This window comes from Henriciella sp. (genome assembly GCF_029936995.1).
Taxonomy (GTDB): domain Bacteria; phylum Pseudomonadota; class Alphaproteobacteria; order Caulobacterales; family Hyphomonadaceae; genus Henriciella.
In genome coordinates this window covers 455,219-512,175 of the sequence record NZ_JAPYRE010000003.1, presented here as the reverse complement: position 1 = coordinate 512,175, position 56,957 = coordinate 455,219, and the positions used below count along the sequence as shown (strand labels likewise).

Here is a 56,957-nt window from a genome sequence, read left to right as displayed (position 1 = left end):
GGGCAATTGTGAAAGTTGCCGGCCTGTCGAACCTTCAGTTCCGTGGGCCTGCCCGAGTCTTCGATGGCGAAGAGGCCTGCTTCAAGGCCGTCTCTGAGCGCGACTACAAGGCTGGTGACGTTCTGATCATCCGTTATGAAGGTGCCAAGGGTGGCCCGGGTATGCGTGAGATGCTCTCGACGACGGCTGCGATCTATGGGCAGGGCATGGGTGACAAGGTTGCCCTCATTACCGATGGCCGCTTCTCGGGCGCGACGCGCGGCTTCTGTATCGGTCATGTCGGCCCGGAAGCGCAGGCTGGTGGTCCGATCGGGCTGATCCAGGACGGCGACATGATCTCGATTGATGCCGAGACGGGCCGTATTGATCTCGAGGTCGAGGAGGCAGAGCTCGAAGCGCGCCGCAAGGACTGGGCGCCGAAGCAGACCCGCTATGGCTCAGGTGCACTGGCCAAGTTCGCCAGGCTGGTTGGCCCAGCCCATCTTGGCGCCGTGACACATGAAGGCTTTGCCGAAGAACGACATGTCTATGCTGACATCTGATGCCTGCATATTGGCACAGGGTGGCCTGAACCTCGTCAAGGAATAGCCGGATTGTTCAGCGAGGCTTCATGGATCAGCTGATAGAAGGCCGACATGATGAAACCTGTAATCACTGCAACACTTTTCCTTGTCACTGCTGGGATCGTTACGGCACCGGCCGCCTTGGCGAGAACCGGTCCGGGCAGTTGTTCGGTCCAGGCCAAGTCCATCAAGGAAGGGCAGGCGGAGGCTAAGGAATTGAAGGCTGAGCGCAGCAAGCTTCAGGAGCGTGTCGAACTGGCCGGCGAAGAGTGGGATGCCGCAAAGCAGATGAGCCAGTTTGGTGAAGATGAAGCGCAGAAGGCAGTGACGGCGAAAGCCGAATATCAGGGGCTGAAATCGGAGCTACTCAAGCTTGATCGTGATCTCCAGAACAGGGTTTCGGACCTGAATTCATCTGTGGCCAGATACAATCAGGTTTGTGCAAAGAAATAGCGTCTGACGGGGCTAGTCTGTCAGTTCGGCTATAACCGGCACATGGTCGGACGGTTTTTCTATCTCGCGGGCGGTCTTGTATATCTCGACGCGCTCCAGCCGGTCGCTTGCGGCGGGAGACAGGAGCAGGTGGTCAATCCGTATGCCATGACCCTTGGGCCAGGCGCCGCCCTGATAGTCCCAGAAGGAATATTCGTGCGCACGGCCATCAGCGGCTTCGAAAGCCTCTGTAAGGCCAAGCCATTTCAGTTCCCGGAAAGCTGCGCGTGTCTCTGGCAGGGCAAGCGCATCATCGCGCCACCTGGCGATGTCCCAGCAATCCTCGTCGCGGGGAATGACATTGTAGTCGCCAGCAAGAACAAAGGCTTCCTCCAGCTTTAGCTGCGCGCGCGCATGCGCCTTGAGGTGCTTCATCCAGTTGAGTTTATAGTCATATTTACCGCCGGGGGCAGGATTGCCGTTCGGCAGGTAGAGCCCGCCGACGCGAATCGGAGTGTCTGACAATACAAGCGCCTCAATGTAGCGCGCCTGGTCATCATCTTCGTTGCCGGGCAGGCCCTTCACAATGTCCTCAAGCGGGAACTTTGAGAGCAGGGCAACGCCATTATAGCTTTTCTGGCCGTGCACGGCGCAATTATAGCCGAGCTCCTCGATCTCCATGTACGGGAAGTTGTCCGTTTCGCACTTGATCTCCTGAAGACAGATGACGTCGCAGTCGATCGTCTTCAGCACCTCAAGCACAGTGGGCAGGCGGGCCTTGATGGAGTTCACATTCCAGGTCGCGATCTTCATGGCGAGTCTCTTAGGCAGAATTGGCCCTCGACGCCATTCATGGTGCAGAAAAATTGCGTGGAAACTGCACTTCCTGACCGGGTAGGGTGACGGAACGGTAAGGAATCCGCTAACTCTCAGTCGTAAGGAGAGGTCTGGATGAAGCAGTTTGCCATTATTGTATGTCTTGTGGTGGCTCTGGGTATCGCGGCGTGTGGGCCAACGCCACAGCCAGCCCAGCCAGACCTTGCGGAGCTTTATGAAGAAGCTCCACGAGGCCCGCTTCCGGATGGGGTAAGGCCGACCCGTTACGACCTTGATCTTGAAATTGATCCTCGCAGGACGCGATTTGGCGGCACTGTGACCATTGACCTGGCGATAGACCGTGCGGCGCGCGGGTTCTGGCTGCATGGTCAGGGGCTGGAAATCAAGAAGGTCATGGTGTCCTCGCAAGGCTATGCGCCTGCAGAGGGAGTATGGAGAGACGTCCTGGCACCTGGTGTCGCCTGGGTCGGGTTTCCCCGCCGTGTAGGCGCTGGCGAAGTGCGGGTTTCGATAGACTATACAGCGAAGTTTGACGCCAATCTTGCAGGTCTTTTCCGGGTCGATGAGCAGGGAAACGCCTATGCGCTTGCCAAATCCGAGAGCATTCAGGCCCGCCGTTTCATGCCGGGCTTTGATGAGCCGCGATACAAGGCACCGTTCGACATAACGCTCACTGTTCCCGAGGCGGACACAGCGATCAGCAATACTCCCGAAATTTCGCGCGAACTGCTGGATGGTGACATGGTCAAGGTGTCATTCGCGCGGACGCGCCCTTTGCCCACCTATCTGCTTTCGCTGGCCGTCGGCCCGTTCGACAGGGTTTCTGGCCCGGACCTCCAGCCGAACGAGATCCGCGACGTGTCCATCCCGCTCACCGGCTATACGCGCGCGGGAAAGGGCGAGGAACTCTCTTATGCGCTGATGATGACCGAGCCTATGGTCACGTTCTTCGAGGAAGAGCTGCGCCTGCCGTATCCATACAGGAAGCTCGATATAATCGCTGCACCGCAGTGGCCCAGTGGGGCAACAGAACTTGCCGCCGCGATTACGTACCGTGAAAGCCGTATCCTGTTCGGCCCGAACAGCGGCCCTGCCGCCAGGCGTGCCCTTCTCGGGATTCACAGTCACGAGATCGCGCATATGTGGTTCGGCGACTTGGTGACCCCGCCCTGGTGGGATGACCTCTGGCTGAAAGAAGGCTTTTCGAGCTGGGCGACTGGCGTGGTTCTCGCTGAGCTGGAACCTGAAGGGGGATATGGTCTGGATGCTGTTTCCGAAGCTGTGAATGCGATGCGCCTGGACAGTCTCCAGAGTGCGCGTGCCGTGCGCGAGCCGATCGCGCGTAACGAGAATATCCGCAACGCTTATGACTCGATTACGTATGACAAGGGGCTCGCCGTCATCAGCATGGTTGATTCCTATTTCGGGCCGCAGACCTTTCGCCCGGCGCTGGGGCGATACCTGAAGCGGTTTGAGGACTCGGTTGCTGACAGTTCCGACTTCTTCGAAGTGATCGGTCAGGAGACCAACGAGCCGGACCTGACCAAGGCGTTTCGCAGCTTTGTTGAACGCTCGGGCGTGCCTGTTATCGAGGCGAGTCTGAGTTGCCCGGATGACGGTGCCCCATCCGTTAGCCTTGTCCAGAGCCGTTACAAGCCCATGGGCAGTCCAATCACTGGGGAGAGAGAGTGGACAATTCCCTTCTGCATGGTTGCCGGCACGTCGCAGAATACACGCCAGTACTGCGAGATGATCGATAGCCGCGAAACGGTAATGGACCTGGATGAAGAAGCCGGGTGTCCAACATGGATCATGCCGAACAAGGATGGGAAAGGCTATTGGCGCTTTGGACTTTCGGAGCCGCAATGGGCAACGCTGGCCGTCAATTTCACCTCGCTCTCCGGCGGAGAGGCGCTGACCGCCATCGATAGTGCGCAGGCAAATTATGCGTCCGGGAGCATGTCGCTCACCTCCATGATGGCGATTCTGGAAGCCGGGGCGCGGCGGCCGGAGCGTCAGGTGGTCAGGCAGTCCATAGCTGCCTATCGCACCCTCGCGCCGCTGGTTGCCGGGCATCCGCAGGCTCAGGAAGGCCTTGAAGCAGAGATCGCACGCGTGTTCCGGCCACGGTTTGAAGCAATCCGCGACTCCCAGACCGAGAATGATGAAATTCTCAAGCTGGTGATCGAGACGTTCCTGGCCCGTCAGGGCATGGATCCGGAGCTAAGGGCCGGGTTCGCAAGTGCTGCACGAAGTTATGTCGGCATGGATGCGTCCAACAGCGACCGTCAGCTGACGAGCGATGATTTTTCGACCGCGCTCGCTATTGGAATGCAGGAAGAAGGCAAGCCTTTTCTGGAGGCGTTGCTGAGAAGCATGGACCGGATAGACGACCCGGCTTTCGAACAGGCTGCTGCCTATGCAATCGGGCAGAATAATAACGTCGATCTTGTCGATGATATCCTGGCGCTCACGCTTTCAGGGGAGCTTGGAACGCGCGAGAATTATAGGATCATAGCAGGCCAGATGGACCAGCCCGAGACGCAAAATGCTACCTGGGCCTGGCTGCAGATCAACTTTCCTGAATTTGTGAAGGTCATTCCGGGGCAGCGGCCACGCGCAACTCCGCGGCTGGCATCGGAACTCTGCTCAACCACCCGCCGACAGGAGCTTGAAGACATGTACGAGCTCTATGGCGAACTGGCGCCCGGGTATGAGCGTGCGCTGGCTGAAGCAAGGGAAAGCATCGGCCTCTGCGTTGCCTTCCGGCAGGCAAAGGCCGATGAGATCAAGGCATATTTTGCTCAGTTCGCGCCGGTAGAGATTACACCGCTCTCCAGCAACTGAGCGATTTCGTTCTCACCGCGTCCAAGCGCTGAGAGCACTTGCCGTGTGTGCTCGCCAAACCGGGGGGCTGGCCCCTTGGGACCGTCATCAGCGCCAGGAAAGCGGACAGGAGAGGCGGGAGCCGAATAGGTTGAGCCGTCTCCGGCCGAAGATTCGACCTCTACGATGCCGCCAGCAGCTTTTACCTGCACATCCTCTGCCGCTTCAGCCAATGTCTGCACAGGCGACCAGGCAATGGAATGTTCATCGAGGCGTTTGGCAGCTTCTTCACGCGTGAGCTTGGCAAAGCCTTCATCGAGGATATCGACACATTCCCTGGAATGCTTGCGGCGGGCCTTGGCGGAGTTGAAACGTTCATCATCGATCAGGTCATCACGGCCAATGACGCGGCAGATGGGCGCCCAGTCAGACTCCCCCTGACGTGCCACGATGCAGAGCCAATGCTCATCACTGGTACGGAAGAAGTTCATGATCGGCACGGTCTGCTCATGCCGCGCCTTGGTGGAGCCGAGCCGACCGAAGAAGAGCTGAATGGCGAAGTCCGAACCAATCGTGAAGAGGGCCGTGCGCAGCAGTGACGCTTCGACCAGACGGCCCTTTCCGGTCTTTCCGGCTTCGACCAGGGCAGCACAGATCCCCGCGGCTGCAGCGATACTTGTCGTATGATCGCCAAAGGCAGTCCGGCAAGGGAAGGGCTCACCGCCCTTGGGAATAGTGGCGCGGGCAACCCCAGAGCGCGCCCAGAAACTTGCCACGTCAAAGCCGGGTTTATCGGCGTCAGGGCCATCGAGACCGTAGCCGGTCAGGCTGCAATAGACGAGTTTCGGATTGACGGATTTGAGGCTGTCATAGCCAAGCCCGGACCGTTCAAGGCCGCCGGGGCGCACATTGGTCAGGAACACATCTGCGCTTTCGGCCAGCTGACGCAGGACGGCCTGTCCCTCCTCGGTGCGCGTATCGAGCGCGACCGATTTCTTGCCACGGTTGTCGAAATCGAAAACCGGATTGTCCTGAATATCGGTACCGAGTGTGCGGAAGAACTTGCGAATCGGGTCTCCACCCGGGGGTTCGATCTTGATCACTTCTGCACCCCAGTCGCTCAATATACTACCGGCGCCTGGTGCGGCCATATAGGTCGCATATTCAATCACGCGTATGCCTTCGAGCATTCCGTCTCCCTCGTTCTTTTCTCTGCGCTGACAAAGCTATTGGTAAACCGGAAATTAACCGGCACACTCCAATTGTCAGCAAATCAGGTGCGGGCACAAGAGAAGGCGTGTCACATGGGAATTGCAAGTATGCGGCCGCAATTGTCCGAGGGGGACATCGAACGGCTGATGACAGGGGAAACTTCGGAAGAGCGTGCGGGGATTGCTCACCGGCTGTGCCGCCGCATCGCGACTGACCCCCTGACAGATAGTGAGCGCACGCATGCTGAGGAAATCATAAAGATCCTGGCCGAAGACGCGGCTGATCTGGTTCGGCGTACGCTGTCTGTTGCCCTGCGGAATTCTCCACGCCTGCCGCGCGACGTGGCCTTGAAACTGGCCCAGGACATCGAGGCAGTGGCGCTTCCTGTACTGGAATTTTCCCCCTCATTTACTGACGAAGACCTTATCGAGCTTGTGCTTGCCGCGACCGCATCCAAACAGGCTGCCATTGCAGCGCGTGAAACCGTGAACGCGCAGTTATGCGAAGTCATAAGTGAGCATGGTGCCTCAGATGCGATTACGGTGCTGGCACGAAACAAGGGGGCGAGCTGGACGAATGCGGCCTATGAGCATTCGCTGGAACGCTTTTCCGATGACGACGATATCAAGGATGCGATCATTCGCCGCGAGCAGATACCGGTACATATCGCGGAGAAACTGGTTTCTCTCGTATCAGGCCAGGCTTTTGACCTGCTCGTCAACAAGCATGAACTGCCTGCGCAGGTGGCTATCGACCTTGCTGCCGGTGCGCGCGAGAGAGCCACGATTGACCTGGTCGAGCAGGCCGACCGCAGCCACGACATGCAGCATTTCGTGCATCAGCTCGACCTCAATGGCCGGCTGACCTATTCACTGATCATGCGTGCTCTTTGCGTCGGGCATATGACCTTTGTGGAGCATGCCATGGCAGAACTTTCGGGTCTTACACACAAGCGGGCCTGGCTGATGATCCATGATGCAGGCCCCCGCGGTCTGGCGGCGATCTTTGACAGCGCCGGTCTGCCACGCAAACTGCTGCCAGCCTTCAAGGCCGGGGTAAACGTATTTCACGAAACCGAGCTTGATGGCGGGCCGAATGACAAGGCACGTTTCCGCTCACGCATGATCGAGCGAGTGCTCACGCAGTTCCAGGCCATCCCAAAGGATGACCTGGATTACCTGCTCGAGAAACTCGATCAGTATTCAGAGTATGCAGAGGCCGAAGCTACAGAACAGACGGACAATGTCCGTCACATGAGGGCCTAGCTCTAGGCGTCTGTGCTCGGCCGGATCGCCAGTTCGATCCCCATCTCTGCAAGTTCAGCGCCATCGCGGTATCGCGCGCCCTCAGCGATCACGGACATGCCGCAACAGGCTGCGGCATCGATGCGACCGATGAGGTCGGGATTGCCGTCCAGCTCACGTGCGTCAATGCGTACCGTATCAAGCAACAGGCGCAGGGACGTGTCCATCGGCGTTGACCAGGACTGTGTAGCATTCACACCGAGGCGGAACCCCTTGCGACGCAGCGATTCAATGCTCTTCAGCACATCATTCCGGGACTGTGCCAGAGAGGAATCGCTGACTTCGATGCAGATTTCCTGGGGCAACAAGCGGCTGCGTGCTACAGCTGCCTCGCAGGCCACGGGCGTGTCTGGATGCATCATCGCTGCAACGGGGGCTTCAAGATGGATGGGACGTATGGCGATGTCGTTGACCCGCGCATACATGGCCGCATCCTCAATCTGGTTTGCCAGCCATTCAGCCGGGCCAGCGGCCTCGGAAACAAGACCCGACGGCCCAAACGCAGCGAGTTCTTCGAAACGCTTGGGCGACTCGGCGAGGGTGCAGGCCACGTCGCCTTTCACAAGGTGTACAACTGGCTCAAATCTGAGGCGGGGTGGTGCCGCTTTGACCGGGCTGGTTGAGTGAACGCGCATTCTGGCGTGTTGCATGTAACACCTGTCTCTGTGATTGTCGGGTGAAATTGCTCTACAAAGACAATGTTGAAATCCGGCGCACGAGACCGCTTTGATTTACGGCAAATTTGTCAGAAATTCTGGAGGACGCCCCTTGAGCCAATCAGCTGCCGATCCGCGCCTGTCCGCGACCATACTTCTCCTGCGCGATGCGCCGGACCTTCAGGTCCTCATGGTCAAACGCCACTACGAGATCGACTTTGCTGCAGGTGCGCTCGTCTTTCCAGGCGGAAAGGCTCATGAGGAAGATGCTTCCGATGCGTGGGATGATCTATCCGATGGCGATTACAGCGGTGCGGAGCGCGCTGCGCGAGTGGCTGCAATTCGTGAAGCTTTTGAAGAGACAGGCGTGCTTCTGGCCCGTAACCGCGACGCGCGTGGGACGGATGCGGAACTTGTCTCAAATGATGTCGCCGATGCGCTCGCGGCGTTTCGGGGGCCTGTTGACCGACGGGAGGCAAGCTTCCTTGAGCTGATACGCGACAATGGACTTGTGCTTGCACTCGACACGCTTGTGCATTTCGGCCACTGGATCACCCCGGACATGATGCCGAAGCGTTTCGATACGCATTTTTATCTCGCTCCGACACCGCCGGAACAGCTAGCCACGCATGACGGGCGGGAGACGACGGAGGCGGTCTGGCTGTCGCCTCAGCTGGCCCTGGATATGGAAAAGGCCGGCGAGGCGACGATCATCTTTCCGACCCGGATGAACCTTGGAAAGCTTGCTGAAACGCAAAGCGTTCCGACCGCGATCAACCGGTTTGAAAAAGAAGACGTGGTGACAGTTTTACCCGTCATGGGAAAGGATGAGCAGGGGACGCCTTGTCTGCATATACCTGCCGAGGCCGGGTACATGCAGACAACAGAGCCGATTGAGCGCGTCTCGAACGTCGCCAAAAGCTAGGGAATTTCCTAGCGCCTGTAGGCGAGAGGACGCTCACTTTCGTCCAGGGTGAGATATCGGTCCCGAAGCTCTGTCTGACGGCTTTCCAGAGATTGCTCCACGCCATCGATAAAGACCGAGACCGGTGCACTCATGACATCAAGCGGATCGCCATCCCAGATGACGAGGTCGCCACGGCTGCCCGGTTCAACCGTGCCGAGGCCATCCATGCCAAAGATGTCGGCCGGTGCCGATGTGATCGCACGCAGTGCATTGTCATGCGAGACCCCATTCGCCACGGCGTTGCCGGCACTTTGCAGTACGAGGCGGGCCTGATGACTATCATCATCGAGATAGGCCAGTGCTGTCGTAACGCCGGCATCAATAAGGCGCTCGGCATTGTGCTGTGTGGCCCCGAGTGATTCGAAGCGGCCAGGCAGGTTGGCATATGGATCGATGATCACGGGGATGTCTGCAGCCGCGAGCTCTTCTGCGACCATCCAGCCCTCATGTGCGCCGACAAGCGCGATATTGAGCTGCGGGTTCTCTTCCTTGAGTGCGATCACGTTGCGCAGGTCGCTTGCCCGGCTGGCGGCTATCAGGAGAAGCTGCTGGCCGCGACTGGCTGGTGCGAGTGCGGCGGCATCCAGACGATTCAGGACGTCACCATCCTCAAGGGCGTTATAGCGGGCCGGATAGGTGCGGGCGTCTTCCAGTGCGCCACGAAGCGTCGCCCATGTCGCCGGTCGTGAGCCCCCTGTGAGCGCAGCCCCGCCTTCACCGATATTTATGAAGCTGAATGCCTGGGATGCCGTAACAGAGTTCGCATCGCCACTCGTATCGGCTATCAAGCCCCGCCCGCCAAACATGCCGGATCCAAAACCGGGCGCAACAGCGATCCGCGTAACCCCTTCTATGCGTGTGACAGGCACAGTTGTGGCATTGGGGTTGAACGCATCGGCCATGTCCAGCGCGGCCCCAAAGGTAGATTGCGGGGCAAGCGTGTCATTGGTCGTTGTTTCCGCACCAACTTCGACAATACCGGTCCGGCTGAAAGCCGAGAAAATGCCCGGTGTGACCCATGCGCCTTCGGCATCAAGGGGCTGTGCGTCTTCGGGAAGGGTAATATCTGCCCCCGCCGACACGACAGTCCCGTCCGTGATGACGACCGTGGCGTCTTCAACAACCTCGTTGCCGGTCCAGAGCTTTGCATTTGTTACAGTGACGGACTGAGCCTGAGCCATATAGCCCAGGGATACGGTGGCCATCAGTGCAGCGAGAGTTGATCTGATCATTTCATGTCTCCTTCACCGGGCTGGCCGAGTTCAAAATCGGTAACAGGCATGAGGCTGGAATCGGTGCGGTCAAACATGAGGGCTCCATCAATGAAGACTTTTTCAGCTTGCGCATAGACGCTGAACGGATCAGCCGACCAGACGACGATATCGCCATCCTTGCCAGCCTCAAGCGAGCCCGTCTTGTCAAAAATGCCGAGTGATTTTGCCGGGTTTGCTGACAGCCATGTCCAGGCGTCAGCCTTGGAAATATCCAGGCCTGCGCGCCTGCCGTCGGCCAAGGCTTTCGCAGCCTCCTGATTGAGCCTCTGTATGCCAATGTCGCTATCGGAATGGACGATGGCGCAAGCGCCTGCCTCATGTACGAGCGGGATATTCTCGCGGATCCCGTCATAGGCTTCCATCTTGAAGCCCCACCAGTCCGCCCACATGGACGAACAGATTTTCTCTTCCGCCAGCCTGTCGGCGATCTTGTAGCTTTCGACTGCGTGATGGAAGGAGGTGACCTTGTAACCGAACTCCTTCGACATATCGATGACCTGCGCCATTTCATCGGCGCGGTAACAGTGCATGTGGACGAGGATATCGCCCTCCAGAACACCCTTGAGGGTGTCGAGCTCAAGGTCGCGGCCCGGCATGTCACCTTCACCGTCTTCTTCCCACGCGTCCCATTTACGCTTGTATTCCTGTGCCTCGATCCAGGAGGACCGGTAACCGGCGACATTGCCCATGCGGGAATAGGGCGCGCCCCCCGGAAAACCGCCGCCGCCATACCCGTAAACCCGTTTCGGATTCTCACCACAGGCCATTTTCAGCGTATAGGGAGCTTCTGGAAATTTCATGCCCTGCACGGTACGTGACAGCACGTTCTTGATCGTGACCCCCCTTCCGCCGAACAGGTTGGCGGAGCCGGGGAGTATCTGCATGGAGGTCACCCCCCCCGCCAGGGCACGTGTGAATCCAGGATCCTGCGGCCAGAGTCCATGCTCGGCCCAGACTTCCGCTGTGACGGGGGCCGAAACCTCGTTGCCATCCTGGTGGGCGCTGACGCCCGGTGAGGGATAAACGCCAAGGTGAGAGTGGTTGTCGATAATGCCGGGTGTCACGAATTTCCCGGCTGCGTTGATGACTTCGACATCATCATCGACTTCAAGGCTTTCGCCGAGTTCGGCAATGCTGCCATCCCTGATGAGGACATCATGTTCCTCGAACACACCACCGATCCCGTCATAGACCGTGGCATTTCGCAGAAGAACGGGCTGGGAAGGATAGGGCGTGTAAGTGGACGGATAAGGGTCCTTGTCAAACGGCTTGGCGGTATCACCAGTCTCTGACGTCGCCGTCTCGTCGTTTGAAGCATTTCCGGGGGAGTCCGAGCCATTACAGGCCACGAGCCCTAACGTGATCGCAGCTACGGTTGCCGATCGCAAAACTATCCTCATCAAAGCCCCTCTGAGAGTAAAACCTGATAACTATTCTGCTTGGTTTGTCTCAAGTTTCAATGGGAAAGCCCACAAGACGCCTGGAAGAACGCTTCAGTGTTTGCGCCGGAGAGTAGACCGCGTCGCAACGGCGTAGATGAATTCGCGTATCCGGGGAATTGCCTGGAATTCACTGACGGCAATCTGCTCCATACGGCGTCTCAGGCGGGCGGTGATCCCGGCAGGGGAGTTGGCGCCCAGTATCTGCCAGACGTAACGGTTGGCAGCCTGGCGCCAGGCGTGAATGCCCGTCCCGGCGATGAAAATGGGTTTTGCTGGCCGAGTCCCATTAGCAAAATACTTCTTGTAATGATCATGGCCGTTGGCAAGATCATAAGTCTCCAGCCCCATCTCGTGCATTGTCTCCAACACCTGCAACAAGAGCAGGTTGCCGGGTGAATACTGACTGTAGGCCGGGTTGAAGGCTGCGATCCAGGGGTGAAATGAGGTGCCAACACGAATTCCGAAGTGACCGCTCAGCAGGGTCTCGCCGAGCCACAAACTTGTCTGGAACGCATGCTTGCTGCTTGCGACAGCATTAAGAATGCGCGCTGGCTCCGTTGCGGTCGTAAGGTCGACAAGACCGGACTTGCGATACTGTTCCTGCTTGTACTTCAATAGCTGATCCAGCACCTCAGGCCGCGGACGGCCCCACTCATAGCGCAGTGGACCGACCTCCCGTTCAACCTGGCTGCGCAAACGCCGGAAGTTCTTGAAACGCTTCGGGTGTCGGGCGCGCTGGGCTTCGAGAAGTGTTGTACTGTCGAGGTTTCCACTGCGAATGATGTGATTATCAAGCAGACCGTCACGCTCTGTCACGGATATCTCTGGCGAGCTCATGTCCCAGGGGTCAGGCATCGCAGGGCTGGCGAAGGCTGCGATCCCGGCCTGGCGGACAAGCTCGAACGGCAACACGGGAGAGCTCTTCTCCAGTAGAGGCCCGGAATAGTCGCAGAATGGCGCGCCGATGGGCCTTGCCAGGCCATCGGGGCGAAGGTGAACGGGAAGCAGCGCTACGATCGTGTCGCCACTGCGTGCCAGAACTATGCGCACATCCTTGCGTATTTGTGAGATGACCTCTGAGAATTCCGGAGTCAGCAGGGCGCTGTCATAGTCGGGGTGCTGGCGAGATAAATTGCGCCATTGTTCGACGTCCGCCGCTGACAGATGCTCATAATGTGCAATCTGGAAATGCATTGCTGCATCCGTCGGGGCCTTCCCCCTCATCAGCGTAGAGTCCGGTCGAGCATACGGGTATATCCAGGTGCCGAGGGATCAATCTGAAATGTCGGTGGCGTGGGTGTGTTCGCACGCGGTTCGCGGGCAATTTTTTTCAGGATTCTGGCGAGGGCAGCCTTGCCGAGCGTGGTTGCGTCGACCCGGTCTGGTCGCTTCGGGTGGGCACCAAAGCGGCGGCGCAAGCGACCGTTGGCATAAAGAGCATTCGCGCGCAGCAGAGCCGGAAGCGTCATGAATTCGCACGATAGTGACACATTCATCATACCGCCATTGGATACCCGGTGAGGAGCGGTCTGTGGCCAACTTACGGCCATGCCGGGCTTCATCAGAATTTCTCTGGCGTCGGCCTCGAAGTCATTGCTGAAGGCGAGACCTTCTTCCTGTTCCTTAAGGACAATGGCCTCGACTTTTTCATCCGGTGCAAACCTGCTTGTCGGAGGATAGAACCAGACGGTCTTCTGGCCACGGACCTGAAAGAGAGTGACCATGGGGATGTCGAGATGGTAGTGGACATGGACATTCGGCGAGGAAATCAAGACGCCCATATCGCGCTTGAAAATTCGGTGCCCCGTCGCAGTCTGCAGACTGTCGAAAATGGTGTCAGAGAGTCCGGCATAATCACTGACACGATGGTTTACCGCGCGCAGGTTCAGCCATATCCGGCCGCTGCGTACGGCATCCAGTAGTTCTTCTCCGGAAAGACCCGGCGCTTCGCCACGTACTGGCGCTTCTTCGCCTTCGCCATGTTCAGCGAACGTCCAGATGCCAAGATGCTCACGCGGGTACATATCAAGCAGGGCGGCCAGTGCAGCATCGCTGAAAAGGGGTGAATTATGAAAGGAGTGTTCGGCAGGAACGAGTGTTCGTCCGAACGAATCTTTCACATTATCTGCCCACTGGATCGCCATGGCCTGTTCCATTTTGCAACATGATGCTTTCGCTTTGCCACAAAACCGAAGGCAAGCGCTACATTCATCTGAAAGGTGAGCAAATTTCAGGCCGGAAGAAATGTGTTCCGGCTAGATATCCAGATCTGCTGCGAAGTGCGCGTTTTCCTGAATAAAACGGAAGCGGTGCTCTGCTTTCTTGCCCATCAGCGTATCGATTAGCTCGGCCGGGCGAAGCTCCGTCAGGGCATCGATGGAGTCGGGCAGGGTGATCCTGGCCAGCATGCGGGTCGAAGGATCCATCGTGGTTTCCTTGAGCTGGGCGGGGTTCATTTCGCCAAGACCCTTGAACCGTGCAACATCAACCTTCTGGTTTGCCTTGAATTCTTTCTCCAGCACTTCGGCCTTCTGGGCATCATCCATCGCATAATGTGACGTGCCCTTGTAAGTCAGCCGGTAGAGCGGTGGCATCGCCATGTAGAGACGGCCGGATTCGATGAGGCCCGGCGTCATCTGGTAGAAGAAGGTGATCAGGAGCGAAGCAATGTGGGCGCCATCGACGTCAGCGTCCGTCATGATGATGACGCGTTCATAGCGCAGGTCATCAATACTGAATTTTGTGCGCAGGCCTGTGCCAAGCGCCAGCATCAGGTCTGAAAGCTCCTGGTTCTTCTCAAGCTTGTCACTTGATGCGGAAGCGACGTTCAGAATCTTGCCTCGAAGCGGCAGGATGGCCTGTGTCGCCCGGTTGCGTGCCTGTTTTGCAGAGCCGCCAGCGGAGTCCCCCTCAACGATGAAAAGCTCGGTATTTTCTGGCCCGTTGGAAGAACAATCGGCGAGCTTGCCTGGCAGCCGTAGCCTCTTGGTGGCGGACTTGCGCTGGACTTCCTTGGCTTTGCGCCGTTTCGCGCGTTCGTCTGCGCGTTCCATCGCCCAGTTGAGCAGTTTGTCGGATTCTTTCGGACTGGCCGCCAGCCAGTGGTCGAACCGGTCCCGCACCGCATTCTCGACAAGGCGGAAGGCGGCTGTGGTCGACAGCTTGTCCTTGGTCTGGCCGACAAATTCCGGGTTTCGGACAAAGACGGACAGCAAGATGCCTGCATATGACATGACGTCATCAGCTGTGATGGTGTTGGCCTTTTTCTGGCCCGTCAGCTCACCATAGTTGCGCAGACCCTTTGTGATGGCAGAGCGCAGGCCTGCTTCGTGTGTGCCGCCATCTGGTGTCGGGATGGTATTGCAGTAAGACCGGGAAAACCCGTCCGCATCGCCAAAGCCAGAGGCCGTCCAGGCAATTGCCCATTCCACTTTTCCCTCATCGGTTTCGACGAGCCCGGAAAATGCGTCTGCGGTAATCGTGTCCTTGCCGTCGAAGACTTCTTCAAGCTGGTCGGCAAGGCCGTTTGGATAGCTTAGAACGGCTTCCTCTGGAATTTTTGAGTCTTCCGGCAGGAGCGCTTCATCACAGCTCCAGCGGACTTCCACACCGCGATAGAGATACGCCTTGGAGCGTGCCATCTGGAACAGCCGGGATGGCCGGAAGCGGAGCTTTTCACCGAAGATTTCCATATCTGGCCGGAAGCGAACGCTTGTTCCACGCCGGTTCGGTGCAGCGCCCTTGAGTTCGACCGGGCCTGCCACGCGGCCACGTTCAAAGGACTGGACATAGAGTTTGCGATCACGGGCCACTTCAACCTCGACCCGCTCCGAAAGGGCATTGACGACAGAGATACCGACCCCGTGAAGGCCGCCCGCGGTGGCATACGCCTTGTCAGTGAATTTCCCGCCGGAGTGCAGCGTTGTCATGATGACTTCCAGCGCTGACTTTTCCGGAAATTTCGGGTGTGGATCCACGGGAATGCCGCGGCCATTATCGACAACAGTCAGATAGCCATCCTCGGCGAGGTGAACCTCGATTCGGCTTGCATGGCCGGCCACGGCTTCATCCATGGCGTTGTCGAGCACTTCGGCGAAAAGGTGATGATAGGCGCGTTCGTCCGTACCGCCGATGTACATGCCAGGGCGCATGCGAACAGGCTCAAGTCCCTCGAGGACCTCGATATCCTTCGCGGAATATCCGGATTGGTCAGGCGTCATGTCGTCGAACAGGTGTGCTTGGTTTGAAATTGCCATTTGGAAGCCCCTGTCTAGACCGACTCAGTGGAATGATACGAATTACAATGACAGGCGAAAGTGTTTTAGCACACTGCTGCCTGTCGGCGTCTCAATTCGCAGATCTTTCAGCCGGAAATAATCGTACGGGCACGATCAAACACTGATTCGAACATCTCAGGTGTAAGGCGTCTGGTGTTCGTATTGTAACGGGAGCAGTGATAGCTTGAAAGCAGTGTAACGCCGCTCTCTAGCGGGTATTCACTGGCATGGCTGAAGGGGTGATCACGCAATTTCAGCGAGAGCGTACGCACGGTTGAGTCGTGGGCGATTTTGCCAAGACAGAGAATGACCTTCAGGTTCGGCAGGGCGGCAATACGGTTTCGCAGGAAAGGGCGACACTGATTGACCTCGGCGCCGACCGGCTTGTTCGCCGGGGGGACGCACCGCACGGCATTGGTGATCATGGCGCCTGTCAGTTCGAGCCCGTCATCAGGGTGGGCGGCGTAGTCACCAGTCGAAAACCCGAATTTGTCCGTCGTGGCATAAAGCAGGTCTCCCGCCCAGTCGCCCGTAAATGGACGGCCGGTCTTGTTTGCGCCGGTGACGCCGGGGGCGAGGCCGACGATGAGCAAGGAGGCTTTCTCATCGCCGAAGGATGGCACCGCGCCGTTGAACCAGTCGGGATGCTTGCGCGCATTTTCTTCCCTGTAAGCCACGAGACGCGGGCAAAGGGTGCAATCTGCCGGGGCTTCCGGCTTGCCGTGCGGCACTTCAATCATAGTCGTCATCGTCGCTGGCTTTATTTTCATCCCCATCGCGGCGCGGGCGCGCGATCAGCTTTGCCATATCGGCAAGGTCAATGAATGTATCGGCTTCGCGGCGAAGGTCATCAGCAACTGTCTGGGGCTGGCCCTTGATGGAGGAGATAACAGTGACGCGCGCGCCTGCGGCCTTGCTTGCCTCGACAGCCCGGCGAAAGTCCCCGTCGCCTGCAAACAGGACGATATGGTCGACATGCGGGGCGGTGCTGAGCATGTCTATGGCGAGTTCGACATTCATGTTTCCACGCACGCGCCGGCGGCCCTCCCGGTCTGTGAATTCCCTGGCCGCCTTCTTGACCACGTTGAAGCCATTATATGCGAGCCAGTCCACGAGCGGGCGAATGGGGCTGTACTCGTCGCTCTCCACGATCGTGGTGTAGTAATTGGCGCGGAGCAGGCGGCCACGGTCTTCGAAGTCAGAAAGAAGTTTCCTGAAATCGATTTCGAGGTTCAGTGCCCGGGCTGTGGTGTAGAGGCCCGCGCCATCTATGAAGAGCGCAAGGCGTTCATCCTTGTAGAAGGCCATTTCAGAAAATCCGCAGATCTAAATCATTCCGTAAAAACCGGACGCTATCTGCCAACTGTCTTTCGCGCAAGAAGCCGGGTTGTATGCGACTGCTGCAGCGCATATAAAGACCGGCTACAGGAGATTTTCATGGCACGCGTTACTGTTGAAGACTGCATCGAGCAGGTTCCGAACCGGTTTGACCTCATTCTTGTGGCCGCACAACGTGCGCGGATGATCCGCGAGGGTTCACCGCTGACCGTTGACCGCGACAATGACAAGGATCCGGTCATCTCCCTGCGGGAAATCGCCGAACGGTCTGTCAGCCTGGACATTGTCCGCGAAGGCCTGATCGCAAACCTTCAGGAAGTCCGTCCTGGCGAGGAAGAAGAGCGTGAGGCGGACAAGGCAGCGCTTGATGCGGCACCTGCTGCAAGCGAAGAAGATGTCATGCGCGCCTATCAGGCAGAGCTTGAATCGGGGCGTGACGACAGGTTCTAGTCAAACATGACCAGTGCGACCGTCCCCCTTACTGATCGGTCGCCCGCAAACATGGAGCGGCGCGAGGAAGGCGCTCGTGTATCCGTTCCAACGCGCGAAGACCTGATTCAGGCTGTCGAAGCCTACCATCCGGACATGGACCGTCAGCGGCTTGGGGACGCGTACGATTTCGCCAAGCAAAAGCATGGCGAACAGCTGCGTAAGTCTGGCGACCCTTACTACACGCACCCTGTACAGGTGGCCATGCTTCTGGCCGCGTTCCGCTTTGACCAGTGCACGATCATGGCGGGGCTGCTCCACGACACTGTGGAAGACTGTGATGTCACGCTCGACGAGATCGGCACGCGTTTTGGCGACAATGTGGCCGAACTTGTTGATGGCGTCACCAAGCTCGGCAAGCTCGATTACAAGTCTGAACGCTCCAAGCAGGCTGAGAACTTTCAGAAGTTCATACTTGCGACAGTCAACGATGTCCGTGTCCTGCTGGTGAAGCTTGCCGACCGGCTTCACAATATGCGTACGCTTCATTTCGTGCCCAAGGAAAGCTCACGTCTGCGCGTGGCGCGGGAGACAATGGAAATATATGCGCCATTAGCCCGGCGTGTCGGTCTCTATGCAGTCGCATCGGAGCTGGAAGACCTCTCATTTCATCATGTGAATCCGGCGGCACGAGAGAGCATTGTTCAGAAGCTGGAAGAGCTGTCTTCGGAAAATGCAGATGACCTTGAGCGCATCCGCTTTGCGATCAAGCAGGTGGTCGCCGAGCATGATGTAAGTGCGCGTGTGAAGGGGCGACGAAAACAGCCTTACTCGATCTGGCGGAAGCTAGAGAAAAAGTCGATCGCCTTCCGGGACCTGGCCGACATCTTTGCCTTCCGTATCATCGTTTCGGATGCCGAGGAATGCTACCGGCTCCTCGGGGCGTTCCACATGGTATGGGCCTGCCTTCCCGACCGGTTCCGCGATTTCATTTCCGTCCCGAAGCCCAATGGGTATGCCTCGATCCATACGACTGTGCGGGCCTCGGGAAACCGGTTGGTAGAATTGCAGATCCGTACCGAGGCGATGGATCGCACGGCGGAATACGGTGTGGCAGCACACTGGACGTACAAGAACAGCGAATACGGCTTTGACCTGGAGTCCTCTAAAGCTGCTGGCCTCGATCCGGGGGCCAACCTTCGTGCATTCGGTGAACTGCTGGCCGACGGGGCTGACCCTGACGAGTTTCTCGAGCACGCCAAGCTCGAGATGTATCGTGAGCATGTCTTCGTGTTTACGCCCAAGGGACGGCTTATAATCCTGCCGGGCGGTGCAATGCCGCTTGATTTTGCCTATTCGGTTCATACTGCGGTTGGCGACACCTGCGACGGGGTGAAAATAAACGGCGTTACGCGTACGCTTCGTACACCTCTAAAGAATGGTGACGTCGTGGAGATTTTGCGTCGGGAAGAGGCAAGACCGGTCGTCGGCTGGGAAGCGCTGACAGTGACTGGCCGCGCACGGTCGGCCATTCGCAGGCTGATCCGCGACCGGGAGCAGGCAGAATTCATAAAGCTGGGCCGCACCCTTATTGACAGGGACCTGCGCAGGGCGGGGCTGGACCCGTTCGAAATCGACCTGCCGCGAGTTGCCCGCCGGGCTGACTTCCAGACAGCGGAAGAGCTCGCCGAGGCAATTGGGCGCGGTCGTTACGAGACAGCCGATTTCATCCGTACGGTGTTTCCCGGCTATGAGCCGGTGCAGTCAATTCCTACAGACCGCACAGTGCTGGATGACAGCCATGCCAGCCGCATGGTTGCTGGTGAGGACCTCACACCGGGTATTACGCTGCACCTGGGTGAGTGCTGCCACCCGATACCGGGCGACCGGATTATCGGCTTGCGCGAGCCTGAAAAAGGACTCGTGATTCACACAATCTATTGTCGTCAGGTCGCCGAATACGAAGACCGGCCAGACCTGTGGGTCGATTTGCGCTGGAACGAGGTTGCCCGTCAGGGAGTGGTGGCTGTTGGTCGCATTGGCGTGCGGGCCGTAAACCAGCGGGGGGTCATGGCGAGCCAGTGCTCGGCCATCGCGCAGGCCGGCGGAAATATCACGCGGGTTGAAACCGGTGAAAGAACGCAGGATTTTCTACAGCTTATCTTCGACATAGAGGTTGAGGACCTTCGGCATCTGGAGCAGATAAAAGCCGCACTACGGGCCCTTGCGGTCGTGGAAAGTGTCGAACGCATAGAGGAGGCGGTGAATTGACCAGTGAGGAAGTGCTAGAGGTTTTTCGCGAAGCTGGGGCACTTCTGGAAGGCCATTTCATTCTCTCGTCAGGCCGGCGAAGCCCCGTCTTTCTACAAAAAGCACTTGTGTTCTCGCGGCCTGATCTTTCGGCCAGGCTGTGTGCCGCGCTGGCAGGGCAGCTGAAAGAACAGTTTGGGCAGATCGATGTTGTCGCCGGGCCGGCCGTCGGTGGCATCATTCCCGGTTATGAACTGGCACGCCAGCTTGGTTGCCGCTCCATCTTTGCGGAACGTTCCGAGGGCAAGCTGACATTTCGGAGGGGCTTCTCAATTTCTGAAGGAGAGCGCGTGCTGATCGCCGAGGATATCGTGACGACGGGGCTATCCTTCCGTGAAACGGTCGAGGCGCTGGCTCTTCTGCCGGGTGACGTGGTTGGCGGAGCCTGCATTATCGACCGGTCGAATGGAAAGGCCGATGTCGGCTGCAAGCTCGTCTCGCTCGCGCAGGTCGACTTTCCGGATTATTCAGCTGATGACCTGCCGCCCGAACTGGCCGCAATTCCGGCTGAGAAACCGGGCAGCCGCGGATTGGCCTGAACCGCAGGAGGGTGAAAGCCCATGATCATCGGTATGGGAAACGATCTTTGCAATATCGAGCGTATAGAGCGCTCGATCGAGCGGTTTGGCGACCGCTTCAAACAGAGATGCTTCACAGAAACCGAGATTGCCCTGGCTGAACGTCGCCGGCGCAGTGCGGAAACCTATGCCAAGCGGTTTGCCGCCAAGGAGGCTTGCGCGAAGGCCCTCGGCACAGGGGTGCCGCGGCGAGGCGTACACTGGAAGCATATGGGCGTGGTCAACCTGCCCACGGGCAAGCCGACCATGGCGCTTACAGACGGCGCGGCAAGGCGGCTAGAAGCCATGATGCCTGAAGGCCACGAGGCAGTGATCCACCTTACCATCACGGATGATCACCCATGGGCGTCCGCCGTCGTCATCATCGAAGCGATGCCGATCAAGGTCGGGCCATGACCCGGCCCCGTCCGAAACGCACCCGGCTGCGCGCAGCGGCAAAAGCCCCCAGGCGGAAGCGCCCAACGCTGAATGAGACACAGCGTTCAGATATTGAAACGCGTATTGGTTACCAGTTCAGGAATGTCGAGTGGCTGAACCGGGCGCTCACCCATCCGAGCCTGATCGACAACTATGACGGGGATGCACAATTCTCCAATCAGCGGCTTGAATTCCTCGGCGACCGGGTCCTCGGCCTCGTGATGGCGGAGATCCTGATTGCGAAGTTTCCGTCTGAACGTGAGGGCTATCTGACGCGGCTGTTTCATCAGCTTGTCAGCGGAGAGACCTGCGCCGATGTCGGGCAGTCCATTGGCATCAAGCCGTTCCTGTTCCTCGATCCGTCCATGGAGAAAAACAAGCAGGGAAGCTATGACAAGAGTGTCGCCGATGCGGTCGAGGCGATCATTGCGGCGATATATCGTGATGGAGGGCTGGATGCTGCGCAGACCTTCATCAATAAACACTGGCTGCTGGAAGTGGTCGACCGGGAAGTCTCGCAACAGAATCCCAAGACGCGGCTGAGTGACTGGTGCGGCGCCAATCGTGCGCCCTATGCTGCCTATGATATCGTTGACCGTACCGGCCCGGACCATGAGCCTGTTTTTACGGTGCGTGCGCGCGTTGACGGGCACGGTGAGGCAATAGAGAAGGGCCGTTCACGTCAGGAGGCGGAAATGGCCGCTGCAGACAGGCTGCTGAGAGATTTTCAACGCGATGGACGCTGAAGACATCAAACGGGCGGGTTTTGTCGCCATTATCGGGTCACCCAATGCGGGCAAGTCCACGCTGACCAATGCCATGACGGGCACCAAGGTCGCCATTGTCACCCATAAGGTTCAGACCACGCGGTTTCCGGTTCGCGGTATTGCGCACGCTGATGACAGCCAGATCATCATCGTCGACACCCCCGGTATTTTCGGGGCCAAGCGCCGGCTCGACCGGGCCATGGTGAAGGCAGCTTGGACGGGTGCAGATGATGCCGATGCAGTAGTGCATCTTGTTGATGCTGCCGCCTGGATTGCTGACAAGGAGGGCACTGCCACGCCCGCACAGAAACGCACCGCGGAAGATGACCGCGCTGTAATTGAGACCCTGCGCTCAAGTGAGCGCAAGGTGATGCTTGCGCTCAACAAGATCGACCTGTTCCCGCACGAGCAGGTCCTGCCGCTTATGTCAGAATTCGATGCCCTTGGTATCTACAGTGACGTCTTCATGATTTCCGCCGAGAATGGAGATGGTGTCGACAAACTGTTAAGCGAACTTGCAGGCCGGATGCCGGAAGGCGGGGCGCTGTATCCGCCAGACCAGTCAGCGGATATCCCGATGCAGCTGCTGGCAGCCGAAGTCACGCGCGAGAAGCTGATGCTGCGGCTGCATGAAGAACTGCCTTACCAGCTGACGGTCGAGACCGAGACATGGGAAAACTTCCGGAATGGCGACGTAAAGATCCAGCAAGCGGTCATCGTCGGCAAGGATAGCCACAAATCCATGGTGCTGGGCCGTAACGGCCAGGCTATCAAGGCGGTTAGCCGGGCGGCGCGTGAAGAACTTTCCGAGCTTCTGGGCAGGCGGGTTCATCTGTTCCTGTTCGTTAAAATTGACGCGAAGTGGCAGGAACGCCGCGAGTCCTACTCCAATCTCGGCCTGGAGTTCGATAGCTGATGCACTGGCGCGATGAGGGACTTATCCTCGGTGGGCGCAAGTTTGGTGAAAGCGGACTGATACTGGACGTGCTTACGCGCACCCGGGGGCGCCGGTCGGGCTTGGTCTATGGTGGCGCATCCAGGAAAAAGCGTGGCCAGTATGAACCCGGAAACTCAATAGACCTGTCATGGTCGGGGCGGCTGGAAGAACAGCTCGGGCGTTTTGACGTCGCTGAAGCTTCCCGCCAGCGGGCATCACGTCTGCTGGACCTGCCTGATGCGCTGGCGGCGGTTGCTTCTGTATGTGCCTTGCTGCGCGGCGTGACCAATGAAGGCGATCATGCGGCTTCCTCGATCTACGAAGCTACAGTCCTGTTGCTGGATGCGCTGGAGGACAGTGATGTCTGGCCCGCATTATATGTACGCTGGGAGCTCGGACTGCTGAGCGCGCTCGGCTTCGGTCTTGACCTGGAGGCCTGTGCGATCAGCGGAGCCAATGATGGGCTGACACACGTATCTCCGCGCACCGGCCGGGCTGTTCGCGGTTCCGAGGCCGAAGATTATGTAGACCGGCTATTTGCCCTTCCGGCATTCCTCTGGGATCCGACAGCACCAGCAACACATCAGGATATTGCCAGTGGCCTTGAACTGACCGGCTTTTTTATCGAGCGGCGCCTGTTTCATACAGTCCAGCGAGACATGCCTGAAGCCCGCCGCCGGCTGGCTGCCCGATTGTCCCGGAGCCCCTAGCGGCAAATCGTGCCGCCGCCCATGTCGAAATGGAAGTGGTCGGCGTGAGCAGCGTTATAGTCTGGCCCGAGGACGACCGAGAAGAGTTTACAGGCACCATCCCGGGCGGCGGTGAGGAATTCGCCGCGTTGGCCATCATCACGCCAATGCTTGCGTACATCGATGATGCGTCCGTCCTCGAGCCGGAAGCCGCGGATGTCGATGGCGTTGGCCCGTCCGTGTTCACTGAGACGGTTCGTGCCAGCGATGTTCCGGCAAGAAAATGTCCCATATGTCAGAACCTCCTCGACGGGGGAGCCAAGTATCTCTTCTGCCAAGGGTGTGATGACATCATGCTCCCAGATATATAGCGCAGCCGTCTGGTGACAGCTCATGCGCAACGGAGCGACGGAATAGGGATAATTGGTCTGTTCAAGAACCAGGGCGCGCTCCAGGGGGCATCGGTCTGTCCCCGCATCCGGGGCGAGCGGCGTGTAGCCAACCTGAGCCTTGTCGAGCAGTTCATAACAAAGATCCGTATCGGCCTTGATGCGCGCGAGTTTGAAGCCGGTCGCAACGCCGATCGGGTCATTGAGATTGATAGGCCGAAGCGGATTGTGCTGGGGTGGCAGATAGTCATTGCCAATCGTAATCGCCAGGATAACAGCTGCAACCACACCAAGCTGCTTGATTAGCCGTGGAAGCGTGTTCTTCATGACTTAAACAGCTCGACCTTTCTGCTAACCTGACGCAACGGGACCGATTCCCGGCAACCTATTGCCGATCGAAGGAGCCGCCATGTCCGATCTCTTGGACCATGAAGATGGCAACATAATCAATGAACCATTGAGCGAGGCGCTGACAAAACGCTATCTCGCCTATGCGCTGTCGACCATTACCTCCCGTGCACTACCGGATGTGCGTGATGGCCTGAAGCCCGTCCAGCGGCGTATTCTCTATGGCATGCGGGAACTTAAACTGGATCCCGACTCCGGCTACCGAAAGTGTGCGAAAATTGTCGGCGATGTCATGGGTAACTATCACCCGCATGGCGACAGTGCGATCTATGATACGCTTGTACGTCTCGCCCAGGACTTTTCGGTGCGCTATCCACTTGTCGACGGGCAGGGCAATTTCGGCAATATCGACGGGGATAACGCCGCCGCCTACCGTTATACGGAAGCGCGGATGACAGAGGCCGCAAAGCTTCTGCTTGAGGGGCTCAATGAAAACGCGGTCGACTTCAAGGACAACTATTCCGAAACCGAGACCGAGCCGGTCGTCCTGCCCGCTGGCTATCCCAACCTTCTGGCCAATGGCGCGAATGGCATTGCCGTTGGGATGGCAACCTCCATTCCGCCGCACAATGTTGCTGAAGTCATTGATGCGGCCCTGTTGCTGATTGACGACCGGGAGACCCCGCTCACCGAGCTGATGAATGTGATGCCAGGGCCGGACTTTCCGACAGGCGGTGTGATTGTCGAGCCGCGCCGCGCTATCCGGGAGGCCTATGAAACCGGCCGTGGCGGCTTTCGCGTGCGGGCACGCTGGCACACCGAAGACCTTGGGCGCGGCACGTGGCAGATCGTGGTCACGGAGATTCCGTTCCAGGTTCAGAAGTCGCGCCTGATCGAGAAGTTGGCCGAGCTGATCGAGACCAAGAAGGCCCCGCTGCTCAGCGATATCAAGGATGAGAGTGCGGAAGACATACGTATCGTGCTTGAGCCGCGGGCAAAGACGGTCGAACCGGACGTACTGATGGAGAGCCTTTTCAAGTCATGTGACCTGGAATCACGCTTTTCCATGAACATGAACGTCCTGCACAAGGGCGCGCCTCAGGTGATGGGGCTGCGCGGTGTTCTTCAGGCCTATCTCGATCATCGCCGCGAAGTCGTCGTGCGGCGGGCCGAGTTCCGTCTCGACAAGATCGACAAGCGCCTGCACCTGCTGGATGGTTATCTTGTCGCCTATCTCAATATTGATGAGGTCATCCACATCATCCGTGAGGAGGATGAACCCAAACAGGTCATGATCGAACGGTTCGGGATTACCGACATACAGGCCGAAGCCATCCTCAATCTCCGCCTGCGTGCCTTGCGCAAGCTGGAAGAGATGGAGATCAAGCGTGAGCATGAGAAGCTCACCGAAGAGCGGGAGCAGATCACCGCCTTGCTGGGCTCAACCCGGCGTCAGTGGACGAAGGTTGGCAAGGAGCTCAGGGAGGCCCGGAAGGTTTTTGGGCCAGACACAGAGCTGGGGCGCCGCCGCGCATCGTTCGAGGATGCACCCGAAATCGATCTGAGCGCAGCGCTTGAAGCGTCAACCCCGAAAGAGCCGCTGACCGTGATCCTGTCTTCAATGGGCTGGATCCGTGGCATGAAGGGCCACGGGCTGGATCCGGAAGCGACCAAGTTCAAGGAAGGTGACTCCCTCTATCTGAGCGAGGAAGTCTACACCACGGACAAGCTGATCCTCCTGTCCAGCGATGGCCGTGCCTTTACGCTCGGTTGTGACAAGCTGCCGGGCGGACGTGGGCATGGTGAACCCATACGGTTGTCGATCGACCTTGAGGACAGTGTTGGAATTGTCGCCATGTTCAAGCTCGATGCTGGCCGGAAGCGACTGGTGGCTTCTGACATAGGCTATGGGTTCGTGCTGCCGGAAGCGGAACTGGAATCCAACCGGCGTTCCGGCAAGTCAGCGGTGAACACAGGTGGCGGCAAGCTGTTGAAATGCGATGTCGTGACCGGAGACCATATTGCCGTGATCGGGACAAACAGGAAAATGCTCGTCTTCCCGCTTGATGAGCTCCCGGAAATGCCGCGTGGCAAGGGCGTCAAACTGCAAACCTATCGTGGCAAGGACCAACTCGGCGACGTCACGACGTTCAATCGCGAAGAAGGGCTTGTCATCCAAGATGCGGCGGGGCGTTCACGCGCATTCCCGGAATGGGAGGAATGGCTCGGCAAGCGCGCTCAGGCCGGCAAGGCTGCGCCTAGAGGCTTCCCGAAATCAGGGCATTTTTCTGGATAGCTTGCCTTGGCCAGAGGCTAGGGCTAGTGGAGATAGAGGCCGTTTTGGTGGGGGAGGTCCTTGAATGACGTTTGTTTATATTCTTCTTGGTGCGCTGGCGATTGTCGCCGTCTTCCTGATTGGTATCTACAACTCGCTTGTGGCCAAGAAACAGAAATGCAATCAGGCCTTCGCCGATATTGATGTCCAGCTCAAGCAGCGCCAAAATTTGATCCCCAACCTGGTCGAGACCGTGAAGGGATATGCCTCGCATGAGCGTGAAACACTCGATGAGGTCATCCAGGCCCGAAATTCAGCTGTCTCGGCAGAAAATCCCGGCGAGATGGCACAGGCTGAAGGTGCGTTGACAGGCGCGCTCGGCCGCCTGTTTGCCCTGGCGGAATCCTATCCGGACCTGAAGGCCAATGAGAACTTCAAGGAGCTTCAGGACGAGCTGTCCGTCATAGAGGACAAGCTTGCCGCAGCCCGGCGTTTCTACAATGCTGCCATTCAGGACTACAACACATCGCGCGAGCAGTTCCCCAACTCTATCGTCGCGGGCATGTTTACATTCCCTGAGCGGGAATTCTTCGACCTTGGCGGAGAGCGCACCGAGCTCTCCACGGTTCCTGAAGTCAAATTCTGATCCGTTCTGTCCAGTCCTGCTGGAGATGGCCTACTTTGCGACCAGTGAAGGCAGCCATGTCGCAAGGCCGGGCAGGGCAGCAACCAGAAGAATGATAATAAGCTGAAGCCCGATAAAGGGCAGCGCTCCGTGCCAGATTTCGCTCGTTTTTACACCGTCTGGGGCAGCGCCCCGCAGATAGAATAGCGCAAAACCGAAGGGCGGTGTGAGAAAGCTCGTCTGCAGGTTCAGAGCCATTAGAATGGCCAGCCAGACCGGGTCGAACCCCATAACGATCAGTGGTGGTGTCACGAGTGGCACAACAACGAAAATGATCTCGATGAAGTCCAGGAAAAAGCCAAGCAGGAACATCACTATCATGGCGCCGATGAGTGCCCCCCATTTACCGCCGGGGATGGCATTCAGAAGGTCGGCAACAATCTCGTCTCCGCCGAAGCCCCGGAAGACCAGAGAGAACAGGGATGCCCCGATGAGGATCAGGAAGACCATGGCGGTAATATGCACACCGCTGGTCAGCGCCGGTTTCAACTGGTCTTTCCGGTGAAGGATGAGCATTCCGGCAAGAAGGCCTGCAAAGAAGACAATGCTGGCAACCAGCGTGATTGCGACCCCGGTCGCAGCCAATGCCCCCGCACCGGCCACGCCGAGACGGAGGTCAATGACATTCGTGATGGCAACGATCAGCATGAGCGCGGCGAACGAGGCGTAGACCGGATAGGCAAGCGCCATGTCGTCCGGGCCGTAGAGCCTCAACCCTGCCAGTAGAATCGCGCCGGCGACGCCGATAGCGGCAGCCTCTGTCGGTGTCGCGATACCAGCCAGAATAGCCCCGAGCACTGCGATGATAAGCAGGAGAGGGGCCCCAAGACCGAACAGTATTTCCTTCTTGCTCAGCGGATCGGACGTCTCGTCCACGGTCGGTGGGCACCGTTCTGGTCTGAAGATCGCATTGAACGCGATCCATGCGAGGTAAAGACCGACAAGGATCAGTCCGGGCAGCAGGGCGCCGGCAAACAGGTCGCCAACCGAGACAACGAACCCTCCCACATCCATCTCTGAAGCCGCCTGGCTCGCAGCATTCGAGACAGCATCGGCCAAGAGGATCAGCACGATGCTCGGCGGTATGATCTGCCCGAGCGTTCCAGAAGCGGCAATCGTGCCTGACGCAAGCCGGGTATCGTATTTCTGCTGGAGCATGGAGGGCAGGGCAATCAGGGTCATCGTGATAACGGTGGCCCCGACAATGCCGGTAGAGGCCGCCAGCAGGGCACCGACCAGGACGACGGCATAGCCCAGCCCCCCACGGACGCGGCCGAGCAGTCGGCTGGCGATGTGGAGCAGGTCTTCTGCCACGCGGGAGCGTTCGAGGATAACGCCCATCAGGATAAACAGTGGAACGGCAACAAGTGTCTCGTTCTGCATGATGGCGCCGCCCTGAATCCGGGCTGGCAGGTTACTCAGCAGGGATTCCGGAAACACACCCAGCCCCAGACCGATGAGTGCGAAGATTAGCGCGATGCCACCAAGGGTCAGGGCAACCGAATACCCGGCCAGCAGTGCGGCGATGGCGGCAATGAACATGCCGAGGGCGAGAACAAGTTCAAGCTCCATAATGGCTGCTCATTGTCGGTGTGGCTTCATCTTCAGAAGGCATGCCGCCTGTCAGTCGAAGGGACGCCTTGAGCGCGATCGATAGCCCTTGCGCCATCATGAGTACGGCAAAGACAGGCAGCAGGGTCTTGAAAATGAACAGGATGGGCAGGCCATCGCTCTCGCGTGAGCCTTCGAGCAGGGACCAGGACCGCGTCAGCCCGTCTTCGCCTGTCGTGATCAGGCGAATACAGATCGGAAAGAGAAACAGGAACGTACCTGCCAGTTCAATCCAGTCCCGGCCGCGCTCGCCAAACCGGGGGCGCAGGATATCGACCCGGACATGAGCGTCGCTCAGGAGTGCGGAGGCCGAGCCCAGCATGAAGACGGCCGCAAAGGTGTAGATCACGGATTCCGACAGCCAGGTCCAGGACAGCGCGAAAGCATAGCTCGCGATCACGACGGCCAGCTGTAACAGTACGAGCGCGACAGCGCATACGATAGCGACATTCAGCGCCCAGCGTGTCACGCGGTCAATCTGTGGATAAAGGGCTTTTGATGGTGCCGTGAATGGCCCCGGCACAGCGAGTGTCAGAAGTGGCAGGAGAAAAACCGGCAACAGGATTATGCCGATCCACTTCAGGAAGGCGCCAAGCTGAAGGAAGATATCAGCGTCCATCCCTAGCGTTCCCTGCTGGCCTGACCGAGTTCACGTGCGGCGTAATAGGGGCCATCAGAGACAGCTGCCCAGTCTGACATGGTTTTCAGACCGGCCTCGAAACTCTCGTAGATCCGTTTTTCAATCCCGTCGCGCCCTGATGCTGCGCGTACATCGCGTGAGGCTTCGGCCATCGCCTTCACGACATCATCGGGGAATGAGCGAAGTTTGACTCCATGCTCACTGGTCAGGATGTCGAGATAGCGTGCGTTCTGATACGTGAATTCACCAAGCGACGTATGGTTCACGGACTCGCAGGCCGCCTGGATGAGCGCCTGTTCTGATTTGGTGAAACTGTTCCAGAGATTGAGATTAATGCCGACGGCGAGGCTCGCACCGGGCTCATGGAAGCCGGGACCGTAGTAGAAAGGGGCTTCCCGGTAGAAGCCGAGCGAATAATCATTCCATGGGCCGACCCATTCGGTCGCGTCGATATTGCCGGTCTGGAGCGCCTGATAGATTTCTCCACCCGGAAGTGCTTTTGCGGACCCGCCTAGCGCCCGCAGGACATCGCCGCCCTGTCCCGGGATACGCATCTGAAGCCCGACAAGGTCATCGAGACCCCTGATCTCCTTACGGAACCAGCCGCCCATCTGGTGACCCGTATTCGCGCCCTGGAAAGCCTTGATTCCGAAGTCGGCGGACAGCTCATCCCATAGCTCTTGCCCCCCGCCATAATCGATCCAGCCCATAATCTCCTGTGCCGTCATGCCAAACGGGACGGCCGTGAAGAAGGGGTAGGCAGGCGATTTCGCCGTCCAGTAATATTCTGCGCCATGATACATGTCAGCGGAGCCATTCGCGACGGCATCGAAGCTCTCGAAGGCTGGTACGAGCTCGCCTGCGGCAAAGACTTTCACCTCAATCAGTCCGTCCGACATGTCATGAATGCGCTGGGCGACACGCTCAGCCGCTTCACCGAGTCCCGGAAGGCCTTTCGGCCATGTCGTGACCATGTTGAGCTGACGACGGTTCCGGCTGACGGCGGGTGCGGATGGTGATGTTCCGGGGCCGCTCTGATTTGGATTGCTGAACGACGCTGCCGCCCCGCCAATACCGAGCAGGCCCGCGCCAAGCAGGTTACGTCTGCGAATCATGTCCTCCCCCAAACTTTCGGGACGTTATCGCCTGCTTTTTCAGGGCAGGCTTTTATTCGTCCTCTTGAAGCCGACGCCAGACCGGCCCGTCAAGCACCTCAAGCGGCTGGAAGCGCTTCTTGTAGGCCATTTTGGGGCTCTGCTTGATCCAGTAGCCGAGATAGACATGCGGCAGACTGTAGGATGCGGCATTCATGATGTGATCAAGAATCATGAATGTGCCGAGGCTGCGCTTGGGCTGTCGGGTATCAAAGAATGTGTAGACCATTGAAAAGCCGTCCCGCAGAATGTCTGTCAGGGAGACGGCGATCAGCGGCGCGTCTTCTTCCGGGCCCTGCCGATATTCGAAAAGAACTGTCTGGACAGGGGTCTCGTTCACCATTCCCGCATATTCGCGGAATCCCATGTCAGACATCCCGCCACCATCGTGGCGGTTGACGAGATAGTGCTTCAGCAGCCGGTATTGCTCCCGCGTGGCTTTCGCCTCTACGGGACGGCGCACAAGGTCCTTGTTCTTGCGAAGGACACGGATCTGATTCCGGCTTGGTTCAAACCGGGTGGTGTCCACACGCACGCTTCGGCAGGCATTGCAGTTCGGGCAAGCTGGCCGGTAAGCTACGGACTGACTGCGGCGGAAGCCCGCCTGGCTGAGTTGATGGTGCAGGGAATCAGGCGCTGCCTGGCCAAGGTGTGTGAAAGCCTTTCGCTCGAACTGGTCAGGCAGGTACGGACAAGGGGTCGGCCCTGTCACATAAAAGCGAAGGCCCTGGCGGACGCCGGGAACGGTAAAGAGGGATTCATCAAGCTTCATCGTCAACGATTAAGGCACTCATAGATCAAAACGCCAAGGGGCGAGTAACGCAAACGCCGCCCATATGACCAATATTAATGGACCACCAAACTTTACGAAATCCGAAAATTTGTAATGACCGGGCGCCATTACAAGCATGTTGGTCTGATATGCCACAGGTGAGGCGAAACTGCAGTTGGCTGCGTAAATCACCGCCAGGATATAGGGTAATGGGTCTGAATTGGTCGAATGTGCTGCCTCGAGGGCTATCGGGGCGAAGAGGACAGCTGCTGCCGCGTTGCTGAGAATGTTTGTCAGGATGGCGACGCATATGAAGACCGCAGACAGGACGGCGAGCGGGCCATAGGGTGAGGCAAAGCCGACAACACCATCAGCGATCAGGGCGGCTGCGCCAGTGCGTTCAAGGGCAATCCCCATGGCCAGAGCGGCCCCGATAACGAGGAAAATACGCAGGTCGAGCGCCCGGCTCGCCTGGCGTATGTTGAGGCATCTGAACACAATCATCGCTGTGGCGGCCAGAACCGAGGCGACAAGGATTGTCGTGATGTTCAGGGCAGCCAGCAGGACCATGATGACCGCAATGATCCGGGCCGCAACGCCCTTCGCCGTGATGGGGATTTCACTGAGAGACCACTCCAGAAGGATGAGGTCGCGGCTATTGCGCAAATCCTGGAAAACACCGGTCGGTCCGCAAAGCAGAAGTGTATCCCCCGACTCGAGGCGAATTTGACCGAGCTTTGCCCGGATCATGCGTGAACGCCGCTGGATGCCGAGGACGACAGCCGAGGTCAGTCGCCTGAATCCGAGCAGCTCGATCGTGCGTCCAGCCATCCGGGAACCCGGAGCAATAACCGCTTCGACCAGGCTCAGCTGGGGCAGGTCTGTATCAACGTCCTCTGTGTTTGAGCCGCCATTCCACAATTGCTGCAAGACTCCCGGACGCGAGGCGAGAAGGTCTGTCAGCGCTTTCCGCGTCGCTGCGACGATGACAAGGTCGCCCCTTTGCAGCTCCATATCCTCAAATGGCGGGAGAATGGCATGTTCTCCGCGCTGGATCATCCGAACAGTCATGTCCCTGAGATCCGGGAACATGCCGGCGACGGGCGCCTTGCCGAGCAGGAAGTGGTCTTCCGTCACTTCGAACTGGGCAACGAATTGCTTGCCGGACGGCATGATTTCGTCGGCAAAGTTGTCGCGTTTGGGCAGGAGGAACCGCGCCATTACGGCAATGTAGACAAGGCCAACGGCTGCAAGGATGAGGCCCATCGATGTCTGTTCGAAAAAGCCGAGGCGAATACCGTCGATCCGGCGAAGGGCATCGGCGGCGAGCAGGTTTGTTGATGTCCCGATCAGGGTAGTCATGCCGGCCAGGATGGAAACGAAACTCAACGGCATCATGAGACGCGACGTACTTGTCTTCATACGTACGGCAATGGCGCTCATGACCGGTAAGAACATGACAACGACAGGGGTATTGTTGGTAAAGGCGCTGATGGCGAAGACAGCCAGGAAGGTGGAAACCAAGGTCGAAACCGGACGTCTGCCATACCAGCGCACCAACGCTTTCGTCGGCCCGTCAATCGCGCCTGTCTGGAACAGACCCTGACCGACAACCAGAAGCGCCATGATGGTAATCAGCGCCGGATTGCCGAACCCGGACAGAAGATCTGCCGACGTGATCGGTTCTCCATCTGCGCCTATGGCACCGGGCAGTGAAAAGATCACGAGGAACATGGCGACGACACCGATGGAAACGATTTCCATCGACCAGCGGTCGAGCATGTACAGAACTATGGTCGCGAGAACCGCCAGCAGGCTGGCCCACATGGGCCAATCTGAAATGAACTCACCGGCCATCCGGCCTCCTTGCCTGTCGGACCGGCTTGCAGGTCCCTAACGCGCGTCGAGATGCACAACTATGCTCAAGCGCCGGTTCTGTGGCAAGGAAGGGTTTTCGTTTGACAGCGGACGAGTATCTGCAAGACCTGTCACACTGGAGATCAGGTGTGCGGGAACACCATGCTCAGCCATTGCGCGTCGTGCGGCATTCGCCCGGTCAGCTGACAGTTCCCAGTTGGAATAATTTTTCTGGCGAATCGGCTGGCTATCTGTGTGACCTTCGATAGAGACGGGCAGGCCGACTTGAATAACGGCCTCAGCCGCCAGTCCAACAAGCCTCTCCCCGCGGGTATTCAGTCCGCTCCGGCCGGTTTCGAACAACGGAGAACGATCGAGGTCGATGAGGTTGATCCGTATGGATCCGTCACTACGCTCAAGGCTGACATTAGCTGTCTGCGATGCGAACAGGGGTGACTGGAGAAGACGGTCTTCAGTCAGAGTTGCAAGCCTGGCCTCGTTTGAAGCTGCCTGCTCGACAGGAGCCGGTGCGCCGAAAGACTTGGCGACATCCTTACGGGCGCCGGGGGTCGCACCATTTACGAGCCACATGATTAGGAAAAGCGCACACAGCGCTGTCAGGAAATCCGCGTAGGCGAGCTTCCATCCGCCGAGGCGGCGAACTGGCGCCCGGGGCGTTCTGCCCTCAAGGCTACAAGAGGCGAATTCAAATGCCATCCAATCCCGATCTTTCTGATCTGGGATCATGCAGTAACATGGCTGTCTTGAAGCCACGTCTCGGTAATCATTGAAATTTCAAGTAAATCGTGACGATCCTTGTTTTGCATGCTTGCACGGTTCACCGGGTTGGCTTGTTCCGGGATGTCTGCAACCTAGGGCCTGACGATGCTGGCGATGAATGAAAGAGGTCTCCAATGAGCAAATGCACATTTCTTGGGCTGGGGGTCATGGGCGCCCCGATGGCAGGTCATCTCGCCAGGCAAGGGCATACGGTAAAAGTCTGGAACCGCACCGGGAAAAAGGCAGAGGCGTGGGCAAGGTCTAACGAGGGGGAGGTTGCCAGTGAGGCCGCTGATGCGGTCTTGGGCAGCGAATTCGTCTTCATGTGTCTTGGGGATGATCCAGATGTCGAAGCTGTCTTCGATGTGATCGAGAGCAATCTTGCTGCCGGCATGACGGTTGTCGATCATACGACAGGCAGTGCTGCGCTTTCCCAGCGTCTTTATGAACGTTGCATCAAGCGCGGAGCGAACTTCATTGATGCCCCGATCTCCGGGGGGCAGGCCGGTGCGGAGAACGGCAAGCTGACGATCATGTGTGGTGGCGACGCATCTGCGATGGAAAAGGCCGTTCCCATCATGAAGGCTTATGGGCACCGCATTACCCATATAGGTGAGAGCGGCGCTGGCCAGTTGGCCAAGTCCGTAAACCAGATCTGTATTGCGGGCCTCGTTCAGGGACTCTCCGAAGGTATACATTTCGCCGAAACCAATGGGCTGGATATTTCCAGGGTCATGGAAGCGATCTCCGGTGGCGCCGCCCAGAGCTGGCAGATGGAGAACCGCTGGAAAACAATGTCAGAGCGCGAGTTCGATCATGGCTTCGCTGTCGACTGGATGCGCAAGGATCTGAGAATTGCGCTGGAAACAGCCCGGCAGTCCGGAGCCAGCGTCCCCGTGACCGCTCTGGTCGACCAGTACTATGCCGACATACAGGCCATGGGGGGAAGCCGCTGGGATACGTCAAGCCTGATCGAGCGCCTCAAGTCACCGCAGCGTGGCAAATAGGGTGCGTCAGGTTGATATCCATCTGAGAGATCGCGACAAGGATGTCGTCGTGCGCGCCATCAAGGCTTTCGAGCCTGTGGACTGGATGGTTTTTCCTGTCGAACAGCATGACCGCACCCTGATCCGTGTCATCATGCACGACGGTCGCACACAGACACTTACGGATGCAGTTCAGGATTCGCTTGAAGGGCAACGCGGCTGGCGGATAACCATGATGCCGCTTGAAGCGACCCTCCCTGAGCCGGAGCCCATGGCGGATGATGAAGCGAAGGCCAACCTCCAGGTTTTACGAGAGGAACTACTCGACGACGTCACCCGCGAGGCTGCGCTGAATCGCGATTTCCTGATCCTGTCCGGATTATCGACTATTGTCGCAGCAATCGGCCTGAATGCTGACGGTGTGGCGGCTGTTATCGGTGCGATGGTGATCGCGCCATTGCTCGGGCCCATCCTCGGTTTTTCGCTTGGAGCGGGACTTGGGAATTTTCCCCTCATACGCGAATCCGGACGAACGCTCGCGGCCGGTATCGCCGTCGCGCTCGGCGTTGCTTTCCTGATTTCATTTCTCCTGCCCCTCAACAAGGAAAGTCACGAATTAATGTCGCGAGCGGAAGTCCGGCTTGACGGCGTTGCCCTGGCGCTTGCAGCGGGCGGGGCAGCAGCGCTTTCCATGGCGCAGGGGCGTTCAGCCGTCCTCGTCGGCGTCATGGTTGCCGCGGCTCTCTTGCCGCCGGGCGCTGCTCTTGGGCTTTTCCTGGGGGCACAGGAGTGGGCGCTCGCCTCCCGCGCGGGCCTGCTACTCCTTTTGAATGTGACCTGTCTGATCCTCTCTGCACTGGCAGTTTTCCGCCTGAAGAATATCCGGCCGCGTGGATGGATCGATCAGCGCAATGCAGACCGCGCGACCTGGATAAATGCAGGTTTTTCAGTTGCGTTCCTGCTTCTGGTCGTGACCCTGATTATTGTCCTGGATCTCGGGCGGGCGGTCGAGATTGGATAGAGAGCCCCAAACGTAACTTAGACGGCAGGTTCTCGTACAAGCAGGAGTGAGAACGTTGGCAAAAGATACAAACAAGACCCAGCAGACGGAGGCGTCGCCAGAAGCCTTCATCAGGTCCGTTGAGAATGCGACAAGGCGCGCGGATGGATTAAGGCTTCTGGACATCTTTGCCAGTGTGACAAACCTCCAGCCGAAGATGTGGGGGCCGAGCATCATCGGTTATGGACGATATCACTATAAGTATGACAGCGGGCGCGAGGGCGACTTCCTCATGACGGGTTTCTCTCCGCGCAAGGCCAATCTGGTCCTTTATATCATGCCAGGCTATCAGGATATGAGCGAGCCTCTTTAACGCCTTGGCAAGCACAAGCTCGGCAAGTCGTGTCTTTATATAAACAAGCTCGCTGATATTGATGAGGGCGTACTCGCGGAGATCATCTCTGATGGTGTTCAATATATGCGTGCGAAGTATGAAACCTGGGAAGAGTAGGCGACCAATACCCGTTGTCAGAAGGTATTGATCATCTCCTCCAGAACTTCATCGATCCGCCTGCGCGCGACACCATGACTTAAGGCGCTATTGCTCAGATAGATCGCAAAGGCGTACTGGCGCCCACTACGGGCCGTGAAATATCCCGCCAGACCATCTGCACCGAACAGTGTCCCGCTTTTCGCCCTGACGACACCGCTCTGCACGCCGCGTGTCAGCCGGTATTCGAGTGTGCCGTCCTGCCCGTTTCCAGCCAGTAACCCGGACCATGCCTCGTACCAGTCCTGTCCGGCCGCCCAGACGAGGAGGCCGGTCATCGTGTCAGGTGTTACCCGGTTGTAGACCGACAGGCCCGACGCATCCGAAATGTCAAAATCCCGCCGGTCGGCGCCCGCTTCGGTGAGTATATCCTCCATGAGCTCTATACCGGCTTCTGTGGTCTGGTCGTCGCGAGTCATTGAGAGGTGGTGCAGCAAGACTTCGGCATGGAAGTTATTACTCTCATGCAGGATTTCAGTCAGCGTGGTACGCGGATCTGGCCGGTCCTGCTGGAAGAGGAGTTCTGGTGCTTCCGGGGGCGCGGCAACCGGTGTGACTTCATCCTGACGCCGCACCAGCCCATGCAATGTTACGCCTTTCCTTGTGAGCTGGTCGTGCAAAAGACGTCCGGTATGCAGGGACGGGTCACTCAAACCGAAGCTCAGTTGAACCGGCCCGGTGCTGAGCCCGATTGTACCTGTAAGTTCTCCCCAGTTCGATCCGGGTTGCATGAAGAATTCGAGATCGAAGCCGTACTGGGTCGTCGTTGCGTTTGATGTGTCTACGTTGAAGGCTTGCGCATCTCTCCAGCTCAACTGTGGCGGCGTGCCAAGGCTGCTGCCTGGGCGTACTTCCGCTTTCGCAACAGCGTCATTCACACTAAGCGCCGATATTGACGTGCCGTATGCAAAACGCAGGTCATCGTGGGGCCAGCCGTCCGGCCAGTGCGGACGCTGGAAGAGGCTGTCATCAACATCAATATTCTGGATATCAGTGATACCGCGCGCCACGACTGCGTCGGCCAGGTCTGACAGGCAGGATTCCTCGCAGTCTGCGGCGTTAGAGAGGTTTGCATCGCCTGTTCCCTGAATGACAAGGCTTGGGTAGGGCGCACCGGCTTCCTGTTGCAGGTAGAGGGCAGTGCCCTTGGGCCACCTTTCTGCGTCAAGGTTGCCAATGTGCTCGAATGCTGCGGCTGTTGTCACCAGCTTCAGGGTCGAGGCGGGTGCCAGCCGGGCATCTGCATTCACATCGACAAATGACGTGCCATCCAGGGCCATGACACTAATGCCCCAGCGACCACCTTCGGGATCAGCAAGATCACCTTCTGTAATAAGCGATTGTGCCGATGCCGGCAGGGTTGCGAGGACGAGCGTGGTTATGGTGCAGGCAGCGGTATGGGGTCTGGGCAGACAGGCAGGCCAGAGTGTCATTATGCCCCCAGCTTCCGGGCAGCGTCTTCGGCAAAGTAAGTGATTATGCCGGAAGCCCCGGCGCGTTTGAACGACATGAGCGTTTCGAGCATGACCTTGTCTGCATCGATCCAGCCTTTAGCGCCTGCAGCCTTGATCTGCGCATACTCGCCGGACACCTGGAAGGCGATGGTCGGTACGGCAAAGGTTTCGGATACCCGCCGGACGATATCCAGGTAGGGAAGCCCCGGCTTGACCATGACCATGTCGGCGCCTTCTTCGATATCCATCGCAACTTCGCGCAGAGCTTCATCGGAGTTTGCCGGGTTCTGCTGATAGGTCTTCTTGTCTCCCTTCAGGGCTGTGGCAGAGCCAACGGCATCCCGGTAAGGGCCATAGAAACTGCTGGCATATTTCGCCGCATAGGAAAGGATCATCGTGTTCCGGAAGCCGCCGTTCTCAAGGGCGTCACGTACTGCGCCGACCCGACCGTCCATCATGTCGGAGGGGGCCACGACATCGACACCGGCCTCCGCCTGTACCAATGCCTGGGCGACCAGAAGTTCTGAGGTCTCGTCATTCAGGACGTAACCATCCTCGTTAATCAGGCCGTCATGGCCATGACTTGTGAACGGATCGAGAGCGACGTCACAAATGATGCCAACATCTGGAGCCGCATCCTTCATGGCCTTGATCGCGGTTGGAATGAGACCGTCAGGATTGAGGGCTTCGCTGCCGGTCTCATCTTTCCTGCCAGGATTGATATGCGGAAAAATGGCGATTGCCGGTATGGATAAAGCCTGGGCTCTTTTCGCGGCTTTCGCCGCTTCAGCGACATTCAGACGGTACAGGTCCGGCATGGAGCCAACCGCAGTTTTGGGCTCATCCCCATCATGAACGACCATGGACCAGATGAGATCAGAGGGCGACAGGCTGTTCTCGCCAGCCAGGTTCCTGACCCAGGGTGCCACCCTCAGGCGTCGTAGGCGTGTGCGCGGATATGTCTGGGGGAATGGAGAAGTCATGGACTAGGTTCTAACGTTTCAGTGTGTCTTGCGAAGCCGCTTTTTCATGAATGTGCGTGCGTTCACATCCATGTGCTGCGATTGCTCTTCTTCGATAGCAAGCATGTAAGAGGCAATGTTGGCGGGCTCCAGGCATTCGTAACCAAGTGATCTGTAAAAAGGGGCGTTCCATTTCAGGTCGCGGAATGTCGATAATGTAAGCGCCGATACGCCTTTTGTTTTCGCCTCCGCTTCAATATGAGCCATGAGCGCTCGTCCGGCTCCGCGCCTGCCATGGATCGGGTCGACACTGATCTGCTCGATATAGAGATCATCGCCATAAGTCGTCGCCATCACGAAGCCGATGGGAATCTCCGTCTTCAGTCTGGCGACATAAAGCCAGCCTGCGTCCAGGGCGTGTTCGAAGGCACTGGCGGGGACGTGATCGTTAAGCGCTTCAGCGCTCAGCAGGCCTGTCGGTGCAAACAGGGTCGAAGCGGCTTTGTCTATGGCAATGAGACGATCAATTTCTTCGTGTTTGCCACTGCCTACCCGTATGCTGAGTGCAGCCGCCTTAGGGTGCCTGCTGGTATAAGAAGAGTCTCTGGGCATCACATGAAAGTTTCCGGGGCCTGCCAGAATACAAGTATCCAGATCCGGTGCAGTCCGCCAGCAGAACCATGGTTCAAAGAACGATAGTTTCGGAGCTTAGTAGCCTTATGCCGACAAGCGGTCCTCTTTGCCATTGGCGATTGGCCTTGCACCGTTTGATCTTGCGCTTGTCAGGGCTGACAATCTCAACAGTGAAGCGGGCAGGAAGGATGACGCTGTTCTGAAGCAGGATCTTCGCGCCCTCTGGGACATGTCTTTGACAACGAAATCGAGCTTGAAGCCTGTATCGAGCACGAGTGTCCCACTGGTGCTTACGTCAAATCGCGGATGTTCGCGATTTTCATTCATCAACGCCTCCACGGCAGCTCCGATTGGAGATGCAGGGGGTTTTTGCCTCCATATCTCTGCCGATTGTCGATGACATCGTGGACCTTTCAGAATTCATGACTGTTCGTCGCTCACCATTATATGATTAGGCTGCACTGAAGTCGAAAACCTATAGACAGCACTGATGATAATGTTCGCCATCTCTTTCAAGGCCGTCTCTGCGCTCGAAAATTAACCAAATACCCGGCATTTGTTAACGAAGTAGGGCTTCTGGAGGGGCGTGTTTAACGAAATATAAGCAAGTGCAGTCTAAATCAGATGAAACTACAACAAAAGTTGAGTGATGATGGTGGTAAAAATGAATAACGCTGCACAAGCAGTGGCCGGGACAGAACCGGTTGCTGATTCCTTTCTCAAGTCTCTTTCCCTGCTCGAACAGGCACACCGACGTCTTCATGATGTCGTCAAGGACGACCTTGAACGTGCCGGTGAGCGTCATCTGACGGGTGTTCAGGCCCTTCTGATCTACGAAATCGGTGAGGGCGAGACCCCTGCGTCTGTCCTGCGGGCACGAGGCGCTTTTGCGGGCACAAGTCTTTCCTATAACATCAAGAAGCTGCAGGAAGGCGGTTACCTCGTTCAGTCACGCTCGGAAGCTGACAAGCGCACCGTGCACCTGAAGCTGACAGACCGAGGCCACAATGTGCGCAAGCGCGTCGAGGGGTTGTTCTCCAAGCAGGCAACAGCGCTCGAACCAACCGCGAGTGTCCGGCCCACAGACCTGGCCCAGCTGAACAAGACGGTTTCGCGCCTTGAACGCTTCTGGTCAGACCAGATCCGCTTCCGGCTCTAATTAAGCCTTCTCAACATCAGGTGGAGCTCTTATGAAGAGCTTCATCGATGCTGAGGTGGGTTCTCATATCTTTTCTGGCAGTCCAGGCATTGCCAGCATCTGCCAGCCCCTGGGGGCGGGCAGATGATCAGTTCTATACCAGGGTCGCCGTTTCCCGTTTTACCGTCGAAGGTCTCGACGGACTGCGAAGCGATACATATGGCGAGTATGGTCTGAACAATGACTGGACCGTTACGCTGAAATACGAGCGTGTGGACTTCGAAGAGTTCAGCGAATTCAGCAGTGATGGCGTTCGCGCGACATTGCGTAGAAGTTTTTCGCTGACGCCGAGCGTAGTAGCATCACTGGAAGGCGGCATGCTCAGAGGGGCTGCTATTGGTGGCGCTGCTGGCTGCGAGACCCTGGGGGCAGAAATGCGGGCAGGGGTGGGGCAGTCGCTTCAGCTCGGCGAGAAGCGCAAGAGAGATATATTCTGGTTTGCTGAAGGTGCTGTACGGGCGCATGATGATGGTTGTCTGAGACGCCGGCTCGAGCTCGGTTATGGCGAAAGGCTCACCCGGAACATCTGGCTGATTTCGCAGGCCTGGTTTGATGTCGGTACAACCAATGCCGCGTCCAGCAAGTACCAGCTTGAATATCTCTGGCGTGCAGGCGCTTTAGATATCTCTGCAGGAACGTTGCTGGAATTTGGCGGTGAGTTTGAAGAAAACGCATTCTTTATTGCATTGGCACGGCGTTTCTAGCGGTTGGCGTCCTCTGGAGGTTATTCCGGAAGATCGCCGGGCTCGTACCCGCTTTCCAGCATGAGATAGGCGATCACGGCTGTGCGGTCTCGCGGGCGGTGCACACCGGCAAAAGTCATGTTGTTACCGGGAAGGAAGCCACGGGGATTGCTCAACCAGTCCTGAAGCTTTGCTGGAGTCCAGACAAAGTCTGCTTCCCCGAGTACATCTGAATAGCTGTAAGAGGCGCGAGTGCCAGCTTCGCGGCCGATAATCTTGTGAAGGTTGGGGCCCACCAGATCCTGCCCACCCTGCCGGACCGTATGGCACGACCCACAAAATTTGAATGTCCGCCGGCCGAGCGAGTAATCGGCATTATTGTAAGGCGGCGGTAGGGACGAAAAGGCTTCATCTCCAGTGGCGCGAGGTGTCGTTCGTTTGTACGGGGCTTTTGTGTCTACAGGTGATTCCTGGGTCGTCTGTGATGTGTCTGATCGAACTTGAGCATTTTCATCCGGAGAGCAAGCACTCACCAGACCTGCGCAAAAAATCATAAATAATAATATAAAACAATTGGATGTGCGCATAATATGAAGTGCTTTATGGGTGAATTCTGTGCGTGTGTTTCTTTCTTATGCTTCTGTGTGGCAACTGGCTTTAGGGCGCGATGTCGCAACACATAAGAAGTGTGAGCGATTTGATAGCTTCTGTAAGCCTGATCTTAAATAACCGGCGCGATGCTTCATTCAACGAGATATACGGGTGATCTTCATTCCGCATGCGACTGCCGCACGCCTTTGCCGTCATGGGTGTCATTCTTTGGCATCTTGCCTGTCTGCCTGCACTGGCAGCGACAGGTAACGCGAATATACCCCTTCAGGTCGTACAGACATCTCCCCGGCCGGTCGTTGCGCTCTCCGAAGAGGCACCACGGCAGATCGCTTTTTTTGATATGGAGATAGGGGCAAAAAGTGTTCCGGCTCGTGCAGGATTTAGCCCCGTATCCGGCAAGCAGATGGTCGATGTGACAGGGCTTGGTGCCGGCTTCCAGCAGAACGGGAAGATGCTCGTACATGACCGCTCAGGAAGCGGCATACGCGCAGAGCTTGATATCACCTCAGGCACACTTCGGGCCGATGGCGCCATCACGGAACAAATTGACCTGGAAGCGGCGGCCAGCGGAGGACGGTTATGGCTAGACCTGACGGCTGTGGAAGCACTTACAGGCCAGCCTGTCAGCGTAGCGGCATTGCCGGATATGTCCGGTCGCGCAAACAAGCTGGCAAATGCAAAAGTGGTTGAGCCTGAAGCGAAATTCATTCCCGTTTCAGGGGTGCCTCTGGGGCACCAGTCCACGAGAAACCTTCGCCCATTCGTCGCTACGAAAAATATTATCAAGTCCGCTCCTCTGCGCCCTGCAGGGTTTTCTGGGGTATTCGACGAGCGCGTAAAAACGCCCGCGAATGATTCTGGACGTAAAGATTGGCGATCGACCGGAAGCTGGGACATCGAAGCGACCCACAGGAGCCAGCCTGCCATATCGGAAAACTTGCCTGAAACGGATATCGTCAGCTTCCAGAACGTTGCTGCAGATACAGAACAATCCAACCGGGACTCCAGTTCGGCGAAAAGGATAACTGAAGCGCGCCCAATATTGCTCAATGTGGCTTACGATCAGCCGGGTTCGGCTGGAGCATATGATAGCTCATCTTCCATGCGATCTGCGCCAAAGACCCTCAGGGCTACGAAAACCTTGGCGGAGTTAATCGAACCAGAGCAGACAGGCACGAAGGGCAGGGCTCAGGAAAATGTGTATCGAGGCACCGATGCGCTTTACGGTCGCTCTGTGAGCGACAGCTCAACTCGTTCTATTCCGGTGCCCGAACCGGTGCGTGTCGCCAAAGAAGCAGCTAAAGACCGGGAAAGGCCGACAGGTGCCCAGCTCCAGGGGGCAGTTTTTCTGGACATGGATGGGGATGGCCAGGCCGGACCTCAGGATGAGATGCTTGAAGGCGTAACGGTCAAGCTCATCGCTCTTGAAGGTTCGACAATCATCGAGCGAAGAACAGCGGCTTTCGGGCAGTTCGGGCTCAATGAGCTGAGACCTGGAAGATACAGGCTTGAAACCATGATGGGCTGGCGGCCGCATGGCGTCGAAATAGACGTCCCTGCTGGCCAGTCAGTCTTCAAGGTGCAGATTGGTATCCCGCTGGAGGTGCCGTTAGCTGAGCCTGTGGAGCTTCAGCTCGCGGCTGGTGCGGGCGCCATACCAGAGCGACGGCTACGATAGAAAAAGCCCGGCAGAGCGTGTCTGCCGGGCTCAAAAAGGGATCGAAGATAGGCGGGCTTACTCTTCGTCTTCAGCCAGCAGTTCTTCGCGAGTAACTTTCTTCTCGTCGACTTCGACCTGTTCAAGCAGGTGGTCGACGACCTTGTCCTCATAGATTGGCGCGCGAAGCTGGGCCATTGCATCCTGGTTCTGCTGGAAGAATTCCAGGACCTGACGCTCTTGCCCCGGGAACTGCTGTGCTTCGCGTACGAGGGCCTGCTGGACTTCCTGTTCGGAAATCTGGATTTCCGCAAGACGGCCAATCTCGGCAAGCACCAGGCCGAGGCGGACACGGCGCTCTGCGATTTTACGGTACTCTTCCTTGAGATCGTCTTCGGACTTGTCCTTGTCCTCATCGCTGACCCGCCCGGCGTCCATTTCCTGCTGGAGCTGTTGCCAGATCTGGTTGAACTCCATGTCCACCATTTTCGGGGGGAGTTCGAAGTCATGCTTCTCGTCGAGCGCATCAAGTAGGCTGCGCTTGGCCTTGGCGCGTGAAGCGTTGTCGAGCTCCTGCTGCAGTTGCTGCTTCACGAGGTTCTTGAGTTCTTCCAGCGAGTCGATGCCGAGACCCTTGGCGAATTCCTCGTCAATCTCCGGCGTCTTCGGCGCGCGAACTTCGTGCACGGTTACATCAAAGACGGCGTCCTTGCCGGCGAGGTGTTCGGCCTGGTAATTTTCGGGGAAGGAGACCTCGACAGCCTTCTCCTCACCAGCTTTTGTGCCGACGAGCTGCTCTTCAAAGCCCGGGATGAAGCTATTGGAACCCAGCACCAGCGTGTAGCCTTCTGCGGAGCCGCCCTCAAAAGCTTCACCGTCAACCTTGCCTGTGAAGTCGATCAGCACGGCATCGCCATCGCGCGCTTTCGCGGTCTTGCCACGGGCATCGTACTTCAGGTTGTTCTCGGCAACGCGGCCGAGTGCTTCGTTCAGCGCTTCGTCGTCAACCTCTGCCACCGGGCGCGTGATTTTCAGCTTTGAGGCATCTGCAGGCTCGAAGTCCGGCATGACATCGACGTGCATGTGGTAGGCGAGATCCTCGTCGCCAGCGAGCACAGCTTCCATGTCGCTTTCCATGTGCATGTCAGGCTGCGAAGCCGGACGAACCTCAGCATCGGCAATCGCCTTTTCGCTGGTTTCCTTCATCATTGCTTCGACGACTTCGCCCATGATGGACTTGCCGAACATCTTGCGTACATGTGTTGCCGGCACCTTGCCCGGGCGGAAGCCTTTCAGGCGCATCTGGGGGCGAATTTCTTCAATACGCTCGTCCAGACGCGATTGCAGGTCGCTAGCCGGCACCTTGACCTTGTATGTGCGGCTCAGGCCATCAGTGGTTTCGGTGCATTCCATCGTTCTAATTCCTTGTGCCCGTGGGCGCATGCCGCCCGTGAATGGCATAGATTGTCCTTGAAGCGGCGCTGTATGTCACAGCCTTGACTGACTGTCCATGCGGGCGTGTGGGGCAATTTCACATGGTGCGGATGGAGGGACTTGAACCCCCACGCCTCTCGGCGCCAGAACCTAAATCTGGTGCGTCTACCAATTCCGCCACATCCGCATCAGGCCGGGCCGTTCTGGTATCGCCAGTCTTGCCGGGGTTCAAGCCCTCTTGGCATGCAATTCCTGCAGAACCTCTGGCAGCACCTCGGGAAGGTCTTCTGCGATAAGGCCGGGCCCCACTCGCAGCCCCGTATCTCCATGCGCCCAGCAGGCTGCGCAGGCCGCCCCGAAGACTTCCATGCCTTGCGCCATCAGGCCGCCAGCAATACCCGCCAGGACATCGCCACTGCCTGCCGTAGCGAGAAACGGTGTTGCATGATCGTTCAGGACGACCCGTCCATCCGGCGCGGCGATGACGCTTTGCGCGCCCTTGAGGATCACCACTGCACCGGAGCGTTCAGCTGCAATCATGGCGGCCGCTTTGCGCCCGTGTTCTTCAAGCAGGCCGGGGAAAAGGCGCTTGAATTCGCCTGGATGAGGCGTCGTCAGAACGGGAGTCTTGATCGCGCCAAACAGCGCCTGGGGGTCATCCTTGAAAACCGTGAAAGCGTCGGCATCGAGAACGCTGGTTTCGGAATTATCGAGGACGCTCAATGTGTTTTCGCGCGTTTCTTCCGTGACCCCCGCGCCAGGACCGATAATTGTGCACGCGCAGGTCGCCGACAGGCTGGCCAGCTCATCGGCATCGCGAAAAGCTTTCACCATGACGGCGGTTTCGTGAATGGCATTCACGAGCACAGCGCCCGGCGGCGAGAAAAGCGTGGCGAGGCCAGCACCGGTTCTCAGCCCGGCCCGTGCAGCCAGCCGGGCAGCACCGGTCGCGCTCGCAGATCCCGTCACGCAGCCGAGTGCACCGCGGGCATGCTTGTGGCTGTCGCTATCTGGCCACGGCCAGGCCTCGAGCCACATGTCAGGGTGATTGGTGTCGGGAACTGGCTTGCTCATTTATCCAACCTGATCGTTTTCAGGCTTTCGATAGAGCAGGGAAGTGGTTCTGGCAAAACGTACAGGGGGAAGAATAAGTCTCAAGAACCGTGTTTGATGGTGTGATAGCGGTGCGGTGACGGTCTCGCCGCGGTACATTTCAGAGGCCTGGAACGACCTGCGACGGGTATCTTGTCAGAGCACCTGGCTGGCGGCTTCGCTGCCCAAGCTTTCAATCGACAGTCCACCCGCGCCCTTGTTAAGCTGTGTCACCGAACAATGCCCTGGCCGGAAGCTCGTCACGGCTTCGGAGCCCTGGAGGCTGCCAACAATCGTGTTGATGGCAATAAAGTGCGAAAAGACGACAGTGTGATCGCTGAAACTGTTGGCCTTGGCCAGGAGTTTTTCGCGCCAGTCATGCAGAACTGGAGGTGCGGCTTTCCAGTCACCGCCCATGAAGCCACGGAGCCAGGCCACGCGGTCATCCAGTCCGTCCGGAGTCGGGATCTCGCTGACATCCGGGTCGGTCATGGCTTCCAGCCCGCTCAGTTGCGCAAAGGGTGCGCAGGTCTGCTGGCAACGTGCCATGGGGCTGGCAACTATATGCCGGATGTCCTGTAGCTTGAGCGCGCCTGCAGCGGTTTCGGCCTGTTTGTGGCCGAGTTCGGAGAGCCCCGGATCGGCAGCATGCCCCCAGCCGGCTTCTGCTTCGCCGTGGCGAACGAGAAAAATCAATTCTTGTTTACCTCATAAGGATCCATACCAGCTGCCCTAATGGCCTCATGTGCCTTGTGGTACAAGACCGGTGGTCTGATATTGAGTTCAGCGCGCACGTCTTCTAGTTGGCGGGGCAGGATTTCCTGGATATCGGCCTCAATGATGCGCCGGGCGGCCTTGCCGTTTCGCCGGCCTTCCCGAATCACGGAACGGATGCGGGCCTCTTTGGGGGCAGACTTTGCGATCTGACGACCGCCCATAAAGGCAATGAAGCTGACACCGGCCCCGCCATGCTGGCTATGGGTGAAACCGAGCAGGGCAGCTTCGCCCAGTGCATCGCGACCGTACCCTGTCAGTATGTGCATCATGTCATGGGTGTCGCGCAGGCGGTTGCCGTACCAGAGAAGGTCATCCTCGATATTGCGCCATGACGCCCCGTGCTTCTCGCTTTCGGCGACCAGCCCCGCCGCGCTCAGGCCCTCGCGTTCCATGAACTCTGCATAAGTCCGTCCGACACTGCCCTCAGGCATGGCGTGAAGCGGCTCATGGTTGTCGAGAATCGGGGGCAGGTAAGCCCGCTTTGCGAGCTGGGCCTTCCCGACAGATGTTTTCATGAAGCGATCAAAGTCCTTCAGGGTGGATTTTCCGTTCAGGGCTTCGATGATGTGAAATACCTGTTCGGTATCTTCCTTGTCGGCGAGAAGGCGTTGCATGTGCCTCCACGCTGTCAGCGGCCGGAATTTCGGCGTTTCGCGACTGGGATCTATGTAATAGGTGGCGGCTGTCATGACCATTCCGGGGGCTAGTTTAAGGAATGTTGAGCTTAGCACGTACCGCAAATCAAAACAATGACGCTGGCGTCACTTTTGGGGTTTGGCGCCGCTGGGCAGAAATAGGGCACAAGCGTCCAAAAAATGTGCAATATGCTTGTCAGGACCATGAATCGGTGAACTGCGAATATCGTCACGCGATGCGGCCCTGCTACGTGATCTGCAAGTCTTGAGGGAAAGGTTTATGCGGCAATGAAAAAGATCGAGGCGATCATCAAACCGTTCAAGCTTGATGATGTGAAAGAGGCGCTTCACGACGTCGGCATGCAGGGCATGACCGTAACCGAAGCCAAGGGGTTCGGGCGCCAGCGCGGCCATACGGAACTCTACCGTGGTGCCGAGTATGTCGTTGACTTCCTGCCCAAGCTGAAGGTCGAGCTGGTAATCGCCGATGACGGCGTATCCGGTGTCATAGACGCGATTTCCAAGGCCGCACACACGGGCAAGATCGGCGATGGCAAGATCTTCGTCTCTGATGTCACTGAAGCTGTTCGCATTCGTACCGGAGAAACCGGCGAAGGCGCGCTCTGACGAATTCGATTCCCTGCTTCGTAGACAGCAGTCGCAAGCATTTTAACTGGAGGGCTAAATGGCCGAAAATCTACTGAAGATGATGAAGGACAAGGACGTCGAGTTCGTTGACCTTCGCTTTACCGATCCGCGTGGCAAGATGCAGCATGTCACGTTCGACAAGGGCATGGTCGAAGATGATTTCTTCACCGAGGGACAGATGTTCGACGGCTCGTCCGTTGCCGGCTGGAAGACCATCAACGAGTCCGACATGCTGCTCATGCCGGATGCGAATGCCGCGGTGATCGATCCGTTCTTCCAGCAGACCACGATGTCCGTGATCTGTGACATTCTCGACCCGGTATCCGGTCAGGCTTACGCGCGTGACCCGCGCACGACTGCCAAGAAGGCCGAGGCATACCTTAAGCAGTCGGGCATCGGCACGACGGCCTTCTTCGGACCTGAAGCTGAATTCTTCGTCTTTGACGATGTGCGCTGGAACACGGACCCGCACCAGACCGGCTATTCGTTTGATTCCACGGAGCTGCCCTTCAATACGGGCAAGGAATACCCGGCCGGTAATATGGGCCACCGCCCACACACGAAAGGCGGCTATTTCCCGGTTCCGCCGATCGATTCCGAGCAGGACATGCGTTCCGAGATGCTGTCGATCATGGGCGAGCTCGGCCTCGAGCCGGAAAAGCACCACCACGAAGTGGCGCCGGCCCAGCACGAGCTTGGCATGAAGTTCTCGACGTTGACTTCGATGGCTGACCGTCTTCAGCTCTACAAGTATGTCGTGCACAATGTTGCTGCCCAGTATGGCAAGACGGCGACCTTCATGCCGAAACCATATTTCGGCGACAACGGCTCCGGTATGCACGTTCACCAGTCGATCTGGAACGATTCCACGCCGCTTTTCGCCGGTGACCAGTATGCAGGCCTGTCTGAAAGCTGCCTGTTCTACATCGGCGGCATCATCAAGCACGCTAAGGCGCTGAACGCGCTTACCAACGCGTCCACCAACTCCTATAAGCGTCTCGTGCCGGGTTACGAAGCCCCGGTCATGCTGGCCTATTCGGCCCGCAACCGCTCGGCTTCCATCCGTATTCCGTTCGGCTCAAGCCCGAAGGCCAAGCGCGTCGAAGCCCGTTTCCCGGACCCGACGGCCAACCCGTATCTTGCCTTCGCGGCCCTGCTTATGGCTGGTCTCGACGGGATCGAGAACAAGATCCATCCGGGCGATGCCATGGACAAGGACCTTTACGACCTGCCGCCGGAAGAAGCGAAATCCATTCCGCAGGTCTGCGGCTCACTGCGCGAGGCCCTGGAAAGCCTCGATTCCGACCGCGGCTTCCTGAAAAAGGGCAATGTCTTCGAAGACGACCAGATCGACGCCTATATCGATCTCAAGATGGAAGAGGTGGAGCGCCTTCAGCTGCATCCGCACCCGGTCGAATTCGACATGTACTACAAGGTCTGATTTGCAGGCCTGACCGTCATGACAAGGAGCGCCCCGGCTGTGTCCGGGGCGTTTTCATGTTTAAGAGGTGAGTGAGAGTCGTGGAATAATGTTATCCAGCCCTTGCGTGAAACTGCACATGGACAAATATCGGGCTGTCTGCCACGTACTCCCGGTGATTATTCTGAATTTAAAGGCGTTCCCGAATGTCCGAACCGTATGAAACCGCTCTCAATCTTGTCCCCATGGTCGTCGAGCAGACGAGCCGCGGGGAGCGGTCCTTCGATATTTTCTCCCGGCTCCTCAAGGAGCGGATCATTTTCGTCACGGGCGGTATTGATGACGGGATGGCGGCGCTGATCACGTCGCAGCTACTCTTCCTGGAATCGGAAAGCCCGAAAAAAGAGATCTCTATGTATATCAACAGCCCCGGTGGGTATGTTTCCTCCGGCCTGGCTGTTTATGACACCATGCAGTATATCCGCTGCCCGGTCTCGACGGTCTGCATTGGCCAGGCGGCCAGCATGGGCTCGCTCCTGCTGTCGGCCGGCGAAAAGGATATGCGGATTGCGCTGCCGAATGCGCGCGTCATGGTTCACCAGCCTTCAGGCGGCTATCGTGGTGTCGCGACCGACATAGAGCGGCATGCTGAAGAAATTCTCGAGCTTAAACGTCGTCTCAACAATATCTATGTAAAGCACACGGGTCAGGACTATGACACGATCGAGCGGAAGCTTGATCGCGATACGTTCATGACGGCGGAAGAGGCAAAGGACTTTGGCCTGATCGACCAGGTGTATGAACGCCGGCAGGCTGAAGACGATAAATAGTCTGCCTTGATGAGCGCATGCACTTGCGCAGGCGGGCTTAAAAAATAAGATCGGATGAAGGTGTCGGTCCGCGCGCGGCATGAATCGTGCGTTCATTGGATCGAAAGCATTGAGGTAGCCATGACGAAACAAAACGGCTCCGGCGACTCGAAGAACACGCTGTACTGCTCGTTCTGTGGGAAAAGCCAGCACGAAGTCAAAAAGCTGATTGCCGGGCCAACCGTGTTCATCTGCGATGAGTGCGTCGAGCTGTGCATGGATATTATTCGCGAAGAGAGCAAGGCGGCTGGCTTCAAGTCGAAGGAAGGTGTGCCGAGCCCGCGCGAAATCTGTGATGTCCTGGATGATTACGTCATCGGGCAGGCCTATGCCAAGCGCATCCTGTCTGTGGCCGTTCACAATCACTACAAGCGCCTCTCCCATGCGTCGAGTTCGGACGGGGTTGAGCTTTCCAAGTCCAATATCCTGCTCGTCGGGCCGACCGGCTGCGGCAAGACACTGCTGGCGCAGACGCTGGCACGTATCCTCGATGTGCCGTTTACGATGGCAGATGCGACGACACTTACCGAAGCGGGATATGTCGGCGAGGATGTCGAGAACATCGTCCTCAAATTGCTTCAGTCTGCGGACTATAATGTCGAGCGGGCCCAGCGCGGCATCGTCTATATCGACGAGATCGACAAGATTTCCCGCAAGTCCGACAATCCGTCTATAACACGCGATGTGTCGGGCGAGGGTGTCCAGCAGGCGCTTCTGAAAATCATGGAAGGCACAGTTGCCGCTGTGCCGCCACAAGGCGGACGCAAGCATCCCCAGCAGGAGTTCCTGCAGGTCGACACGACAAATATCCTGTTCATCGTCGGCGGTGCATTTGCCGGGCTGGACAAGATCATTTCCTCCCGCGGTGAAGGCACCCGCATGGGCTTTGGTGCCGATGTGAAAGACCCTGATGCACGCGGTGTCGGCGAAGTGCTGCGTGACGTAGAGCCTGAAGACCTTCAACGCTACGGCCTGATCCCGGAATTCATCGGTCGCCTGCCGGTCATCGCAACGCTCGAAGACCTGGATGAGGATGCCCTGATTGAGATCCTGACCCAGCCGAAGAACGCACTGCTCAAACAGTATCAGCGCCTCTTCGACATGGAGGATGTCGTCCTCACTTTCACCGACGAGGCCCTGACGGCTGTTTCCCGCAAGGCGATTGCCCGCAAGACGGGTGCGCGTGGCCTGCGGTCCATTCTCGAAGGTATCCTGCTCGACACGATGTTCGAGCTGCCGAACCTGCGTGGTGTCGAGGAGATCGTCGTCAACGGTGAGGTGGTGGAAGGCCATGCCGCACCGCTGCATGTTCACGCAAAATCGGAAAAGCCGAGCGAAGCGTCCTGATCCCGGTGGATAGCCTGCGCAAGGCCGCTTGAACGGCGCGCATTAACCTCCACATTTTTGGACAGAAGCCGGAATCGCCCACATATGGATCGGGCGCCGGCAGGATCGCTGCTGAGCAGGGTCCAGGCATCAATAGGAGGCATAGAAATGCCCAAGCAAACCCTCCCCGTCCTTCCCCTGAGGGACATTGTCGTATTTCCCGATATGGTTGCGCCGCTTTTCGTGGGGCGTGACAAATCCGTGCGGGCGCTCGAGATGGTTGATGAGGGCGAGAACGAGATCATGCTCGTCGCTCAGAAAGACCCGTCAACTGATGACCCCGCTGCCGACGACATTCACGAACTCGGGACGGTCGCCACCATCCTGCAGCTGCTGAAGCTGCCGGACGGAACGGTGAAGGTTCTCGTCGAAGGTTCAAGCCGTGCGCGTATCGTGGAATTCAATGATCGTGACAGCTATTTCGACGCCGAGGTTGAGCTCGTGGAGCCGGAAGCCGGTGATACGGGCGAGGTACAGGCCCTGTCCCGTGCGGTCATCGACCAGTTCGAGAATTACGCCAAGCTGAACCGCAAGATTCCGCCGGAATCAGTCGCGACCGTGTCGCAGATTACCGATGCGGGAAAGCTTGCCGATGCTGTCGCATCTCAACTCCAGGTCAAGCTCAGCGACAAGCAGGAGCTGCTGGAGATGTCGAATGCCCGTGAACGCCTGGAAAAGGTGTTCTCCCTCATGGAGGGCGAAATGGGCATGATGCAGATGGAGCGGAAGATCAAGAACCGCGTCAAGCGCCAGATGGAGAAGACCCAGCGCGAATATTACCTGAATGAGCAGATGAAGGCCATTCAGCGCGAACTGGGTGACGCTGGCGAAGGTGAACGTGATGAGATGAGCGAACTCGAGGACAAGATCCGCGAGACACCGCTCAGCGAGGAAGCCCGCACCAAGGTCGATCAGGAGATGAAGAAGCTCCGCCAGATGAGCCCGATGTCGGCCGAGTCGACTGTCGTGCGGAACTATCTGGACTGGATTCTCTCGCTGCCGTGGGGGCATCGCAAGGATATCTCGACCGATCTCGACAAGGCCGAGCAGCAGCTCGATTCCGATCACTATGGTCTCGAGAAGGTCAAGGAACGCATCATCGAGTATCTGGCTGTGCAAAAGCGTACCCAGAAGATGAAAGGCCCGATCCTGTGCCTGGTTGGCCCGCCCGGCGTTGGCAAGACGTCGCTTGGCCGCTCGATCGCTGAAGCGACCGGACGTGACTTCGTCCGTGTCTCTCTTGGGGGCGTGCGCGACGAGAGCGAGATTCGCGGTCACCGCAGAACATATATCGGCTCAATGCCGGGCCGCATCATCCAGTCGATGAAGAAGGCCGAGAGCGGCAATCCGCTCTTCCTGCTCGATGAAGTCGACAAAATGGGCATGGACATGCGCGGCGACCCGGCCTCAGCACTTCTGGAAGTGCTCGACCCGGCGCAGAACTCAACGTTCAATGACCACTATCTGGAAGTCGATTACGACCTGTCGGATGTAATGTTTGTCACGACGGCAAACTCGCTCAATATGCCGCAGCCGCTTCTCGACCGGATGGAGATTATCCGTATCGCCGGCTATACCGAGCCGGAGAAACTGGAGATTGCCACCCGTCACCTGATGCCGAAAATCCGCGAGGATCACGGGCTTTCGGAAAACGAGTGGATCGTTCAGGAAGAGGCCGTTCGCGACCTCATCCGGTATTACACACGTGAAGCCGGTGTGCGTAATCTCGAGCGGGAGCTTGCGCGGCTTGCCCGCAAGGCCGTTCGCCGGATTACCCAGCAGGGCGAAACCGTGATTGAGGTGACGCCTGACAATCTGGATGATTTTGCCGGCGTGCGGAAATTCCGTTTCGGCCTCGCCGATGAAGAAGACCAGATCGGCGCAGCGACCGGGCTTGCCTGGACTGAGACGGGTGGTGACCTCCTCACAATTGAGGCCGTCCAGATGCCTGGCCGTGGCAATATGAAGGTCACGGGGAACCTGCGGGATGTCATGAAGGAATCGATCCAGGCGGCCAGCTCACTGGTTCGCTCCCGTTCGGTCATGCTCGGCATCAAGCCAAGCACTTTCAACACGACAGACATTCACGTCCACGTTCCGGACGGGGCGACACCGAAGGATGGCCCTTCAGCAGGTATCGCCATGACAACGGCGATCGTCTCTCTCCTGACGGGGAATTCGGTGCGCCGCGATGTTGCGATGACCGGTGAGGTTTCCCTGCGGGGCCGCGTACTGCCAATTGGCGGGCTGAAGGAAAAACTCCTCGCAGCGCTCCGTGGCGGCATCAAGACGGTGCTTATCCCGGAAGAGAATGAAAAGGATCTCACCGAGATTCCGGAAAACGTGAAGGAAGGTCTCAAGATCGTTCCTGTGACGGATATCAATGAAGTGTTTGCCCGGGCGCTGACCCGCCCGCTCGCGCCGATCGAATGGTCGGACGAAGATGAGGCGGCCCTTCAGGCGAGCCTCGCGGGCAAACCGTCATCTTCCGAATCAGGGGAAACGGTTCGTCACTAGAACATGTTCAGCCTTTCCGGTTCTGACCGGTCGGGTTCAACAGTAAAAATCCGGCGGCCCCTGCAAATCATGGCAGGGGCCGTCTTGCATTTCGTGTCCGGCTCACGCAAAAGCAGAGTTGAATAGGGCGGTTAGCTCAGTTGGTAGAGCATCTCGTTTACACCGAGAGGGTCAGCGGTTCGAACCCGTTACCGCCCACCATTTATTGCCGGTCAAACGCTCGTTCTTAAGACCATTCCTGCGGACTGATCTTACAGAATGAATGCTCGGGCAGGGGCTTTGTCTCTTCTGTGTTAATGGCAGCGTTTTCGCATGTTGCGTGAAACCGGCAACGGGCTGCCTGAGCTGATGACCACATGCATGTAGCTACAGTACTGGCCCTTCCCACCAATCAGCGCATATGCTTGTTGCTGATGAAACCATAATATGCGGGAGACGATAGACGTCATGGCACTGACCGACGAACAGGTGATGATCCAGGATATGGCGAAGGGCTTTGCGCTTGATCGCCTGCGTCCCAATGCAGCGCGCTGGGAAGGCGAGGGAACACTTGATCGCGATGTCCTGAAAGCGTTGGGTGAGCTCGGCTTTGGCGGCATCTACACGAAGGAAGAACATGGCGGTTCGGCACTTGGCCGTCTGGATGCCGTGCTGATCTTCGAACAGCTGTCGCGTGGCTGTGTGAGCCATGCTTCGTTCCTGTCCATTCACAACATGGCGACATGGATGATCGACAGCTTTGGCGGCGACGCGCTGCGCGCGAAATACGTGCCGCGGCTGACGGCAGTCGACCTGATCGCCTCCTACTGCCTGACAGAACCAGGCGCTGGGTCCGATGCGGCGAGCCTGAAGACATCCGCGAAGAAGGACGGTGACGACTATATCCTGAACGGCGCCAAGGCTTTCATTTCCGGGGCTGGGTTTTCCGATGTGTATGTCGTCATGGCACGCACCGGCGATGATGGCGCCCGTGGCATCTCCGCCTTTGTCGTGGAGAAGGACATGCCGGGCGTCTCCTTCGGCAAGAAGGAAGAAAAAATGGGCTGGCGGGCGCAGCCGACCGCCATGGTCAACTTTGATGATGCACGCATCCCGGCTGAAAACAGGATCGGGCCGGAAGGTGAGGGCTTCCGCTATGCCATGGCCGGGCTCGATGGCGGGCGGCTGAACATTGCGGCCTGTTCCTTGGGCGGCTCACAGGACGCGATCGACCGGGCGGTCGACTATACGAAAGAGCGCAAGCAGTTCGGCCAGCGGATTGCTGACTTCCAGGCGACGCAGTTCAAGCTCGCCGACATGGAGACAGACCTCTCGGCCGCACGGGCGCTTCTGTATGAGGCGGCCAGCAAGCTCGATGCGAAGGCCGGCGATGCCACCAAGTATTGCGCAATGGCCAAACGGTTCGTGACCGATACCGGCTCACGGATCGCCAATGATGCGCTGCAGCTGCACGGCGGGTATGGTTATCTCTCTGACTACGAAGTCGAGCGGATCGTGCGTGACCTGCGCGTTCATCAGATCCTTGAAGGCACAAACGAGATCATGCGCGTAATCGTCTCGCGGGAAATGATGCGCCAATAGGCGAAAGGCCGGCTTAGCCGCTGGCAAAGTCTGCTTCGCGCTTTCGGGCGCGGGCGGCTTCGACGTCTGCGATCATGCCCTGATAGGCCTCGTCGAGTGGCGGTGAGGCCGTCTCCACGTCCAGCAGGCGGGTAATATCGTCCATGGAAACGCGCTCCTGCCTGCGACTGGCAAAACGGGCGACTATACGGACGCGTGCCGTTTCCTTGTTTTTGCGCGTGAAGCGATGCTCCAGGCAGATATAGGTGCTTGTCCAGCCGACAAGATGTGTCTCGATCTCGAACGCCTGATGGGCGCGTAGCATCCGGGAGAAGACAACGGTCTCCGAGCAGACAACAGGAAACCAGCCCTGCTTGCGCAATTTCTTCCAGCAGCCGGTCCGGATGATGTAGTTGATGATCGCCAGGTCGCTGAAGGAAAAGTACCGACTGTTCGTCATATGGGCGAACATGTCCTGGTCTGTCAGCATCACGCGCGACCGGATCCTGGTGATGTCGAATAATCCGGGCCGCTCCCGCGAGAGCCTGGCGCGGAGGAATGTCATCAGGAGGCGGAGGAAAAGATTCATGTAGTGTTCGCAGCTGGGACAGGTGCTTCTGTCCGCTGCATTTTCTGCACCAGTTCTGCGTTGAAGTTGACGATGTGGGAAACCGCTTCGTGGGAGAAGATGGCACCTGTGTACCAGGTCCTCTGCTGTCCCTGTATCTCCTCAAGCTGTGACAGCAGGCCGTCCCGGATTGCATCTGGATTGTATTGCGCAAAATACTTCCACATCTTCTGCAGGATCACGTTTGTCGGGCGTCCGCCATGCTTGGTGATATCCGAACGCAGGAGTTCCTGCAGTTCGTCACTGCTATATGCGCCGCTCAACTGGCCTGTCAGGTACAGCGTGCCGCCGAGGTCGGCTTCATATCCATCACGCCGGGCCGAAAGAAGCTGGCCGCGCGGCGCGCCGGGCAAGACAGACTCGCGGAAAGCCTCAACGTGTACATCATCGAACCAATTCTCCACGGCGACGAGGGTGGTCGTGTAGCCATTCCATTCCACGGATCCGGAAACCTTCCGTTCCAGATCGCTTGCGTCCGTCATCCTGATGA

The 56,957-nt window shown here is 57.9% G+C and carries 52 protein-coding genes, 2 tRNA genes and 1 pseudogene (1 of these 55 cut by a window edge); 27 read left to right on the top strand and 28 right to left on the bottom strand.

The window, feature by feature from the left end; all coding sequences use genetic code 11:
- Window positions 1-542, top strand: a 542-nt coding sequence (locus Q1K31_RS09625; protein ID WP_300379032.1) for a dihydroxy-acid dehydratase, incomplete at its 5' end; no start/stop codon positions are given.
- Window positions 543-635: 93 nt separating this feature from the next.
- Window positions 636-1,016 carry a hypothetical protein gene (locus Q1K31_RS09620; protein ID WP_300379031.1) on the top strand — a complete coding sequence of 127 codons (381 nt, stop codon included), beginning with the start codon at window positions 636-638 and terminating at the stop codon, window positions 1,014-1,016.
- Between the two features lie 12 nt (window positions 1,017-1,028).
- On the opposite strand, the gene xth is transcribed toward Q1K31_RS09620, so the two are convergent.
- A complete protein-coding gene (xth, locus tag Q1K31_RS09615) occupies window positions 1,029-1,808 on the bottom strand; it encodes an exodeoxyribonuclease III (protein ID WP_300379030.1) in 780 nt (259 codons plus the stop codon).
- A 138-nt stretch (window positions 1,809-1,946) separates the two neighbouring features.
- Between xth and Q1K31_RS09610 the strand changes: the two genes are divergently transcribed.
- Window positions 1,947-4,679, top strand: a complete 2,733-nt coding sequence (locus Q1K31_RS09610; protein WP_300379029.1) for a M1 family metallopeptidase — start codon at window positions 1,947-1,949, stop codon at window positions 4,677-4,679.
- On the opposite strand, the gene Q1K31_RS09605 is transcribed toward Q1K31_RS09610, so the two are convergent.
- Window positions 4,637-5,848 (bottom strand): CaiB/BaiF CoA-transferase family protein, encoded by a 1,212-nt coding sequence (locus tag Q1K31_RS09605; protein WP_300379028.1) that lies wholly within the window; start codon window positions 5,846-5,848, stop codon window positions 4,637-4,639. The genes Q1K31_RS09610 and Q1K31_RS09605 overlap by 43 nt on opposite strands.
- A 114-nt stretch (window positions 5,849-5,962) precedes the next feature.
- Between Q1K31_RS09605 and Q1K31_RS09600 the strand changes: the two genes are divergently transcribed.
- Window positions 5,963-7,135, top strand: a complete 1,173-nt coding sequence (locus tag Q1K31_RS09600) for a DUF2336 domain-containing protein (RefSeq protein ID WP_300379027.1) — start codon at window positions 5,963-5,965, stop codon at window positions 7,133-7,135.
- Between the two features lie 2 nt (window positions 7,136-7,137).
- Here Q1K31_RS09600 and Q1K31_RS09595 read toward each other — a convergent pair whose 3' ends face one another.
- Window positions 7,138-7,824 carry an EAL domain-containing protein gene (locus Q1K31_RS09595; protein WP_300379026.1) on the bottom strand — a complete coding sequence of 229 codons (687 nt, stop codon included), beginning with the start codon at window positions 7,822-7,824 and terminating at the stop codon, window positions 7,138-7,140.
- 118 nt (window positions 7,825-7,942) lie between these two features.
- On the opposite strand from Q1K31_RS09595, the gene Q1K31_RS09590 reads away from it, so the two are divergent.
- Window positions 7,943-8,755 (top strand): NUDIX domain-containing protein, encoded by an 813-nt coding sequence (locus tag Q1K31_RS09590; protein ID WP_300379025.1) that lies wholly within the window; start codon window positions 7,943-7,945, stop codon window positions 8,753-8,755.
- An 8-nt stretch (window positions 8,756-8,763) separates the two neighbouring features.
- Here Q1K31_RS09590 and Q1K31_RS09585 read toward each other — a convergent pair whose 3' ends face one another.
- The 7 genes from Q1K31_RS09585 to Q1K31_RS09555 form a co-directional block, all read right to left on the bottom strand.
- A complete protein-coding gene (locus tag Q1K31_RS09585) occupies window positions 8,764-10,029 on the bottom strand; it encodes an amidohydrolase family protein (RefSeq protein ID WP_300379024.1) in 1,266 nt (421 codons plus the stop codon).
- Window positions 10,026-11,471 carry an amidohydrolase gene (locus tag Q1K31_RS09580; protein WP_367187555.1) on the bottom strand — a complete coding sequence of 482 codons (1,446 nt, stop codon included), beginning with the start codon at window positions 11,469-11,471 and terminating at the stop codon, window positions 10,026-10,028. Before Q1K31_RS09580 ends, Q1K31_RS09585 begins: the two co-directional genes overlap by 4 nt.
- Window positions 11,472-11,564: 93 nt before the next feature.
- Window positions 11,565-12,707: a GNAT family N-acetyltransferase gene (locus Q1K31_RS09575; RefSeq protein ID WP_300379022.1), complete on the bottom strand. Its 1,143-nt coding sequence runs from the start codon at window positions 12,705-12,707 to the stop codon at window positions 11,565-11,567.
- Window positions 12,708-12,736: 29 nt separating this feature from the next.
- Window positions 12,737-13,657, bottom strand: coding sequence for a hypothetical protein (locus Q1K31_RS09570; protein ID WP_300379021.1), 921 nt, complete (start codon window positions 13,655-13,657; stop codon window positions 12,737-12,739).
- Window positions 13,658-13,768: 111 nt separating this feature from the next.
- Window positions 13,769-15,769 carry a DNA topoisomerase IV subunit B gene (gene parE / locus Q1K31_RS09565; RefSeq protein WP_300379020.1) on the bottom strand — a complete coding sequence of 667 codons (2,001 nt, stop codon included), beginning with the start codon at window positions 15,767-15,769 and terminating at the stop codon, window positions 13,769-13,771.
- 107 nt (window positions 15,770-15,876) lie between these two features.
- Entirely contained in the window at window positions 15,877-16,539 is a 663-nt protein-coding gene (locus tag Q1K31_RS09560; RefSeq protein WP_300379019.1) for a uracil-DNA glycosylase, read from the bottom strand.
- The gene (locus Q1K31_RS09555; protein ID WP_300379018.1) at window positions 16,523-17,098 is read right to left on the bottom strand and encodes an NYN domain-containing protein; all 576 of its coding nucleotides are present in this window, start codon (window positions 17,096-17,098) and stop codon (window positions 16,523-16,525) included. The genes Q1K31_RS09560 and Q1K31_RS09555 overlap by 17 nt, the downstream gene beginning before the upstream one ends.
- A gap of 129 nt (window positions 17,099-17,227) precedes the next feature.
- Here Q1K31_RS09555 and rpoZ point away from each other — a divergent pair, with 129 nt between their 5' ends.
- The 7 genes from rpoZ to recO are packed head-to-tail and all read left to right on the top strand — an operon-like array spanning window position 17,228 to window position 23,276.
- Window positions 17,228-17,578 (top strand): DNA-directed RNA polymerase subunit omega, encoded by a 351-nt coding sequence (gene rpoZ, locus Q1K31_RS09550; RefSeq protein WP_300379017.1) that lies wholly within the window; start codon window positions 17,228-17,230, stop codon window positions 17,576-17,578.
- A 6-nt stretch (window positions 17,579-17,584) separates the two neighbouring features.
- The gene (locus Q1K31_RS09545; protein WP_300379016.1) at window positions 17,585-19,828 is read left to right on the top strand and encodes a bifunctional (p)ppGpp synthetase/guanosine-3',5'-bis(diphosphate) 3'-pyrophosphohydrolase; all 2,244 of its coding nucleotides are present in this window, start codon (window positions 17,585-17,587) and stop codon (window positions 19,826-19,828) included.
- Entirely contained in the window at window positions 19,825-20,406 is a 582-nt protein-coding gene (gene pyrE / locus Q1K31_RS09540) for an orotate phosphoribosyltransferase (RefSeq protein ID WP_300379015.1), read from the top strand. The genes Q1K31_RS09545 and pyrE overlap by 4 nt, the downstream gene beginning before the upstream one ends.
- Window positions 20,407-20,427: 21 nt before the next feature.
- Window positions 20,428-20,841, top strand: a complete 414-nt coding sequence (gene acpS / locus Q1K31_RS09535; protein WP_300379014.1) for a holo-ACP synthase — start codon at window positions 20,428-20,430, stop codon at window positions 20,839-20,841.
- A complete protein-coding gene (gene rnc / locus Q1K31_RS09530; protein ID WP_300379013.1) occupies window positions 20,838-21,608 on the top strand; it encodes a ribonuclease III in 771 nt (256 codons plus the stop codon). Before acpS ends, rnc begins: the two co-directional genes overlap by 4 nt.
- The gene (gene era / locus Q1K31_RS09525; RefSeq protein WP_300379012.1) at window positions 21,598-22,545 is read left to right on the top strand and encodes a GTPase Era; all 948 of its coding nucleotides are present in this window, start codon (window positions 21,598-21,600) and stop codon (window positions 22,543-22,545) included. Before rnc ends, era begins: the two co-directional genes overlap by 11 nt.
- Window positions 22,545-23,276 (top strand): DNA repair protein RecO, encoded by a 732-nt coding sequence (recO, locus tag Q1K31_RS09520; RefSeq protein ID WP_300379011.1) that lies wholly within the window; start codon window positions 22,545-22,547, stop codon window positions 23,274-23,276. The genes era and recO overlap by 1 nt, the downstream gene beginning before the upstream one ends.
- Here the strand turns inward: recO and Q1K31_RS09515 are convergent.
- Window positions 23,273-23,971, bottom strand: a complete 699-nt coding sequence (locus tag Q1K31_RS09515; protein WP_300379010.1) for an extensin family protein — start codon at window positions 23,969-23,971, stop codon at window positions 23,273-23,275. The genes recO and Q1K31_RS09515 overlap by 4 nt on opposite strands.
- 82 nt (window positions 23,972-24,053) lie before the next feature.
- Between Q1K31_RS09515 and parC the strand changes: the two genes are divergently transcribed.
- Window positions 24,054-26,288, top strand: a complete 2,235-nt coding sequence (gene parC, locus Q1K31_RS09510) for a DNA topoisomerase IV subunit A (protein ID WP_300379009.1) — start codon at window positions 24,054-24,056, stop codon at window positions 26,286-26,288.
- Between the two features lie 64 nt (window positions 26,289-26,352).
- Complete coding sequence (locus tag Q1K31_RS09505; protein ID WP_300379008.1) at window positions 26,353-26,913, top strand: LemA family protein; 561 nt, start codon at window positions 26,353-26,355, stop codon at window positions 26,911-26,913.
- 30 nt (window positions 26,914-26,943) lie between these two features.
- On the opposite strand, the gene Q1K31_RS09500 is transcribed toward Q1K31_RS09505, so the two are convergent.
- From Q1K31_RS09500 to Q1K31_RS09475, 6 genes are read right to left on the bottom strand one after another with little or no spacing between them, the layout of a single operon-like run.
- Window positions 26,944-28,524 carry a TRAP transporter large permease subunit gene (locus tag Q1K31_RS09500; RefSeq protein ID WP_300379007.1) on the bottom strand — a complete coding sequence of 527 codons (1,581 nt, stop codon included), beginning with the start codon at window positions 28,522-28,524 and terminating at the stop codon, window positions 26,944-26,946.
- Entirely contained in the window at window positions 28,514-29,182 is a 669-nt protein-coding gene (locus Q1K31_RS09495; protein ID WP_300379006.1) for a TRAP transporter small permease subunit, read from the bottom strand. The genes Q1K31_RS09500 and Q1K31_RS09495 overlap by 11 nt, the downstream gene beginning before the upstream one ends.
- Window positions 29,183-29,184: 2 nt before the next feature.
- Window positions 29,185-30,318 (bottom strand): TRAP transporter substrate-binding protein, encoded by a 1,134-nt coding sequence (locus Q1K31_RS09490; protein WP_300379005.1) that lies wholly within the window; start codon window positions 30,316-30,318, stop codon window positions 29,185-29,187.
- A 52-nt stretch (window positions 30,319-30,370) separates the two neighbouring features.
- Window positions 30,371-31,129 carry an arginyltransferase gene (locus Q1K31_RS09485; protein WP_300379040.1) on the bottom strand — a complete coding sequence of 253 codons (759 nt, stop codon included), beginning with the start codon at window positions 31,127-31,129 and terminating at the stop codon, window positions 30,371-30,373.
- 18 nt (window positions 31,130-31,147) lie between these two features.
- Window positions 31,148-32,986: an SLC13 family permease gene (locus Q1K31_RS09480; protein WP_300379004.1), complete on the bottom strand. Its 1,839-nt coding sequence runs from the start codon at window positions 32,984-32,986 to the stop codon at window positions 31,148-31,150.
- 36 nt (window positions 32,987-33,022) lie between these two features.
- A complete protein-coding gene (locus tag Q1K31_RS09475) occupies window positions 33,023-33,703 on the bottom strand; it encodes an OmpA family protein (protein ID WP_300379003.1) in 681 nt (226 codons plus the stop codon).
- A gap of 197 nt (window positions 33,704-33,900) precedes the next feature.
- On the opposite strand from Q1K31_RS09475, the gene Q1K31_RS09470 reads away from it, so the two are divergent.
- The 3 genes and pseudogenes from Q1K31_RS09470 to Q1K31_RS09460 all read left to right on the top strand — a co-directional run bounded on the left by Q1K31_RS09470 (window position 33,901) and on the right by Q1K31_RS09460 (window position 36,263).
- Complete coding sequence (locus tag Q1K31_RS09470; RefSeq protein WP_300379002.1) at window positions 33,901-34,773, top strand: NAD(P)-dependent oxidoreductase; 873 nt, start codon at window positions 33,901-33,903, stop codon at window positions 34,771-34,773.
- Complete coding sequence (locus tag Q1K31_RS09465; protein ID WP_300379001.1) at window positions 34,763-35,773, top strand: TIGR00341 family protein; 1,011 nt, start codon at window positions 34,763-34,765, stop codon at window positions 35,771-35,773. Before Q1K31_RS09470 ends, Q1K31_RS09465 begins: the two co-directional genes overlap by 11 nt.
- 55 nt (window positions 35,774-35,828) lie before the next feature.
- Window positions 35,829-36,263 (top strand): annotated as a pseudogene (locus tag Q1K31_RS09460) (DUF1801 domain-containing protein).
- 17 nt (window positions 36,264-36,280) lie between these two features.
- On the opposite strand, the gene dacB reads toward Q1K31_RS09460, so the two are convergent.
- Genes dacB through Q1K31_RS09445 form a run of 3 tightly spaced genes read right to left on the bottom strand, consistent with a single transcriptional unit; the run spans window position 36,281 to window position 39,330 of the window.
- Complete coding sequence (gene dacB, locus Q1K31_RS09455; RefSeq protein ID WP_300378999.1) at window positions 36,281-37,735, bottom strand: D-alanyl-D-alanine carboxypeptidase/D-alanyl-D-alanine-endopeptidase; 1,455 nt, start codon at window positions 37,733-37,735, stop codon at window positions 36,281-36,283.
- Entirely contained in the window at window positions 37,735-38,739 is a 1,005-nt protein-coding gene (gene hemB, locus Q1K31_RS09450) for a porphobilinogen synthase (RefSeq protein ID WP_300378998.1), read from the bottom strand. Before hemB ends, dacB begins: the two co-directional genes overlap by 1 nt.
- 18 nt (window positions 38,740-38,757) lie before the next feature.
- The gene (locus Q1K31_RS09445) at window positions 38,758-39,330 is read right to left on the bottom strand and encodes a GNAT family N-acetyltransferase (RefSeq protein WP_300378997.1); all 573 of its coding nucleotides are present in this window, start codon (window positions 39,328-39,330) and stop codon (window positions 38,758-38,760) included.
- Between the two features lie 685 nt (window positions 39,331-40,015).
- Between Q1K31_RS09445 and Q1K31_RS09440 the strand changes: the two genes are divergently transcribed.
- Window positions 40,016-40,510, top strand: a complete 495-nt coding sequence (locus Q1K31_RS09440; protein WP_300378996.1) for a MarR family transcriptional regulator — start codon at window positions 40,016-40,018, stop codon at window positions 40,508-40,510.
- Window positions 40,511-40,557: 47 nt separating this feature from the next.
- Complete coding sequence (locus Q1K31_RS09435) at window positions 40,558-41,253, top strand: hypothetical protein (RefSeq protein WP_300378995.1); 696 nt, start codon at window positions 40,558-40,560, stop codon at window positions 41,251-41,253.
- A gap of 20 nt (window positions 41,254-41,273) precedes the next feature.
- Here Q1K31_RS09435 and Q1K31_RS16635 read toward each other — a convergent pair whose 3' ends face one another.
- Window positions 41,274-41,786 carry a cytochrome c family protein gene (locus Q1K31_RS16635; RefSeq protein WP_367187561.1) on the bottom strand — a complete coding sequence of 171 codons (513 nt, stop codon included), beginning with the start codon at window positions 41,784-41,786 and terminating at the stop codon, window positions 41,274-41,276.
- Between the two features lie 224 nt (window positions 41,787-42,010).
- Here Q1K31_RS16635 and Q1K31_RS09425 point away from each other — a divergent pair, with 224 nt between their 5' ends.
- On the top strand, window positions 42,011-43,522 hold the full coding sequence (locus Q1K31_RS09425) for a carboxypeptidase-like regulatory domain-containing protein (RefSeq protein ID WP_300378993.1): 1,512 nt from the start codon (window positions 42,011-42,013) through the stop codon (window positions 43,520-43,522).
- A 57-nt stretch (window positions 43,523-43,579) separates the two neighbouring features.
- Here Q1K31_RS09425 and tig read toward each other — a convergent pair whose 3' ends face one another.
- The 5 genes from tig to Q1K31_RS09400 all read right to left on the bottom strand — a co-directional run bounded on the left by tig (window position 43,580) and on the right by Q1K31_RS09400 (window position 47,418).
- Window positions 43,580-44,914 carry a trigger factor gene (gene tig / locus Q1K31_RS09420; protein WP_300378992.1) on the bottom strand — a complete coding sequence of 445 codons (1,335 nt, stop codon included), beginning with the start codon at window positions 44,912-44,914 and terminating at the stop codon, window positions 43,580-43,582.
- Between the two features lie 123 nt (window positions 44,915-45,037).
- A tRNA-Leu gene (locus Q1K31_RS09415) sits at window positions 45,038-45,122 on the bottom strand.
- A gap of 41 nt (window positions 45,123-45,163) precedes the next feature.
- Window positions 45,164-46,009: an NAD(P)H-hydrate dehydratase gene (locus Q1K31_RS09410; protein WP_300378991.1), complete on the bottom strand. Its 846-nt coding sequence runs from the start codon at window positions 46,007-46,009 to the stop codon at window positions 45,164-45,166.
- Between the two features lie 174 nt (window positions 46,010-46,183).
- Complete coding sequence (locus Q1K31_RS09405; RefSeq protein WP_300378990.1) at window positions 46,184-46,723, bottom strand: histidine phosphatase family protein; 540 nt, start codon at window positions 46,721-46,723, stop codon at window positions 46,184-46,186.
- Complete coding sequence (locus Q1K31_RS09400; RefSeq protein WP_300378989.1) at window positions 46,720-47,418, bottom strand: Coq4 family protein; 699 nt, start codon at window positions 47,416-47,418, stop codon at window positions 46,720-46,722. Before Q1K31_RS09400 ends, Q1K31_RS09405 begins: the two co-directional genes overlap by 4 nt.
- Window positions 47,419-47,727: 309 nt before the next feature.
- Between Q1K31_RS09400 and Q1K31_RS09395 the strand changes: the two genes are divergently transcribed.
- From Q1K31_RS09395 to Q1K31_RS09365, 7 genes are all read left to right on the top strand, one after another.
- Window positions 47,728-48,066, top strand: a complete 339-nt coding sequence (locus tag Q1K31_RS09395; RefSeq protein WP_300378988.1) for a P-II family nitrogen regulator — start codon at window positions 47,728-47,730, stop codon at window positions 48,064-48,066.
- Between the two features lie 58 nt (window positions 48,067-48,124).
- Window positions 48,125-49,528, top strand: a complete 1,404-nt coding sequence (gene glnA, locus Q1K31_RS09390; protein WP_300378987.1) for a type I glutamate--ammonia ligase — start codon at window positions 48,125-48,127, stop codon at window positions 49,526-49,528.
- A 185-nt stretch (window positions 49,529-49,713) separates the two neighbouring features.
- Window positions 49,714-50,337 carry an ATP-dependent Clp protease proteolytic subunit gene (locus Q1K31_RS09385; RefSeq protein ID WP_300378986.1) on the top strand — a complete coding sequence of 208 codons (624 nt, stop codon included), beginning with the start codon at window positions 49,714-49,716 and terminating at the stop codon, window positions 50,335-50,337.
- A gap of 120 nt (window positions 50,338-50,457) precedes the next feature.
- Window positions 50,458-51,723 (top strand): ATP-dependent Clp protease ATP-binding subunit ClpX, encoded by a 1,266-nt coding sequence (clpX, locus tag Q1K31_RS09380; protein WP_300378985.1) that lies wholly within the window; start codon window positions 50,458-50,460, stop codon window positions 51,721-51,723.
- A gap of 147 nt (window positions 51,724-51,870) precedes the next feature.
- A complete protein-coding gene (lon, locus tag Q1K31_RS09375) occupies window positions 51,871-54,279 on the top strand; it encodes an endopeptidase La (protein WP_300378984.1) in 2,409 nt (802 codons plus the stop codon).
- 125 nt (window positions 54,280-54,404) lie between these two features.
- A tRNA-Val gene (locus Q1K31_RS09370) sits at window positions 54,405-54,480 on the top strand.
- Window positions 54,481-54,705: 225 nt separating this feature from the next.
- Window positions 54,706-55,860, top strand: coding sequence for an acyl-CoA dehydrogenase family protein (locus Q1K31_RS09365; RefSeq protein ID WP_300378983.1), 1,155 nt, complete (start codon window positions 54,706-54,708; stop codon window positions 55,858-55,860).
- 13 nt (window positions 55,861-55,873) lie between these two features.
- Here Q1K31_RS09365 and Q1K31_RS09360 read toward each other — a convergent pair whose 3' ends face one another.
- Both Q1K31_RS09360 and Q1K31_RS09355 read right to left on the bottom strand, forming a co-directional pair.
- Complete coding sequence (locus Q1K31_RS09360) at window positions 55,874-56,428, bottom strand: acyl-CoA thioesterase (protein ID WP_300378982.1); 555 nt, start codon at window positions 56,426-56,428, stop codon at window positions 55,874-55,876.
- Window positions 56,425-56,957, bottom strand: the 3' portion of a protein-coding gene (locus Q1K31_RS09355) for an FAD-dependent oxidoreductase (protein WP_300378981.1). 751 nt of this gene lie beyond the right edge of the window; 533 of the gene's 1,284 nt are visible here — the last part of the coding sequence; the start codon falls outside the window, past its right edge — the gene reads right to left on this strand; the stop codon is at window positions 56,425-56,427. Before Q1K31_RS09355 ends, Q1K31_RS09360 begins: the two co-directional genes overlap by 4 nt.

Coding starts and splice junctions, on each gene's coding strand:
- Q1K31_RS09620 (WP_300379031.1), top strand. CDS start 636: ATGATGAAACCTGTAATCACTGCAACACTTTTCCTTGTCACTGCTGGG.
- xth (WP_300379030.1), bottom strand. CDS start 1,808: ATGAAGATCGCGACCTGGAATGTGAACTCCATCAAGGCCCGCCTGCCC.
- Q1K31_RS09610 (WP_300379029.1), top strand. CDS start 1,947: ATGAAGCAGTTTGCCATTATTGTATGTCTTGTGGTGGCTCTGGGTATC.
- Q1K31_RS09605 (WP_300379028.1), bottom strand. CDS start 5,848: ATGCTCGAAGGCATACGCGTGATTGAATATGCGACCTATATGGCCGCA.
- Q1K31_RS09600 (WP_300379027.1), top strand. CDS start 5,963: ATGGGAATTGCAAGTATGCGGCCGCAATTGTCCGAGGGGGACATCGAA.
- Q1K31_RS09595 (WP_300379026.1), bottom strand. CDS start 7,824: ATGCAACACGCCAGAATGCGCGTTCACTCAACCAGCCCGGTCAAAGCG.
- Q1K31_RS09585 (WP_300379024.1), bottom strand. CDS start 10,029: ATGATCAGATCAACTCTCGCTGCACTGATGGCCACCGTATCCCTGGGC.
- Q1K31_RS09580 (WP_367187555.1), bottom strand. CDS start 11,471: ATGAGGATAGTTTTGCGATCGGCAACCGTAGCTGCGATCACGTTAGGG.
- Q1K31_RS09575 (WP_300379022.1), bottom strand. CDS start 12,707: ATGCATTTCCAGATTGCACATTATGAGCATCTGTCAGCGGCGGACGTC.
- Q1K31_RS09570 (WP_300379021.1), bottom strand. CDS start 13,657: ATGGCGATCCAGTGGGCAGATAATGTGAAAGATTCGTTCGGACGAACA.
- parE (WP_300379020.1), bottom strand. CDS start 15,769: ATGGCAATTTCAAACCAAGCACACCTGTTCGACGACATGACGCCTGAC.
- Q1K31_RS09560 (WP_300379019.1), bottom strand. CDS start 16,539: ATGACGACTATGATTGAAGTGCCGCACGGCAAGCCGGAAGCCCCGGCA.
- Q1K31_RS09555 (WP_300379018.1), bottom strand. CDS start 17,098: ATGGCCTTCTACAAGGATGAACGCCTTGCGCTCTTCATAGATGGCGCG.
- rpoZ (WP_300379017.1), top strand. CDS start 17,228: ATGGCACGCGTTACTGTTGAAGACTGCATCGAGCAGGTTCCGAACCGG.
- Q1K31_RS09545 (WP_300379016.1), top strand. CDS start 17,585: ATGACCAGTGCGACCGTCCCCCTTACTGATCGGTCGCCCGCAAACATG.
- acpS (WP_300379014.1), top strand. CDS start 20,428: ATGATCATCGGTATGGGAAACGATCTTTGCAATATCGAGCGTATAGAG.
- rnc (WP_300379013.1), top strand. CDS start 20,838: ATGACCCGGCCCCGTCCGAAACGCACCCGGCTGCGCGCAGCGGCAAAA.
- era (WP_300379012.1), top strand. CDS start 21,598: ATGGACGCTGAAGACATCAAACGGGCGGGTTTTGTCGCCATTATCGGG.
- recO (WP_300379011.1), top strand. CDS start 22,545: ATGCACTGGCGCGATGAGGGACTTATCCTCGGTGGGCGCAAGTTTGGT.
- Q1K31_RS09515 (WP_300379010.1), bottom strand. CDS start 23,971: ATGAAGAACACGCTTCCACGGCTAATCAAGCAGCTTGGTGTGGTTGCA.
- parC (WP_300379009.1), top strand. CDS start 24,054: ATGTCCGATCTCTTGGACCATGAAGATGGCAACATAATCAATGAACCA.
- Q1K31_RS09505 (WP_300379008.1), top strand. CDS start 26,353: ATGACGTTTGTTTATATTCTTCTTGGTGCGCTGGCGATTGTCGCCGTC.
- Q1K31_RS09500 (WP_300379007.1), bottom strand. CDS start 28,524: ATGGAGCTTGAACTTGTTCTCGCCCTCGGCATGTTCATTGCCGCCATC.
- Q1K31_RS09495 (WP_300379006.1), bottom strand. CDS start 29,182: ATGGACGCTGATATCTTCCTTCAGCTTGGCGCCTTCCTGAAGTGGATC.
- Q1K31_RS09490 (WP_300379005.1), bottom strand. CDS start 30,318: ATGATTCGCAGACGTAACCTGCTTGGCGCGGGCCTGCTCGGTATTGGC.
- Q1K31_RS09485 (WP_300379040.1), bottom strand. CDS start 31,129: ATGAAGCTTGATGAATCCCTCTTTACCGTTCCCGGCGTCCGCCAGGGC.
- Q1K31_RS09480 (WP_300379004.1), bottom strand. CDS start 32,986: ATGGCCGGTGAGTTCATTTCAGATTGGCCCATGTGGGCCAGCCTGCTG.
- Q1K31_RS09475 (WP_300379003.1), bottom strand. CDS start 33,703: ATGGCATTTGAATTCGCCTCTTGTAGCCTTGAGGGCAGAACGCCCCGG.
- Q1K31_RS09470 (WP_300379002.1), top strand. CDS start 33,901: ATGAGCAAATGCACATTTCTTGGGCTGGGGGTCATGGGCGCCCCGATG.
- dacB (WP_300378999.1), bottom strand. CDS start 37,735: ATGACACTCTGGCCTGCCTGTCTGCCCAGACCCCATACCGCTGCCTGC.
- hemB (WP_300378998.1), bottom strand. CDS start 38,739: ATGACTTCTCCATTCCCCCAGACATATCCGCGCACACGCCTACGACGC.
- Q1K31_RS09445 (WP_300378997.1), bottom strand. CDS start 39,330: ATGCCCAGAGACTCTTCTTATACCAGCAGGCACCCTAAGGCGGCTGCA.
- Q1K31_RS09440 (WP_300378996.1), top strand. CDS start 40,016: ATGAATAACGCTGCACAAGCAGTGGCCGGGACAGAACCGGTTGCTGAT.
- Q1K31_RS09435 (WP_300378995.1), top strand. CDS start 40,558: ATGCTGAGGTGGGTTCTCATATCTTTTCTGGCAGTCCAGGCATTGCCA.
- Q1K31_RS16635 (WP_367187561.1), bottom strand. CDS start 41,786: ATGATTTTTTGCGCAGGTCTGGTGAGTGCTTGCTCTCCGGATGAAAAT.
- Q1K31_RS09425 (WP_300378993.1), top strand. CDS start 42,011: ATGCGACTGCCGCACGCCTTTGCCGTCATGGGTGTCATTCTTTGGCAT.
- tig (WP_300378992.1), bottom strand. CDS start 44,914: ATGGAATGCACCGAAACCACTGATGGCCTGAGCCGCACATACAAGGTC.
- Q1K31_RS09410 (WP_300378991.1), bottom strand. CDS start 46,009: ATGAGCAAGCCAGTTCCCGACACCAATCACCCTGACATGTGGCTCGAG.
- Q1K31_RS09400 (WP_300378989.1), bottom strand. CDS start 47,418: ATGCAACGCCTTCTCGCCGACAAGGAAGATACCGAACAGGTATTTCAC.
- Q1K31_RS09395 (WP_300378988.1), top strand. CDS start 47,728: ATGAAAAAGATCGAGGCGATCATCAAACCGTTCAAGCTTGATGATGTG.
- glnA (WP_300378987.1), top strand. CDS start 48,125: ATGGCCGAAAATCTACTGAAGATGATGAAGGACAAGGACGTCGAGTTC.
- Q1K31_RS09385 (WP_300378986.1), top strand. CDS start 49,714: ATGTCCGAACCGTATGAAACCGCTCTCAATCTTGTCCCCATGGTCGTC.
- clpX (WP_300378985.1), top strand. CDS start 50,458: ATGACGAAACAAAACGGCTCCGGCGACTCGAAGAACACGCTGTACTGC.
- lon (WP_300378984.1), top strand. CDS start 51,871: ATGCCCAAGCAAACCCTCCCCGTCCTTCCCCTGAGGGACATTGTCGTA.
- Q1K31_RS09365 (WP_300378983.1), top strand. CDS start 54,706: ATGCGGGAGACGATAGACGTCATGGCACTGACCGACGAACAGGTGATG.
- Q1K31_RS09360 (WP_300378982.1), bottom strand. CDS start 56,428: ATGAATCTTTTCCTCCGCCTCCTGATGACATTCCTCCGCGCCAGGCTC.